This is a genomic window from Streptomyces sp. NPDC001070, assembly GCF_053598835.1.
On sequence record NZ_JBSFLB010000028.1, the window covers coordinates 55,170 to 111,735 of the forward strand.

The 56,566-nt window shown below is 72.3% G+C and carries 53 protein-coding genes and 1 pseudogene (2 of these 54 only partly in view); 32 read left to right on the forward strand and 22 right to left on the reverse strand.

Going from position 1 to position 56,566, the window contains the following annotated elements; all coding sequences use genetic code 11:
• From ACWDAS_RS30110 to ACWDAS_RS30120, 3 genes are all read right to left on the reverse strand, one after another.
• On the reverse strand, positions 1-323 hold the 5' portion of the coding sequence (locus ACWDAS_RS30110) for a TerD family protein (protein ID WP_450397328.1). The gene continues 253 nt to the left of window position 1, outside the view; 323 of the gene's 576 nt are visible here — the first part of the coding sequence; its start codon is at positions 321-323; the stop codon falls past the left edge of the window.
• Positions 324-406: 83 nt separating this feature from the next.
• Complete coding sequence (locus ACWDAS_RS30115; protein ID WP_450397331.1) at positions 407-865, reverse strand: peroxiredoxin; 459 nt, start codon at positions 863-865, stop codon at positions 407-409.
• Positions 866-1,004: 139 nt separating this feature from the next.
• Positions 1,005-1,445, reverse strand: a complete 441-nt coding sequence (locus ACWDAS_RS30120; protein WP_026250565.1) for a DUF3052 domain-containing protein — start codon at positions 1,443-1,445, stop codon at positions 1,005-1,007.
• A gap of 406 nt (positions 1,446-1,851) precedes the next feature.
• Between ACWDAS_RS30120 and aceE the strand changes: the two genes are divergently transcribed.
• Positions 1,852-4,596, forward strand: coding sequence for a pyruvate dehydrogenase (acetyl-transferring), homodimeric type (gene aceE / locus ACWDAS_RS30125; RefSeq protein ID WP_450397333.1), 2,745 nt, complete (start codon positions 1,852-1,854; stop codon positions 4,594-4,596).
• A gap of 65 nt (positions 4,597-4,661) precedes the next feature.
• Here aceE and ACWDAS_RS30130 read toward each other — a convergent pair whose 3' ends face one another.
• Positions 4,662-5,039 carry a peptidase inhibitor family I36 protein gene (locus ACWDAS_RS30130; protein ID WP_450397336.1) on the reverse strand — a complete coding sequence of 126 codons (378 nt, stop codon included), beginning with the start codon at positions 5,037-5,039 and terminating at the stop codon, positions 4,662-4,664.
• 104 nt (positions 5,040-5,143) lie between these two features.
• Positions 5,144-6,745 carry an MFS transporter gene (locus ACWDAS_RS30135; protein WP_450397338.1) on the reverse strand — a complete coding sequence of 534 codons (1,602 nt, stop codon included), beginning with the start codon at positions 6,743-6,745 and terminating at the stop codon, positions 5,144-5,146.
• 106 nt (positions 6,746-6,851) lie between these two features.
• Between ACWDAS_RS30135 and ACWDAS_RS30140 the strand changes: the two genes are divergently transcribed.
• Genes ACWDAS_RS30140 through ACWDAS_RS30150 form a run of 3 tightly spaced genes read left to right on the forward strand, consistent with a single transcriptional unit; the run spans position 6,852 to position 9,625 of the window.
• The gene (locus ACWDAS_RS30140) at positions 6,852-7,535 is read left to right on the forward strand and encodes a TetR/AcrR family transcriptional regulator (protein WP_450397341.1); all 684 of its coding nucleotides are present in this window, start codon (positions 6,852-6,854) and stop codon (positions 7,533-7,535) included.
• 53 nt (positions 7,536-7,588) lie between these two features.
• Positions 7,589-8,785 carry an alpha/beta hydrolase gene (locus ACWDAS_RS30145; RefSeq protein WP_450397344.1) on the forward strand — a complete coding sequence of 399 codons (1,197 nt, stop codon included), beginning with the start codon at positions 7,589-7,591 and terminating at the stop codon, positions 8,783-8,785.
• A gap of 54 nt (positions 8,786-8,839) precedes the next feature.
• Positions 8,840-9,625, forward strand: a complete 786-nt coding sequence (locus ACWDAS_RS30150) for a DUF4429 domain-containing protein (protein ID WP_450397347.1) — start codon at positions 8,840-8,842, stop codon at positions 9,623-9,625.
• Here ACWDAS_RS30150 and ACWDAS_RS30155 read toward each other — a convergent pair.
• Both ACWDAS_RS30155 and ACWDAS_RS30160 read right to left on the reverse strand, forming a co-directional pair.
• Positions 9,586-10,605: an aldo/keto reductase gene (locus ACWDAS_RS30155; RefSeq protein WP_450397350.1), complete on the reverse strand. Its 1,020-nt coding sequence runs from the start codon at positions 10,603-10,605 to the stop codon at positions 9,586-9,588. The genes ACWDAS_RS30150 and ACWDAS_RS30155 overlap by 40 nt on opposite strands.
• Positions 10,606-10,610: 5 nt before the next feature.
• Positions 10,611-11,072: a MerR family transcriptional regulator gene (locus tag ACWDAS_RS30160; protein WP_450397352.1), complete on the reverse strand. Its 462-nt coding sequence runs from the start codon at positions 11,070-11,072 to the stop codon at positions 10,611-10,613.
• Between the two features lie 69 nt (positions 11,073-11,141).
• Between ACWDAS_RS30160 and ACWDAS_RS30165 the strand changes: the two genes are divergently transcribed.
• Positions 11,142-11,951: a serine hydrolase domain-containing protein gene (locus ACWDAS_RS30165; protein ID WP_450397477.1), complete on the forward strand. Its 810-nt coding sequence runs from the start codon at positions 11,142-11,144 to the stop codon at positions 11,949-11,951.
• A 57-nt stretch (positions 11,952-12,008) separates the two neighbouring features.
• Here the strand turns inward: ACWDAS_RS30165 and ACWDAS_RS30170 are convergent, their stop codons facing one another.
• Both ACWDAS_RS30170 and ACWDAS_RS30175 read right to left on the reverse strand, forming a co-directional pair.
• Complete coding sequence (locus tag ACWDAS_RS30170; protein WP_450397354.1) at positions 12,009-12,737, reverse strand: cache domain-containing protein; 729 nt, start codon at positions 12,735-12,737, stop codon at positions 12,009-12,011.
• 46 nt (positions 12,738-12,783) lie between these two features.
• Positions 12,784-13,530, reverse strand: coding sequence for a FadR/GntR family transcriptional regulator (locus ACWDAS_RS30175; protein ID WP_450397357.1), 747 nt, complete (start codon positions 13,528-13,530; stop codon positions 12,784-12,786).
• A gap of 106 nt (positions 13,531-13,636) precedes the next feature.
• Here ACWDAS_RS30175 and ACWDAS_RS30180 point away from each other — a divergent pair, with 106 nt between their 5' ends.
• The 9 genes from ACWDAS_RS30180 to fabF all read left to right on the forward strand — a co-directional run bounded on the left by ACWDAS_RS30180 (position 13,637) and on the right by fabF (position 22,610).
• Positions 13,637-14,716, forward strand: coding sequence for an ABC transporter ATP-binding protein (locus ACWDAS_RS30180; protein WP_450397360.1), 1,080 nt, complete (start codon positions 13,637-13,639; stop codon positions 14,714-14,716).
• A complete protein-coding gene (locus ACWDAS_RS30185) occupies positions 14,707-15,897 on the forward strand; it encodes an ABC transporter substrate-binding protein (protein WP_450397362.1) in 1,191 nt (396 codons plus the stop codon). Before ACWDAS_RS30180 ends, ACWDAS_RS30185 begins: the two co-directional genes overlap by 10 nt.
• A 7-nt stretch (positions 15,898-15,904) precedes the next feature.
• Complete coding sequence (locus tag ACWDAS_RS30190; RefSeq protein ID WP_450397365.1) at positions 15,905-16,792, forward strand: ABC transporter permease; 888 nt, start codon at positions 15,905-15,907, stop codon at positions 16,790-16,792.
• 11 nt (positions 16,793-16,803) lie between these two features.
• Positions 16,804-17,619, forward strand: a complete 816-nt coding sequence (locus tag ACWDAS_RS30195; RefSeq protein ID WP_450397367.1) for an ABC transporter permease — start codon at positions 16,804-16,806, stop codon at positions 17,617-17,619.
• A gap of 65 nt (positions 17,620-17,684) precedes the next feature.
• Positions 17,685-18,884, forward strand: coding sequence for a PucR family transcriptional regulator (locus ACWDAS_RS30200; protein ID WP_450397370.1), 1,200 nt, complete (start codon positions 17,685-17,687; stop codon positions 18,882-18,884).
• Positions 18,885-18,985: 101 nt separating this feature from the next.
• Positions 18,986-19,921, forward strand: a complete 936-nt coding sequence (locus tag ACWDAS_RS30205; protein ID WP_450397373.1) for an ACP S-malonyltransferase — start codon at positions 18,986-18,988, stop codon at positions 19,919-19,921.
• A gap of 14 nt (positions 19,922-19,935) precedes the next feature.
• Entirely contained in the window at positions 19,936-20,967 is a 1,032-nt protein-coding gene (locus tag ACWDAS_RS30210) for a beta-ketoacyl-ACP synthase 3 (RefSeq protein WP_450397376.1), read from the forward strand.
• A gap of 73 nt (positions 20,968-21,040) precedes the next feature.
• Positions 21,041-21,286 carry an acyl carrier protein gene (locus ACWDAS_RS30215; protein WP_018556746.1) on the forward strand — a complete coding sequence of 82 codons (246 nt, stop codon included), beginning with the start codon at positions 21,041-21,043 and terminating at the stop codon, positions 21,284-21,286.
• A gap of 64 nt (positions 21,287-21,350) precedes the next feature.
• Positions 21,351-22,610 carry a beta-ketoacyl-ACP synthase II gene (gene fabF, locus ACWDAS_RS30220; protein ID WP_450397380.1) on the forward strand — a complete coding sequence of 420 codons (1,260 nt, stop codon included), beginning with the start codon at positions 21,351-21,353 and terminating at the stop codon, positions 22,608-22,610.
• A 67-nt stretch (positions 22,611-22,677) separates the two neighbouring features.
• On the opposite strand, the gene ACWDAS_RS30225 is transcribed toward fabF, so the two are convergent.
• Positions 22,678-23,634, reverse strand: coding sequence for a beta-ketoacyl-ACP synthase III (locus ACWDAS_RS30225; protein ID WP_450397383.1), 957 nt, complete (start codon positions 23,632-23,634; stop codon positions 22,678-22,680).
• A 63-nt stretch (positions 23,635-23,697) separates the two neighbouring features.
• Here ACWDAS_RS30225 and ACWDAS_RS30230 point away from each other — a divergent pair, with 63 nt between their 5' ends.
• The 3 genes from ACWDAS_RS30230 (at position 23,698) to ACWDAS_RS30240 (ending at position 25,773) form a co-directional block, all read left to right on the forward strand.
• A complete protein-coding gene (locus ACWDAS_RS30230) occupies positions 23,698-24,300 on the forward strand; it encodes a TetR/AcrR family transcriptional regulator (RefSeq protein WP_450397386.1) in 603 nt (200 codons plus the stop codon).
• 72 nt (positions 24,301-24,372) lie between these two features.
• Entirely contained in the window at positions 24,373-25,008 is a 636-nt protein-coding gene (locus tag ACWDAS_RS30235) for a hypothetical protein (protein ID WP_450397388.1), read from the forward strand.
• A 3-nt stretch (positions 25,009-25,011) separates the two neighbouring features.
• Positions 25,012-25,773 carry a bestrophin-like domain gene (locus tag ACWDAS_RS30240; RefSeq protein ID WP_450397390.1) on the forward strand — a complete coding sequence of 254 codons (762 nt, stop codon included), beginning with the start codon at positions 25,012-25,014 and terminating at the stop codon, positions 25,771-25,773.
• A gap of 1 nt (position 25,774) precedes the next feature.
• Here ACWDAS_RS30240 and ACWDAS_RS30245 read toward each other — a convergent pair whose 3' ends face one another.
• Positions 25,775-26,650: an NAD(P)-dependent oxidoreductase gene (locus tag ACWDAS_RS30245; RefSeq protein WP_450397392.1), complete on the reverse strand. Its 876-nt coding sequence runs from the start codon at positions 26,648-26,650 to the stop codon at positions 25,775-25,777.
• Between the two features lie 99 nt (positions 26,651-26,749).
• On the opposite strand from ACWDAS_RS30245, the gene ACWDAS_RS30250 reads away from it, so the two are divergent.
• The 3 genes from ACWDAS_RS30250 to ACWDAS_RS30260 all read left to right on the forward strand — a co-directional run bounded on the left by ACWDAS_RS30250 (position 26,750) and on the right by ACWDAS_RS30260 (position 29,645).
• Positions 26,750-27,334: a sigma-70 family RNA polymerase sigma factor gene (locus tag ACWDAS_RS30250; protein WP_450397395.1), complete on the forward strand. Its 585-nt coding sequence runs from the start codon at positions 26,750-26,752 to the stop codon at positions 27,332-27,334.
• On the forward strand, positions 27,331-28,113 hold the full coding sequence (locus ACWDAS_RS30255; protein WP_450397398.1) for an anti-sigma factor: 783 nt from the start codon (positions 27,331-27,333) through the stop codon (positions 28,111-28,113). The genes ACWDAS_RS30250 and ACWDAS_RS30255 overlap by 4 nt, the downstream gene beginning before the upstream one ends.
• Before the next feature lie 173 nt (positions 28,114-28,286).
• Positions 28,287-29,645, forward strand: coding sequence for a cryptochrome/photolyase family protein (locus ACWDAS_RS30260; RefSeq protein WP_450397401.1), 1,359 nt, complete (start codon positions 28,287-28,289; stop codon positions 29,643-29,645).
• 49 nt (positions 29,646-29,694) lie between these two features.
• Here ACWDAS_RS30260 and ACWDAS_RS30265 read toward each other — a convergent pair whose 3' ends face one another.
• From ACWDAS_RS30265 to ACWDAS_RS30285, 5 genes are read right to left on the reverse strand one after another with little or no spacing between them, the layout of a single operon-like run.
• The gene (locus tag ACWDAS_RS30265; protein ID WP_450397404.1) at positions 29,695-30,516 is read right to left on the reverse strand and encodes a DUF1295 domain-containing protein; all 822 of its coding nucleotides are present in this window, start codon (positions 30,514-30,516) and stop codon (positions 29,695-29,697) included.
• Positions 30,517-30,520: 4 nt separating this feature from the next.
• Positions 30,521-31,807 carry a class I SAM-dependent methyltransferase gene (locus tag ACWDAS_RS30270; RefSeq protein ID WP_450397406.1) on the reverse strand — a complete coding sequence of 429 codons (1,287 nt, stop codon included), beginning with the start codon at positions 31,805-31,807 and terminating at the stop codon, positions 30,521-30,523.
• Positions 31,804-33,084, reverse strand: a complete 1,281-nt coding sequence (locus tag ACWDAS_RS30275) for a class I SAM-dependent methyltransferase (RefSeq protein ID WP_450397479.1) — start codon at positions 33,082-33,084, stop codon at positions 31,804-31,806. The genes ACWDAS_RS30270 and ACWDAS_RS30275 overlap by 4 nt, the downstream gene beginning before the upstream one ends.
• Positions 33,085-33,086: 2 nt before the next feature.
• Positions 33,087-33,842, reverse strand: coding sequence for a DUF1365 domain-containing protein (locus ACWDAS_RS30280; protein WP_450397408.1), 756 nt, complete (start codon positions 33,840-33,842; stop codon positions 33,087-33,089).
• Positions 33,836-35,107 carry an NAD(P)/FAD-dependent oxidoreductase gene (locus tag ACWDAS_RS30285; protein ID WP_450397411.1) on the reverse strand — a complete coding sequence of 424 codons (1,272 nt, stop codon included), beginning with the start codon at positions 35,105-35,107 and terminating at the stop codon, positions 33,836-33,838. Before ACWDAS_RS30285 ends, ACWDAS_RS30280 begins: the two co-directional genes overlap by 7 nt.
• Positions 35,108-35,287: 180 nt before the next feature.
• Between ACWDAS_RS30285 and ACWDAS_RS30290 the strand changes: the two genes are divergently transcribed.
• On the forward strand, positions 35,288-35,998 hold the full coding sequence (locus ACWDAS_RS30290) for an alpha/beta hydrolase (protein ID WP_450397414.1): 711 nt from the start codon (positions 35,288-35,290) through the stop codon (positions 35,996-35,998).
• Between the two features lie 379 nt (positions 35,999-36,377).
• Entirely contained in the window at positions 36,378-37,862 is a 1,485-nt protein-coding gene (locus ACWDAS_RS30295; protein WP_450397417.1) for an SDR family oxidoreductase, read from the forward strand.
• Positions 37,863-37,904: 42 nt separating this feature from the next.
• Here the strand turns inward: ACWDAS_RS30295 and ACWDAS_RS30300 are convergent, their stop codons facing one another.
• Entirely contained in the window at positions 37,905-38,387 is a 483-nt protein-coding gene (locus ACWDAS_RS30300) for a MarR family winged helix-turn-helix transcriptional regulator (protein ID WP_450397420.1), read from the reverse strand.
• A 99-nt stretch (positions 38,388-38,486) separates the two neighbouring features.
• Here ACWDAS_RS30300 and ACWDAS_RS30305 point away from each other — a divergent pair, with 99 nt between their 5' ends.
• A complete protein-coding gene (locus ACWDAS_RS30305; protein WP_450397421.1) occupies positions 38,487-40,622 on the forward strand; it encodes an MMPL family transporter in 2,136 nt (711 codons plus the stop codon).
• Here ACWDAS_RS30305 and ACWDAS_RS30310 read toward each other — a convergent pair.
• Positions 40,610-41,104 carry a DUF3145 domain-containing protein gene (locus ACWDAS_RS30310; protein ID WP_450397424.1) on the reverse strand — a complete coding sequence of 165 codons (495 nt, stop codon included), beginning with the start codon at positions 41,102-41,104 and terminating at the stop codon, positions 40,610-40,612. The genes ACWDAS_RS30305 and ACWDAS_RS30310 overlap by 13 nt on opposite strands.
• A gap of 236 nt (positions 41,105-41,340) precedes the next feature.
• Here ACWDAS_RS30310 and ACWDAS_RS30315 point away from each other — a divergent pair, with 236 nt between their 5' ends.
• The 9 genes from ACWDAS_RS30315 to ACWDAS_RS30355 all read left to right on the forward strand — a co-directional run bounded on the left by ACWDAS_RS30315 (position 41,341) and on the right by ACWDAS_RS30355 (position 52,081).
• Positions 41,341-42,258, forward strand: a complete 918-nt coding sequence (locus ACWDAS_RS30315; protein WP_450397425.1) for an SGNH/GDSL hydrolase family protein — start codon at positions 41,341-41,343, stop codon at positions 42,256-42,258.
• A 197-nt stretch (positions 42,259-42,455) separates the two neighbouring features.
• On the forward strand, positions 42,456-43,616 hold the full coding sequence (locus tag ACWDAS_RS30320; RefSeq protein WP_450397427.1) for a mandelate racemase/muconate lactonizing enzyme family protein: 1,161 nt from the start codon (positions 42,456-42,458) through the stop codon (positions 43,614-43,616).
• Positions 43,613-44,635 (forward strand): zinc-dependent alcohol dehydrogenase, encoded by a 1,023-nt coding sequence (locus tag ACWDAS_RS30325; RefSeq protein ID WP_450397429.1) that lies wholly within the window; start codon positions 43,613-43,615, stop codon positions 44,633-44,635. The genes ACWDAS_RS30320 and ACWDAS_RS30325 overlap by 4 nt, the downstream gene beginning before the upstream one ends.
• 101 nt (positions 44,636-44,736) lie before the next feature.
• Positions 44,737-45,783, forward strand: a complete 1,047-nt coding sequence (locus ACWDAS_RS30330; RefSeq protein WP_450397431.1) for a hypothetical protein — start codon at positions 44,737-44,739, stop codon at positions 45,781-45,783.
• Positions 45,784-45,789: 6 nt separating this feature from the next.
• A complete protein-coding gene (chvE, locus tag ACWDAS_RS30335) occupies positions 45,790-46,911 on the forward strand; it encodes a multiple monosaccharide ABC transporter substrate-binding protein (RefSeq protein ID WP_450397433.1) in 1,122 nt (373 codons plus the stop codon).
• Positions 46,912-46,999: 88 nt separating this feature from the next.
• Positions 47,000-48,550 (forward strand): multiple monosaccharide ABC transporter ATP-binding protein, encoded by a 1,551-nt coding sequence (gene mmsA, locus ACWDAS_RS30340; protein WP_450397435.1) that lies wholly within the window; start codon positions 47,000-47,002, stop codon positions 48,548-48,550.
• A gap of 1 nt (position 48,551) precedes the next feature.
• Entirely contained in the window at positions 48,552-49,808 is a 1,257-nt protein-coding gene (gene mmsB / locus ACWDAS_RS30345; RefSeq protein WP_450397437.1) for a multiple monosaccharide ABC transporter permease, read from the forward strand.
• A gap of 27 nt (positions 49,809-49,835) precedes the next feature.
• Positions 49,836-51,035, forward strand: a complete 1,200-nt coding sequence (locus ACWDAS_RS30350) for an aldose epimerase family protein (RefSeq protein ID WP_450397438.1) — start codon at positions 49,836-49,838, stop codon at positions 51,033-51,035.
• Between the two features lie 191 nt (positions 51,036-51,226).
• Positions 51,227-52,081 (forward strand): hypothetical protein, encoded by an 855-nt coding sequence (locus ACWDAS_RS30355; RefSeq protein ID WP_450397439.1) that lies wholly within the window; start codon positions 51,227-51,229, stop codon positions 52,079-52,081.
• A gap of 51 nt (positions 52,082-52,132) precedes the next feature.
• Here ACWDAS_RS30355 and ACWDAS_RS30360 read toward each other — a convergent pair whose 3' ends face one another.
• From ACWDAS_RS30360 to ACWDAS_RS30375, 4 genes and pseudogenes are all read right to left on the reverse strand, one after another.
• Positions 52,133-53,632, reverse strand: coding sequence for a pyridoxal phosphate-dependent aminotransferase (locus ACWDAS_RS30360; RefSeq protein ID WP_450397441.1), 1,500 nt, complete (start codon positions 53,630-53,632; stop codon positions 52,133-52,135).
• Between the two features lie 392 nt (positions 53,633-54,024).
• Positions 54,025-55,239 (reverse strand): annotated as a pseudogene (locus ACWDAS_RS30365) (pyroglutamyl peptidase); the annotation flags it as partial.
• 81 nt (positions 55,240-55,320) lie between these two features.
• Positions 55,321-56,076, reverse strand: coding sequence for a class I SAM-dependent methyltransferase (locus ACWDAS_RS30370; RefSeq protein ID WP_450397443.1), 756 nt, complete (start codon positions 56,074-56,076; stop codon positions 55,321-55,323).
• An 88-nt stretch (positions 56,077-56,164) separates the two neighbouring features.
• Positions 56,165-56,566, reverse strand: partial view of an EI24 domain-containing protein gene (locus ACWDAS_RS30375; protein ID WP_450397445.1) — the end only. The gene runs 402 nt beyond the window's last position; 402 of the gene's 804 nt are visible here — the last part of the coding sequence; its start codon lies beyond the right edge, outside the window — the gene reads right to left on this strand; its stop codon occupies positions 56,165-56,167.

A 56,566-nucleotide genomic window follows, 5' to 3' on the forward strand; every position in this document is an offset into this window, starting at 1 on the left:
GGGAAGACGATCTTGGCGACATCGGCCGGCACGGCGGCCAGGTTCACCTTGATCTGCTCGTCGTCGCCCTCGCCCTCACCGGTGATGTTGTCACCGGTGTGCTCGACGGAGCCGTCGGGGCTCCTGAGGTTGTTGAAGAAGACGAAGTGCTGGTCGGAGAGGACCTTGCCCTCGGTGCCCGTGAGCAGGGCACTGGCGTCCAGGTCGAAGTCCGAGCCCGTGGTGGTGCGGGCGTCCCAGCCGAGGCCGACGATGACGGCCGTGAGGTTGGGGGCCTCCTTCGTCAGCGAAACGTTGCCACCCTTGCTGAGGCTGACTCCCACGGGTCCTCCCATGTCATCGCGTGCTGCTTGTCTCAGATCGCATCAGGATCAACGCCCTGAGGTTAGTACCCGGTTCCCCGGGACTACAGGGCTTCGAGCGCCTTGACGTACTCGTTCAGGTCACGGGCGTCCGGCAGGCCGTTGACGACGGTCCAGCGGACGACGCCCTCCTTGTCGATGACGAAGGTGCCGCGCACCGCGCAGCCCTTGTCCTCGGCGAAGACGCCGTAGGCGCGGGAGACCTCGCCGTGCGGCCAGAAGTCGGACAGCAGCGGGTAGTCCAGTCCCTCCTGCTCGGAGAAGACGCGCTGGGTGTGCATCGAGTCGTTGGAGACCGCGAGCAGCTGGACGTCGTCGTTCTGGAACGTCGGCAGCTCGTCGCGGAGCGCGCACAGCTCGCTCGTGCAGACCCCGGTGAAGGCGAAGGGGAAGAAGAGCAGGACGACGTTCTTGGAACCCTTGAAGTCGGACAGCCGCACGGTCCGGCCGTGCTGGTCCCTCAGCTCGAAGTCGGGGGCCTTTTCTCCCGCGGCGAGCGCCATGGCGAACACACCTCTCCGGTGACGGTGACGGGGCCCGAGGCGGGACCCCCGCGGCCAGTCTCGCACCGCGGTGCGGAGGCAATGCGAAGCGCCCCCGTGACACGTCGGTCACGGGGGCGCTGGGCCGGACGGCAACGCGTCAGCGCTTGCCGGCCTTCGCCGTCTTGGGGGTCACCAGGCGACTGGCGGTCCAGTCCTTGGAGACGTTGACGCTGCTGGTCTGAGCCAGGCCGGCGGTCTGCGCGGCCTCTCCGATGTCACTCGGCTCGACGTGCCCGTCACGGCCGGTCTTCGGGGTCATGAGCCAGATCTGGGCGCCCTCGTCGATGGCGGATGTGGCGTCGACCAGGGCGTCGGTCAGGTCGCCGTCATCATCACGGAACCAGAGGATGACGCCGTCCGCGACGTCGTCGTACTCCTCGTCCGCGAGCTCTTCGCCCGTGATCCCCTCGATACCCTCACGGAGCTCGTGATCGACGTCGTCGTCGTAACCGAGCTCCTGGACCACCTGTCCGGGCTCGAAACCAAGCCGGCTCGCCGGGTTGGTTTGCTCCTCCGCGTGGCCCGCGGTCGCGCTCACGCTCTGCCTCCTGTCATGGGGGTTGTCTTCCCGCTCCTGTGCGGGGTTATGGGCGGTAGTCCACACGGGCGCGGCGGTTCGCGCAAGTACCCGGCCGCCCATCCCGCCCAAACGTTGACGTGTCACCGCAACCCGAACCGTGAGGGGTGACGTGGCTCACTCCACTATGCCAGGGTTTCTCCCGAATCGGGGTTGCGGTCGGTCGTACGTCCGAGTGGGCGTAGAGTTGCGGTTTGGTCGAACGGCCACCGGACAGCCATGCGAGAGCCTCAAGAGGGTCTGGAAGAGGGGTCTGTCTCACTTAGTGGTGGTTACCACTCAGTAGAGATGACGTATCCCGAACGCGCGGTACACGATGGAGGCGGCGCGACCCAGCAGAGCAAGACCCTAGAAGCGAAGGAATAGCGTGGCTTCCGGATCAGATCGCAACCCGATCATCATTGGCGGCCTTCCCAGCCAGGTCCCGGATTTCGATCCCGAGGAGACGGCGGAATGGCTCGACTCGCTTGATGCCGCCATCGACGAGCGCGGACGTGAGCGCGCCCGCTACCTGATGCTCCGCCTGATCGAGCGAGCCCGCGAGCGGCGGGTGGCCGTGCCCGAGATGCGCAGCACGGACTACGTCAACACCATCGCGACCAAGGACGAGCCGTTCTTCCCCGGCAACGAGGAGATCGAGCGGCGCATCCTGAACGCGACCCGCTGGAACGCGGCGGTCATGGTGTCCCGCGCACAGCGGCCCGGCATCGGCGTCGGCGGCCACATCGCCACCTTCGCTTCCTCGGCCTCCCTCTACGACGTGGGCTTCAACCACTTCTTCCGGGGCAAGGACGACGGCAAGGGCGGAGACCAGATCTTCTTCCAGGGGCACGCCTCCCCGGGTGTCTACGCCCGGGCGTTCCTGCTGGACCGGCTCTCCGAGACCCAGCTCGACGCGTTCCGCCAGGAGAAGTCCAAGGCGCCGTACGGCCTGTCCAGCTACCCGCACCCGCGGCTCATGCCGGACTTCTGGGAGTTCCCGACCGTGTCCATGGGCCTCGGCCCGCTGGGCGCGATCTACCAGGCCCGGATGAACCGCTACCTGCAGGCGCGCGGCATCGCCGACACCGAGCAGTCGCATGTGTGGGCGTTCCTCGGCGACGGCGAGATGGACGAGCCGGAGTCGCTCGGCCAGCTCTCCCTCGCCGCCCGCGAGGGCCTGGACAACCTCACCTTCGTCGTCAACTGCAACCTGCAGCGGCTCGACGGACCGGTGCGCGGCAACGGCAAGATCATCCAGGAGCTGGAGTCGCAGTTCCGCGGCGCCGGCTGGAACGTCATCAAGCTGATCTGGGACCGCACCTGGGACCCGCTGCTCGCCCAGGACCGCGACGGCGTGCTGGTGAACAAGCTCAACACCACGCCCGACGGCCAGTTCCAGACCTACGCCACCGAGACCGGCTCGTACATCCGCGACCACTTCTTCGGTGACGACCACCGGCTGCGCAAGATGGTCGAGGGCCTCACCGACGACCAGATCCTGCACCTGGGCCGCGGCGGCCACGACCACCGCAAGATCTACGCGGCGTACAAGGCGGCCCGCGAGCACAAGGGCCAGCCGACGGTGATCCTGGCCCAGACGGTCAAGGGCTGGACGCTCGGCCCGAACTTCGAGGGCCGCAACGCGACCCACCAGATGAAGAAGCTGACGGTCGACGACCTCAAGCGCTTCCGCGACCGGCTGCACCTGCCGATCTCCGACAGGGAGCTGGAGTCCGGCGCCCCGCCGTACTACCACCCGGGCCGGAACTCGGAGGAGATCCAGTACATGCACGACCGGCGCAAGGGCCTGGGCGGCTACGTCCCGACCCGCGTCGTGCGCGCCAAGCCGCTGGCGCTCCCGGACGACAAGGCCTACGCGGGGACCCGCAAGGGCTCCGGCCACCAGACGATCGCCACCACGATGGCCTTCGTCCGGCTGCTGAAGGACCTCATGCGGGACAAGGAGATCGGCAAGCGCTTCGTGCCGATCGCCCCGGACGAGTACCGCACCTTCGGCATGGACTCGCTCTTCCCGTCGGCGAAGATCTACAACCCGCTGGGCCAGACGTACGAGTCGGTCGACCGCGAGCTGCTGCTGGCGTACAAGGAGTCCCCGACCGGCCAGATGCTGCACGACGGCATCTCCGAGGCGGGCTGCACCGCCTCGCTGATCGCCGCCGGGTCGTCCTACGCGACGCACGGCGAGCCGCTGATCCCGGTCTACGTCTTCTACTCGATGTTCGGTTTCCAGCGCACCGGCGACCAGTTCTGGCAGATGGCCGACCAGCTGGCGCGCGGCTTCGTGCTGGGCGCCACGGCGGGCCGCACCACCCTCACCGGTGAGGGCCTGCAGCACGCCGACGGCCACTCGCACCTGCTGGCCTCGACCAACCCCGCCGTCGTCGCGTACGACCCGGCGTTCGGCTTCGAGATCGCGCACATCGTCAAGGACGGTCTGCGCCGCATGTACGGCGAGCCCGCCGGCGGCGAGGACCCGAACGTCTTCTACTACCTCACCGTCTACAACGAGCCGATCGTCCAGCCGGCCGAGCCGGAGGGCGTGGACACCGAGGGCATCCTCAAGGGCCTGTACAAGTACCGGACCGCCGAGGCGGGCGCGATCCCGGCGCAGATCCTGGCGTCCGGCGTGGCCGTGCCGTGGGCCCTGGAGGCGCAGAAGATCCTCGCCGAGGAGTGGAACGTCCGGGCCGACGTGTGGTCCGCGACCTCCTGGAACGAGCTGCGCCGCGACGCCGTGGAGGCCGAGGAGCACAACCTGCTCCACCCGGAGGAGGAGCAGCGCGTCCCGTACGTGACGCAGAAGCTCAGCGGCTCCGAGGGCCCGTTCGTGGCCGTCTCGGACTGGATGCGGGCCGTCCCGGACCAGATCTCCCGCTGGGTGCCGGGCACCTGGCAGTCGCTCGGTGCCGACGGCTTCGGCTTCGCCGACACCCGTGGTGCGGCGCGCCGCTTCTTCCACATCGACGCGCAGTCGGTGGTGCTCGGCGTCCTCACCGAGCTGGTGAAGGAGGGGAAGATCGACCGCTCCGTGCTGAAGCAGGCGATCGACCGCTACCAGCTGCTCGACGTGGCCGCGGCCGACCCGGGCGCGGCGGGCGGCGACGCCTGACGGTCCCCGCTTCGACAGGGCCCCCACCGCGGACCGCGGTGGGGGCCCTGCCCTTGCCGGCCGGCTCACTGGTCGACGATCTGGAAGGCCCGCACCGTGTGCCGGGACTCGGGGACCCAGGTGCCCGACGGGAAGGTGACGAAGTCGCCCTCGGTGGAGCACTCCGCGCTCTGGTACGTCGTCACGAGCTTGCGCGTGCGGTTCACGAAGGACTTGGCGGTCGTCCCGGCCGGCAGCGGCACACAGGAGTCGACGTCCGTGTCCGCGAGTTCGTGGACCAGGCGTGCCCCGCGATAGCCCGGTCTGCTCCACAGGCACAGCTCGCCCGGATCGCAACCGCCCGCCGGAGCGGCCGAGGCCGGTGCCGGGGCGGCGAGGGCCCCGGCGGCCGCGGTCAGGGCAAGAGCCGAGGCCAGGGCAAGGGTCAGGACTGCGGGACGCATGTGGATCACTCCCCCGTTGTGGTCGGAGCACCACCGTGAACGGCGAGGCCCGGGGCCGCCAAGGGCCCCGGGCCTCGTTCACCCGGATAGGGAATCGTCCGGCGTCAGATGTGCACCCCGCCACCGGAGGCGTCCGCGTTGACGCCGCGCTTGGTCAGGAACGCGATGCCCGCCGCGAAGGCGGCCACGACGCCGGCGACGGTGAAGGCCAGACCCATCCCCGAGAGGAAGGTCTCGTTGGTGATCTTCGTGATCACCGCGACGACCTCGGCCGGGGTGTCCTTGGCGACCGGCGGCACACCGACCACGACCGCGTCGGCGGCCTGCGCCGCCTGCTCGCCCTTGAGCGGAGGCAGGCCGGCCGCGGCCCACTTCCCGGGCAGCACGCTGTCGACCCGCGAGGCCATGATCGTGCCCAGGACGGCGGTGCCGAGGCTGCCGCCGACCTGCATCGCGGAGCCCTGCAGGCCGCCGGCCACGCCGGACAGCTCCAGCGGGGCGTTGCCCACGATGACGTCGGTGGCGCCGACCATCACCGGCGCGAGGCCGAGGCCCAGCAGCGCGAACCAGACGGACATGACCAGGGTGCCGGAGTCGGCCTCCAGGTTGGTCATGCCGAACATGGCGACCGCCGTGCACACCATGCCGCCGACCAGCGGCACCCGGGGACCGAACTTGGTGATCAGTGCGCCGGCGGCCGGCGAGCTGACGATCATCATCGCGGTGAGCGGCAGCAGGTGGACACCGCATTCCACCGCCGACATCCCGTGGACGTTCTGCAGGTAGAAGGTGACGAAGAACAGGCCGCCCAGGAAGGCGAAGGCCATCAGCACCATCAGCGCGGTACCCGCGGACAGCGGCACCGAGCGGAACATCCGCAGCGGGATCAGCGGCTCGGAGGCCTTGGTCTCCCAGAGCGCGAACAGGACGAAGAGCAGCGCCGAGCCGACCAGGAAGCCCAGGGTCAGCGGGTCGCCCCAGCCCCACTCCGGAGCCTTGATCAGGCCCCACACCAGGCCGAACATCGCGCCGGAGAGCAGCAGGATGCCGGGGATGTCGAAGGACCGCGGCGCGTTCTCGGCGCGTACGTCCTTCAGGATGACCAGGCCCATGACCAGCGCGACCAGACCCACGGGCACGTTGATGAAGAAGACGGACTCCCAGTTGACGTGCTCGACCAGCAGACCGCCCGCGATCGGCCCGGCGGCGGTGGAGGCACCGATGACCATGCCCCAGATGCCGATGGCCATGTTGAGCTTCTCGGCCGGGAAGGTGGCACGCAGCAGGCCCAGCGCGGCGGGCTGGAGCAGCGCGCCGAACACGCCCTGCAGGACGCGGAGCGCGATCACCATGCCGACGCCGCTGGACACCCCGATCAGGCCGGAGGTGAGGGCGAAGCCCGCGAGGCCCACGAGGAAGGTCTGCCGGTGGCCGAACCGGTCGCCGAGCTTGCCCGCGGTGATCAGCGAGACGGCCAGGGCCAGCATGTAGCCGGTGGTGATCCACTGGATCTGCTCGCGGGAGGCGCCGAGGTCGGCCTGGATGGCCGGGTTGGCGACGGCGACGATCGTGCCGTCCAGCGCCACCACCATGACGCCGATGGCGACCGAGAAGAGGGTCAGCCAGGGGTGGCCGCGGAGGGGCTTCTTGGAAGGCGCCGGTATCGAGTCCGGGGCCTTGTCGGTGACGACGGAGGCTTGGGTCATGGGCAAAAGATTATGTCAGTCCCTGACATTTGACCAAAGCAGTCATCCGTCGGCAACTGTCAGGAAGCACGAAGGTATCGTGAGGCCCCTTGGAGGTGGACGGCAGATGAAGCACGCGATCCGCGCGACGCCCGTGTGCGGCCTGCGCGAACGCAAGAAGCAGCGCACGCGCGACGCACTCATAAGGGCCGCGATCGAGCTGTTCGTCGCCAAGGGGTACGAGCGCACGACCGTCGACGAGATCGCCGCTGAGGTCGAGGTCTCGCAGCGCACCTTCTTCCGCTACTTCGCGGGCAAGGAGGAGGTCGCGCTCGCGCTGGAGGGCAGCGTCGAGGAGGCCTTCGTCGCCGCGGTGGCCGACCGGCCGACCGGCGAGCCGCCCTTCGAGGCGCTGCGCGCGGCCCTCGACGAGTCCTGGCACAGCATCAGCGCCGTCATCGCCGCCGTCGTCCCGCTCCCCACGTACATGGCGATGTACCGGGTGATCGAGTCCACGCCGACGCTGCTGTCCGCGCAGATGCGCCACTCGGCGCTCATCGAGGAGCGGCTCGCCTCCGTCATCGCCGCCCGCGAGGGCCTGGAGCCGGCCGACCCGCGCCCTCGGGTGCTGGTGGCGGCCGTCGGCGGGGTGATACGGGTGGCGCAGCGGCTCTGGGGGGACGGCGACGAGACCAGCGTGGAGTCGATCCGCCGGATCACCGAGCAGCATCTGGACCTGCTGGTACCGGTCTTGGCGCACCCCTGGGACAAGCACAAGGGTGTGTCCGGAATCTCCTTGTTTCAAACGTGACTTGAGTCACGGCGGACCCAGGCGGTCTCCCCGGTCTCCTATGGTGTCCCCCAGTGAACCTCGTCGACGAGCGCTTCAGCTCCCCCTCCCTGCGCGCCCTTCTGGCCCTGGCCGTGGTCTTCGTCATGCTGGCGACCACCGGCTGGACGGCGCTGCGCCACCACAAGGGCGGCGGGGACGCGCGCTCGGTCGCCGTGACCGCCTGGCGGCACGGCTCGCTGGGCGGTCGCCCGCTCCCCGATCCCCAGGCGGGGGCGGACGTCATCGCGCGCTTCTTCGCCTCGGTCGGCCCGCGTCAGGCCAAACGGCTCGCGGACCGCTACCCGCTCGTCGTGGGCAATCTCAACGGCGCCCCGATCGCGCTGCGTTACCAGGCCAACCGGCGTTCGCTCGTCAAGGCACGCGCCCAGGAGACCGCCCGCTCGCACAGTGCCCTGCTGACCGCGGAGGGCCGCCGGGACGCCGACCTGCGCGCGGACCGCTACGCCTCGCTGCTCGACGGCGAACGGCAGATCCTCGCCTTCGACCCCACCGGCCGCGGCCGCGCCGCCGAGGTCTTCGGCGACCTCGACACCGCCGACCGGGTCTCCATCGTCGTGCCCGGGGTCGACACCGACGTCCTGTCCTTCGAGCGGTCCACCGACCCGACCCGCGCCCCGGTCGGCATGGCCCGCTCGCTGTACGCGGCCGAGCACGCCACCGCCCCGAAGGCGCACTCCGCCGTCATCGCCTGGGCCGACTACACCACCCCGCAGGGCGTCGGCCTCGACGCCTCCACGGGGGAACTGGCCGAAGAGGGCGCCGTGCGGCTGACCGGCCTGGTCAGAGCGCTGCCCGCGCGCGGTACGGTCTCGCTGTTCTGCCACTCCTACGGCTCGGTGCTGTGCGGGGTCGCCGCACCGGAACTGCCCTCGGGCAAGGTCTCCGACATCGCCGTCTTCGGCAGCCCCGGCATGCGCGTGGACAAGGCGGCCGATCTGCGTACGGCGGCCCGCGTCTGGGCCACCCGGGACAGCACCGACTGGATCGGCGACGTGCCGCACCTGGAGTTCGCCGGGCTCGGTCACGGCGCCGACCCCGTCTCCCGGGCCTTCGGCGCCCGGGTGGTGACCTCCGCGGACGCCGAGGGGCACGCCGGCTACTTCCGCTCCGGCACCGACAGCCTGGCCAACTTCACCAGCATCGCGCTGGGCCGCTACCCGGACGTCCGGTGCGTCACCGGCAGCGACTGCACCGCCGGCGTGGCCTAGACCGGCCTTTCCCGGCCGGTTCCCGAAACGGCCGGGCGGCCTACGATGACCCGTATGGGTGACGTATTGGCCGGATCCAACGCCGTATGGGAGTTCGATGCCGATGCGGTGCTCATCCGTTACGAGCGAGGCATGCGCAATTCGAAGCTGCTGCAGACCCTCGGCCAGCGGCGTGTCCCGTACGAGGCCCTCACGGGCGTCGAGCTGGCCCCCTGGCGGCGCGGGACGGTCGTGCTGCGCGCCATCCCGAGGCCGGGGGCCGATCCGCTGATGGAGGCGGCGAAGGGCCAGCTCAAGGACACCGCCGACCCCTACCGGCTGGTGCTGCCCGCCGAGCGCGAACCACTCGCCGAGCACTGCGCCGGGGAGCTGCTGTCCGCCATCGGGACGCACCACGGCGCCGACGGGGAGCCGGCCCAGCGCCACCTCGTGGACGTGCCGTCCGCGCCCCTGTCCTTCAAGGCGTACGACGGCAAGGCGTCCTTCGACGGCGAGACGGTGTCCTTCCGCTGGTTCTGGACGGGCGCCTCGACGGCCAAGTGGAAGGCCGGTGACCAGCACTTCCCGGTCACCGCGCTGTCCGGGGTCGACTGGCGCTCCCCCGAGATGATCGGCGGCCATCTGCGGCTGGTGCCGCGGGACGGCGAGGGCCGCCGCCCCGGCAACCCCGACGACGACCCGGCGACCGTGGTGTTCGGCCTGGGTTACGGCCTCGTCCACGAGTCGCTGCCGCTGGCCGCGGCGGTGCTGGCGGCGATCCAGCGGGCCGCGCGGAGGCGGCCCGCCCTGGACCGGGACGGCTACTCGCGCGCCGCCGACGTGGACGACATGTCCGGGTAGCGGTCACCGGCGACCTGCCCGGCGACCGGTTCCAGCCATCCCAGCTCGGTCTCGTCGAGGACGATCCGGGTGGCGGCGGTGTTCTCCCGTACGCGCTCCGCCTTGCGGGTGCCGGGGATCGGCACGACGGTCAGCCCGTGGACCTGCGCCCGCTGCTGGACCCAGGCGAGGGCGACCTGGCCGGGTGTGGCGCCGTGCGCCTTGGCGGCCTTGCGGACCGGCTCCAGCAGATCGGCGTTGCGCTTGGCGTTCTCTCCGGTGAAGCGGGGCTGGTACCGGCGGAAGTCGTCCGCCGACAGCTGGGAGGCGTCCTGGAAGGAGCCGGTCAGGAAGCCACGGCCGAGCGGGGAGTACGGCACGACGGCCACGCCCAGCTCGGCGGCGGCGCCGGTCAGCGAGATCTCCACGTCCCGGCTGAACAGCGACCACTCGGACTGCACGGCCGTGATCGGGTGCACGGAGTGCGCCTCGCGCAGCTCGGCGCCGGTCACCTCGGACAGACCCAGGTACTTGACCTTGCCCGCCCGCACCAGCTCGGCCATGGCGCCGATGGACTCGGCCAGCGGCACGGCGGGGTCCCGGCGGTGCATGTAGTACAGGTCGATGACGTCCACGCCGAGGCGGCGCAGGCTGGCGTCGACGGCCTGCCGTATGTAGGCGGGGTCGTTCCGCACGGCGCGGTACCGCGGGTCGTCGGCCTTGCGCTCGATGGCGAACTTGGTGGCGAGGGTGATCCCGTCCCGGTGGGCCCGTACGAAGGGAGCCAGGAACTCCTCGTTGGCCCCCATGCCGTACACGTCGGCGGTGTCGAAGAGCGTGACCCCGAGGTCCAGGGCGGTGTCGAGCGTGGCGCGGGCCGCGGCCTCGTCGGTGGGCCCGTAGAACTCGCTCATGCCCATGCAGCCCAGGCCCTGCACACCGACCAGCGGGCCGCCGGTGCCGAGCGTGACCTCGGCGATCTGCTCGTTGTTGTCGCTCATGCGGTTCATGCCCTCTCGGACGCCCGGCGGGCGTCAGCGTAGGTGTCGATCTTGTGGTCGAGGACCGCGAGGGTGTCCTGCAGCTCGGTGATCCGCCGCCGCACGTCGCGCCGGGTCGATTCCAGCAGCTCCTGGCGCTCGGCGAAGGTGTGCTCGCCCAGCCGCACCAGCTCGGCGTAGCGGACCATGTCCGCGACCGGCATCCCGGTCAGCCGCAGCTTGCCGACGAAGGCCAGCCAGTCGAGATCGCGGTTGGCGAAGCGGCGCTGCCCGGTGTGGGAGCGGTCGACGTGGGGCATCAGCCCGATCCGCTCGTACCAGCGCAGCGTGTGCGCGCTCAGGCCGGTGAAGGCCGCCACCTCGCTGATCGTGTAACGGTCCCGGCCGTCCGGGAGGGGGTGCCGTGCCTCGTCGGAGCAGCTGCGTACGCTGCCGGGCTTGCTCTTGGCCACCTGCGTCACGGTCATGGGTTCCACGCTAAAACCCTGGAGTGCACTCCAAGCAAGGCCATTCGTTAGGCTCACGGCATGCGGAGCCTGAGCAGCCTGAGCGCGATCGAGAACTGGCCTGTCCCGACGGCCGCGGCGGCGGTCGTCCGCCGTGACGGCACGGTCGCGGGAAGGTACGGCGAGACCGGGCGGCGCTTCCGGCTGGCGTCGGTGACCAAGCCGCTGTCCGCCTACGCGGCGCTGGTCGCGATCGAGGAGGGCGCGGTCGAGCTGGACGAGCCGGCCGGGCCCGAGGGCTCGACCGTACGGCATCTGCTCGCCCACACCTCCGGGCTCGCCTTCGACGAGCACCGGGTGATGGCCGCCCCCGGCACGCGGCGGATCTACTCCAACGCGGGCTTCGAGGTGCTGGCCGACCACATCACCAAGGCGACCGAGATCCCCTTCGCCGAGTACCTGCGGCAGGCGGTGCTGGAGCCGCTCGGGATGCACGCCACCGACTGCCCGGGCTCGGCGGGCGCGGGCGCGATCTCCACCGTCGACGACCTGGTGCGCTTCGCCGCCGAACTGCAGGCGCCGCGGCTGCTGACCCCGGAGACGGTCGCCGGGGCGACCTCGGTGACCTTCCCCGGGCTCAAGGGCGTACTTCCCGGCTACGGCGGCCAGAACCCCAACGACTGGGGCCTGGGCTTCGAGATCCGGGACCACAAGTCCCCGCACTGGACGGGGGTGTCGTCCTCCCCGCGCACCTTCGGGCACTTCGGCCAGTCCGGCACCTTCCTGTGGGTCGACCCGGACGCCCATGCCGCCTGCGTGGTGCTGACGGACCGTGACTTCGGCGAGTGGGCGCTGCCGTTGTGGCCGGCGCTCACGGACGCGGTGCTGGCGGAGCTCTGACCGCCGAGCCGCGCCCGGAACCGCGCCGCGGGCTTTCCCGGCGTGTGCGGCGCGGAACTACGCGCCGGGGGACTGTCCGGGGAGAGCCGTGACGAGCGTCAGCGGGATCGGTCCGCAGGGCCGGCCGCTGACGCTCCGCAGGAGCGAGCCGGCCAGGTGCCGGGGGTCGGTGGAGGCGGCGACCCGGCCGCGGGCGTTGACCAGGGCGGCCGGCGCGGGCAGCCGGCGCAGCAGCGGCAGCACGGCGGCCTCGAAGTGCCGCAGGTACACGTCGGCGGCGGCGACGCCGAGGAAGCGCCCGCCGTGCTGGACCGGCACCGACAGGGTGAGGCTGTACTCGTCGGAGCACAGGTAGTCCACGTACGGCCCTGCCACGGCGCGCTCGCCGGTGGCGCGGGGCAGGGCGAACCAGTCCCAGTGGGTGTAGTCGGAGTAGGCCGAGGTGCCGGGGTCGAGGTCGAGCAGCAGCGGCCGCACCCCGCCGTCCCCGTGGTTCTGCCACCACTCCAGCCAGGCCGGTACGTCGCCGAGCAGCCCGGGTTCGGCGATGAAGCCGATGCCGGAGATCAGGTCGCGCCGGCTCAGCAGCCGGTCGTGCAGCAGCGGCCGCAATGCGGCGAGGTCCGCGGTGGTCGGGGCCCGGCCGGCGGCGCGCACGGCGGCGATGGCGGTGGTGCGCTCGGCCACCTGGGCGACGGCGGCGAAGACGTCCTCCAGGGTGCCGCGGACCCGGTCCACGACGTCGGCGACGATGTCGTCGACGAGGGCGGTTGAGCTGACGGCCACGGCGGCTGCCTCCGGTGCGGGAGGGCGGGAGGTGCGGACGCCCGGGTCAGCCGGCGACGGACAGACGCAGTCCGATCAGGCGCTCCATCGCGTCCTGCACCCGCCGTTCGGCCAGGGACCTGGCCAGCTCCGCGTCGCCGTCGCGCACGGCGCGGATCAGCGCGCGGTGCAGCCCGACGACCGCCGCGCGGGCGTCGTCCTCCCCGAGTGCGAGACAGATTAGCGCTCCGATCTCCGCCTGGATACGGATCTCTTCCTTGGTGAGACGGGCCGACTGGGCGGCCGCGGCGAGCTCCACGTGCATCCGGCCGTAGACGCGGCCGCGGGCGGCGAGGTCGGCGGCGGCCTCGAACTCCTCCAGGGAGCGCTCCAGCGGAGCGAGGTCGTCCGGTTCGGTGCGCTCGGCGGCCAGCCGGGCGGCGCCGCCGGCGACGGCGGCCCAGTGGTCGGCCAGGTCGCGCAGTTCCTCGGTGCTCCAGTCGGCCAGCCGATGACCGAGGCGCGCGGTGCGCGGCCGGTCGGGGGCGGTGACGAAGCTGCCGCCGCCGCGGCCGCGACGGGTGGTGACCAGCCCCTGCTGGCGCAGGGCCATGAGCGCCTCGCGCAGGGTCACGGTGGAGACGCCGAGCCGGGTGGCGAGCTCGGTCTCGCCCGGGAGCTGCTCGCCGTCGGCCAGCAGGCCCAGTTCGATGGCGTCCGCGAGGCGTCGTACGACCGCGTCGACACGGGCGAGGCTGCCGACCGGCGCGAAGACGGCGTGCAGCGCACCATTCGAAAGTTTGCTCACCCGCACACCTTCTCACTTGGGGAAAGTTTTACCCCAGCCAGGCCTTGTCCTCTGAAATATAGCTTCATAGGTTTTAGGTCAACGCCCCAGCGAAGAGAAAGGTTCCCCACCGATGGAGGGAACGGCCAAGGAGACGGACACCGGGACCCCCGCCATACGCCTGCGGGGCCTGCGCAAGTCCTTCGGCCAGGTGCACGCGGTCGCCGGGGTCGACCTGGAGATCGCTGACGGCGAGTTCTTCTCGATGCTGGGCCCCTCCGGTTCCGGCAAGACCACGGTGCTGCGGATGATCGCGGGCTTCGAGGCCCCGTCCGCCGGCACGGTCGAACTGACCGGCCGGGACGTCACCCGGCTCGCCCCCTTCGAGCGGGACGTCAACACCGTCTTCCAGGACTACGCGCTCTTCCCGCACATGACGGTCGAGCAGAACGTCGCGTACGGGCTGAAGATCCGCAAGGTCCCCAGGGCCGAGCGAACCGAGCGCGCCCGCGCGGCACTGGCCTCGGTCCGGCTGGAGGAGCACGGCCGGCGCCGCCCGTCACAGCTGTCCGGCGGCCAGCGGCAGCGCGTCGCACTCGCCCGGGCCCTGGTCAACCGGCCGAAGGTGCTGCTGCTGGACGAGCCGCTGGGGGCCCTCGACCTCAAGCTGCGCGAGCAGATGCAGGTCGAGCTGAAGGCGATCCAGCGCGAGGTCGGCATCACCTTCGTCTTCGTCACCCACGACCAGGAGGAGGCGCTGACCCTCAGCGACCGGATCGCGGTCTTCAACGGCGGCCGGATCGAGCAGGTCGGCACCCCCGCCGAGGTGTACGAGCGGCCGGCCACGCCGTTCGTCGCCGGGTTCGTCGGCACGTCCAACCTGCTCACCGACGACACCGGGACCTACAGCGTCCGGCCGGAGAAGATCCGCCTGCTCGGCCCCGGGGAGCCGACGGACACCGCGGACAGCGCGGACGGCGAGTTGCGCACCGTCTCCGGCACCGTCGCGGAGGTCATCTACCTCGGCGACACCACCCGCTTCCTGGTCGACCTCGACGAGGGCGGCCGGCTCACCGCCCTCCAGCAGAACCAGGAGACCTCCTCGGCGGACGTCGCCGCCTACCGGGGAGCATCCGTGCGCCTCCAGTGGCACCGCCGACACAACGTCACCGTCCAGTCCGCCCACCCGGAAACGGAGTCCACGTGCGTCTGACCCGTACCCTCGCAGCCTGCACCGTCCTGGCCCTGGCCACCGCCTGCGGCGGGTCGTCCTCCGACAAGGGCGGCGGCGGAGGCACCTTCACCCCGCCGAAGCTGAGCGCGCAGAAGACCCTGGGCAAGACCGAGGGCGCGGTCAACCTGATCGCCTGGGCCGGCTACGCCGAGGACGGCTCGAACGACAAGTCCGTCGACTGGGTCACCCCGTTCGAGAAGGAGACCGGCTGCCAGGTCAACACCAAGGTGGCCGGCACCTCGGACGAGATGGTCAGCCTGATGAAGACCGGTCAGTACGACGCCGTCTCGGCCTCCGGCGACGCCTCGCTGCGGCTGATCGCCTCGGGCGACGCGGCCCCGGTCAACACCGACCTGGTCCCCAACTACAAGGACGTCTTCGCCAGCCTCAAGCTGCAGAAGTGGAACTCGGTGAACGGGGTCGCATACGGCATCCCGCACGGCCGCGGGGCCAACCTGCTGATGTACCGCACCGACAAGGTCTCCCCCGCCCCCACCTCCTGGTCGGCGGTCTTCGACAAGGCCTCCGCGTACAAGGGCCATGTCACCGCGTACGACTCCGCCATCTACATCGCGGACGCCGCGCTCTACCTGATGAAGACCAAGCCGGAGCTGGGCATCAAGGACCCCTACGCGCTGGACCAGAAGCAGTTCGACGCCTCCGTCGCGCTGCTGAAGGGGCAGAACGCCGATGTCGGCGAGTACTGGAGCGACTACCTGAAGGAGATCTCCGCGTTCAAGAGCGGCGACTCCGTCATCGGCACCAGCTGGCAGGTCATCGCCAACCTCGCAAAGGCCGAGAAGGCCCCGGTCGAGGCGGTCCTGCCGAGCGAGGGCGCCACCGGCTGGTCCGACACCTGGATGATCTCCGCCAAGGCCAAGCACCCCAACTGCGCCTACAAGTGGCTGGACTGGATCGTCTCCCCCAAGGTGAACGCCCAGGTCGCCGAGTGGTTCGGCGAGGCCCCGGCGAACGAGAAGTCCTGCGCCCTGACCGCCGACAAGAACCACTGCACCGTCTTCCACGCCGCAGACGAGCCGTACTGGAAGCAGGTCCACTTCTGGAACACCCCGATCCAGCAGTGCCTCGACGGCCGCACGGACGTGAAGTGCGTGCCCTACGCCAAGTGGGTCCAGGCCTGGACCGGGATCAAGGGCTGAACCGTCCGTGACGACCACGACCACCACGAAGAACACCCTCGGGCGGCGGCTGGCAGGCTCCCTGCACCGCCGCCCGCGGCTGCGGCTGTCGCTGCTGCTGTCCGCCCCGCTGCTGTGGCTGGTGCTGGCCTATCTGGGCTCACTCGCCGCGCTCTTCCTCTCCGCGTTCTGGACGACCGACACCTTCACCTCCGATGTGGTCAAGGTCTGGAACACGGACAACTTCCGCACCGTCCTCACCACGGGCGTCTACCGGGACGTCGCCCTGCGCAGCCTCGGCGTCGCGGTCGCGGTGACGGTCATCGACATCGTCATCGCGTTCCCGATCGCCTTCTACACCGCCCGGGTGGCCGCCCCGAGGTACCGGCACCTGCTGGTCGTCGCCGTGCTCACCCCGCTGTGGGCCAGCTACCTGGTCAAGGCGTACGCCTGGCGGATCATGCTCTCCGAGGGCGGGCCGCTGGACTGGGCGCTGAAGCCGCTCGGCCTCAGCGGCCCCGGCTACGGCCTGCCCGCGGCGGTCATGGTGCTGGCGTACCTGTGGCTGCCGTACATGATCCTGCCGATCCACGCGGGACTGGAGCAGCTGCCGGCGAGCCTGCTGGACGCCTCCGCCGACCTGGGGGCCCGGACCTGGCGCACCTTCAGGTCCGTGGTTCTGCCGATGGTGCTGCCCTCGGTCGCGGCCGGCTCGGTCTTCACCTTCTCGCTGAGCCTCGGCGACTACATCGCCGTCCAGATCGTCGGCGGCAAGACCCAGCTGATCGGCAACGTCGTCTACTCCAACATCACCCTCGACCTGCCGCTCGCCGCCGCGCTGGGCACCGTGCCGGTCGCGATCATCGTCGTCTACCTGCTGGCCATGCGGCGCACCGGCGCGCTCCAGAGTCTGTGAGGGCTGTACGCATGCAACTCTCCCGCCCCGCCCGCATCGCGCTGCGCGTCGCGGCCGCGCTCGGCTTCGCGGTGATCTACGTGCCGCTGCTGCTCGTCCTGCTCAACTCCTTCAACGCCGACCGCGGTTTCGGCTGGCCCCCCTCGGGCGTGACCCTGCACTGGTGGGCCGACGCCTGGCACAGCGACGGCGCCCGCTCCGCACTGTGGACCTCGGTGAAGGCGGGCCTCGGCGCGACGGCGGTCTCGCTGGTGCTGGGCACCCTGATCGCCTTCGCGGTCTCCCGCCACCGCTTCTTCGGGCGGGAGGCGCTGTCCTTCGTGGTGGTGCTGCCGATCGCGCTGCCCGGCATCGTCACGGGCATCGCGCTCAACACCGCCTTCCGCACGGTGCTGGAGCCGCTGGGTGTCGGGCTGGGCCTGTTCACGATCGTCGTGGGCCACGCCACGTTCTGCATCGTGGTGGTCTTCAACAACGTCCTGGCCCGGCTGCGGCGCACCTCCGGCTCCTACGAGGAGGCGGCGATGGACCTGGGGGCCGACACCTTCCAGGTCTTCCGCGACATCACCTTCCCGCTGATGCGCTCGGCTCTGCTGGCCGGCGGGCTGCTCGCCTTCGCCCTCTCCTTCGACGAGATCGTCGTCACCACCTTCACCGCCGGACCGGGCGTCCAGACCCTCCCCGTGTGGATCTTCAGCAACATGGCCCGGCCGCAGCAGGCACCCGTGGTCAACGTCGTGGCGGCCGTCCTCATCATCCTCTCGGTGATCCCGATCTACCTCGCCCAGCGGCTGTCCGCCGACTCCGCGTCGGGAGGGCGTATCTGACCCACGGGCGCGCGGAGCAGAGGGGTCCGTGCCATGCATCCGCCCGGATAAGGCAGGCTTGTACCGTGCCAGAACCCGCGCTGAACGCATTCGACCCCGCCCGCGACCACCCCCACTCCGCCACCCTGAGGAGGCTGGAGAAGTCCTCGGGGCGTCTGGCGGCGGCCGCGATCGCGCGGATGGACGGGCAGCTGCCCTGGTACCGCGCCATGCCGCCGGAGAACCGGTCCTGGATCGGGCTGGTGGCCCAGGCGGGCATCGCGGCCTTCACCGAGTGGTTCCGCCACCCGGAGACCCCGCAGGCGATCAGCACCGATGTCTTCGGCACCGCGCCGCGCGAGCTGACCCGGGCGATCTCGCTGCGCCAGACGGTGGAGATGGTGCGCACCACCATCGAGGTCATGGAGGCGGCGATCGACGAGGTCGCGGCCCCGGGCGACGAGTCGGTGCTGCGCGAGGCGCTGCTGGTGTACGCGCGGGAGATCGCCTTCGCGACGGCCCAGGTCTACGCCCAGGCCGCCGAGGCGCGCGGCGCCTGGGACGCGCGGCTGGAGTCGCTGGTCGTCAACGCGGTGCTGTCCGGGGAGGCGGACGAGGGCGTGCTGTCGCGGGCGGCGGCGCTCGGCTGGAACTCCCCCGACAAGATCGCGGTGGTGCTGGGCACGGCACCCAACGGGGACAGCGAACTGACCGTCGAGGCGATCAGGCGGGCATCGCGGCACGCCAAGCTGCAGGTGCTCACCGGCGTGCTGGGCGACCGGCTGATCGTGGTGGCGGGCGGCGACGACGATCCGCTGCGGGTGGCCAAGGCCCTGATCGGGCCGTTCGCCGCGGGACCGGTCGTGGCCGGGCCGGTGGTGGGCGATCTGCTGTCCGCGTCGAAGTCCGCGCAGGCGGCGGCCGCGGGGCTGCGGGCGTGCGCGGCCTGGCCGGACGCGCCGCGTCCGGTGCTCGCCGACGACCTGCTGCCGGAGCGGGCGATGGCGGGCGACCGACACGCCCGCGACCAGCTGGTGGAGGAGATCTACAGGCCGCTGGAGGAAGCTGGTTCGGCACTGCTTGAGACTCTGTCCGTCTACCTCGAACAGGCCTCGTCGCTGGAAGGGGCCGCCCGGATGTTGTTCGTTCACCCCAACACCGTTCGCTACCGGCTCCGACGTGTGACGGACGTCACCGGCTGGTCGCCATCGGACGTACGCTCCGCATTCACCCTCCGTATCGCGCTCATCCTGGGCCGGCTCTCCGCGTCCGGGCAGACACCGTAGATACACTCAGGGCCTTTGTGGGACACCAACAAATCGCCCGTCGGTTCTTGGTCCCTGTCCCCACGGGCGGGGATCACCCCGCTCAAGAGAGAGTTGAAAGCGTGCTCGTACTCGTCGCTCCCGGCCAGGGTGCCCAGGCCCCCGGCTTCCTGAACCCCTGGCTCGACATTCCCGGTGTCGCCGACCGCCTCGCCGGTCTGTCCTCGACCGCCGGGCTCGACCTCGCCCACTTCGGCACCAAGGCGGAGGCGGAGGAGATCCGCGACACCGCCGTCGCCCAGCCCCTGCTGGTCGCGGCCGGCCTGGTCGCGGCGGAGCAGCTGTTCGGCGACCCGGCCGCCGCGCGTTCCGCGCTGGGCGCCGTGGCCGGTCACAGCGTCGGCGAGATCACGGCGGCGGCCGTCGGCGGCGTGCTGAGCGCCGAGGCGGCGATGACCTTCGTCCGCACCCGCAGCACGGCGATGGCACAGGCCGCGGCCATCACCGAGACCGGGATGTCGGCGGTGCTCGGCGGCGACCCGGACGCGGTCGTCGCGCACCTGGAGACGCTCGGCCTCACCCCGGCGAACATCAACGGCGCCGGGCAGATCGTGGCGGCCGGCACGGCGAAGCAGCTCGCGGAACTGACCGCGGACAAGCCGGAGAAGGCCAGGGTCATCCCGCTGAAGGTGGCGGGCGCGTTCCACACCCACCACATGGCCCCGGCCGTGGCCGTGCTGGACGAGCTGGCGCAGACGCTGGCGGTCTCCGACCCGGCGCTGCCGTACGTGTCCAACACCGACGGCGCCGTCGTCGCCTCCGGCGCCGAGATCGTCACCCGTCTGGTCTCGCAGGTGTCCAACCCGGTGCGCTGGGACCTGTGCATGGAGACCTTCAAGGAGCTCGGCGTCACTGCGATCATCGAGCTGGTGCCGGGTGGCACTCTGGTGGGCCTGGCCAAGCGCGCGCTGCCCGGTGTCGCGACCCTGGCCCTGAAGACCCCGGACGACCTCGACGCCGCCCGCGCGATCGTGGCCGAGCACGGCCCCCAGGAATAGGAGTCCCCGCAGACATGGCGAAGATCAAGCCCAGCAAGGGCTCCCCGTACGCGCGCATCATGGGCGTCGGCGGCTACCGGCCGACCCGGGTGGTGCCCAACGAGGTGATCCTGGAGACCATCGACTCCAGCGACGAGTGGATCCGCTCCCGCTCCGGCATCGCCTCCCGGCACTGGGCCGGCCCGGACGAGACGGTCGCCGAGATGTCGGTCATCGCGGCGGGCAAGGCCATCGCCGACGCGGGGATCTCGGCCGAGGACATCGGCGGTGTCATCGTCGCCACCGTCTCCCACTTCAAGCAGACCCCGGCCGTCGCGACCGAGATCGCGCACCGGATCGGCGCGGGCAAGCCGGCCGCCTTCGACATCTCGGCGGGCTGCGCGGGCTTCACCTACGCCGTGACCCTCGCCAAGGGCATGGTCACCGAGGGCAGCGCCAAGCACGTCCTGGTGATCGGTGTCGAGCGGCTGAGCGACCTGACCGACAAGTCCGACCGTGCCACCGCCTTCCTCTTCGGCGACGGTGCCGGCGCGGTCATCATCGGCCCGGCCGACGAGCCGGAGATCGGCCCGACCGTCTGGGGCTCGGAGGGCGACAAGGCCGGCACCATCACCCAGACCGTGGCCTGGGACCGCTTCCGTGTGGGCGACGTCGCGCAGCTGCCGGTGGACGAGAACGGCGAGCTGAAGTTCCCGGCGATCACCCAGGAGGGCCAGACGGTCTTCCGCTGGGCGGTGTTCGAGATGGCCAAGGTGGCCCAGGAGGCGCTGGACGCCGCCGGGATCACCGCGGACGACCTGGACGTCTTCATCCCGCACCAGGCCAACATGCGGATCATCGACTCGATGATCAAGGCGCTCAAGCTACCGGAGCACGTCGCGGTCGCCCGCGACATCGAGACCACCGGCAACACCTCCGCCGCGTCGATCCCGCTCGCGATGGAGCGCCTGCTCGCCACCGGACAGGCGAAGAGCGGCGACACGGCCCTGATCATCGGTTTCGGGGCGGGGCTCGTCTACGCCGCCACGGTCGTTACCCTCCCCTAGGCAACACCCACGCGGCGCGCACTCCCGCCCGCCGCAGCCCGTAGTAACCAGCACGAAGAAGGAGAGCGCCGCCATGGCCACCCAGGAAGAGATCGTCGAGGGTCTCGCCGAGATCGTGAACGAGATCGCCGGCATCCCGACCGAGGACGTCCAGCTGGACAAGTCCTTCACCGACGACCTGGACGTCGACTCGCTGTCCATGGTCGAGGTCGTCGTCGCCGCCGAGGAGCGCTTCGAGGTCAAGATCCCGGACGACGACGTCAAGCAGCTCAAGACCGTCGGCGACGCCGTCGACTACATCCTCAAGGCCCAGGCCTGAGCCTGCGCCACCCCTGGACGACGTGTCTGTCGCCCGCCCTTCTAGACGTGGAGAGACAATCCCTGTGAGCCCGACCAATCACACCGTGGTCGTCACCGGTATCGGCGCAACCACTCCGCTGGGCGGGGACAGCGCGTCGACCTGGGAGGGGTTGACCGCCGGGCGTTCCGGCGTCACCCCCCTGGAGCAGGACTGGGCCGCCGAGCTGTCGGTGCGCATCGCCGCGCAGATCGCCGTGGACCCGCTGGAGATCCTGCCCCGCCCGGTCGCCCGCAAGCTGGACCGTTCGGCGCAGTTCGCGCTGATCGCCACCCGTGAGGCCTGGGCCGATGCCGGCTTCACCGCCAAGGCCGGCGAGGACAGCTCGGTCGACCCCGACCGCCTGGGCGCGGTCATCGCCTCCGGTATCGGCGGCGTCACCACGCTGCTCGACCAGTACGACAACCTCAAGACGTCCGGCCCGCGCAAGGTGTCCCCGCACACCGTGCCGATGCTGATGCCCAACAGCCCGTCGGCCAACGTCGGCCTGGAGGTCAACGCCCGCGCCGGTGTGCACACCCCGGTCAGCGCCTGCGCCTCCGGTGCCGAGGCCGTCGGCTACGCGTACGAGATGATCCGCTCCGGCCGTGCCGACGTGGTCATCGCCGGCGGCACCGAGGCGGCCATCCACCCGCTGCCGATCGCGGCCTTCGCCAACATGATGGCGATGTCGAAGAACAACGACGACCCGCAGGGCGCCTCCCGCCCGTACGACAAGGGCCGCGACGGCTTCGTCCTCGGCGAGGGCGCGGGTGTCGTCGTCCTGGAGTCGGCCGAGCACGCCGCCAAGCGCGGTGCCCGGGTCTACGCCGAGGTGCTGGGCCAGGGCCTGTCGGCCGACGCCCACCACATCGCGCAGCCGGAGCCCACCGGCCGCGGCATCGCCGCCGCGCTGGAGCAGCTGATCGCCGCGACCGGCCTGGACCTGGCGCAGATCGCGCACCTCAACGCGCACGCGACGTCCACCCCGCAGGGTGACGTCGCCGAGGTCAAGGCGCTCCGCAAGGTGCTCGGCGACCACCTCGACCACGTGGCCATCTCCGCCACCAAGTCGATGACCGGTCACCTGCTCGGCGGCGCGGGCGGCATCGAGACGGTCGCCACCGTCCTCGCCCTGCACCACCGGATCGCCCCGCCGACGATCAACATCACGGACCTGGACGACGAGATCGACCCCGGTCTGGTCTCCACCGAGGCGCGGAAGCTGCCGGACGGCCCGATCGTGGCCATCAACAACTCCTTCGGCTTCGGCGGCCACAACGTCGTCCTGGCCCTCAAGGCCTGAGCCGTACCGCACCCCTGAGGGCCGGTCAGCCGCGCGAGCGGCGACCGGCCCTCGGCCGTTCCCCGGGTCAGGGACAGCCGACGACCTGTCCGGCCCACGACAGCCCGCCGCCGAAGCCCAGCAGCAGCACGGGGGCGCCGGGGGTGAGCTCGCCGCGCTCGACGAGCTTGGAGAAGGCGAGCGGCACGGAGGCGGCGGAGGTGTTGCCGGAGTCGACGACGTCACGGGCCACCACCGCCTGCGGGGCACCCAGTTGCCGCACAACGGCCTCGATGATCCGCAGATTGGCCTGGTGCGTCACGATGCCGCCGAGATCGGAGACGGCGACTCCGGCGCGTGCGCAGGCCTCCTCGGCGATCGGGGCGAGGGTCGTGGTGGCCCAGCGGAAGACCGCCTGGCCGTCCTGGGCGAAGCGGGGCTGCCAGGCGCCGGCCAGCCGTACGGCGTCGGCGCGGGTGGGGTCCGAGCCCCACACGACCGGGCCGATGCCGGGGTGGGCCCCGGGGTCGTCGGCGACGGCGCTGACGACGGCCGCTCCGGCACCGTCGCCGAGCAGGACGCAGGTGCTGCGGTCGGTCCAGTCGGTGAGGTCGGACATCTTCTCCGCGCCGATGACCAGGGCGTGCCGGGCGGCTCCGGCACGTACGGAGTGGTCGGCGGCGGCGAGCGCGGTGGTGAAGCCCGCACAGGCGTTGTTGAGGTCGTAGGAGGCGGGGGCCGTCATGCCGAGCCGGGCCGCGACCTGGGCCGCGGTGCTCGGGCAGCGGTCGACGGCGCTGGAGGTGGCCACGACGACCAGGTCGATGTCGGCGGGGTCCAGGCCCGCCGCGGCGAGGGCCTTGCCGGCGGCGGCGCTCGCCATGTCGGCGACCGTCTCGTCCTCGTCGGCGATGTGCCGGGTCGCGATACCGGTGCGCTGCCGGATCCAGGCGTCGCTGGTGTCGACCATGGCGGCCAAGTCGTCGTTGGTGAGGACGCGTTGCGGCTGGTGGTGACCCAGGGCGGCGATGCGGGATGCAGTCATGGTCCGAACTATAGCGACCGATCGGTCGGACTCTAAATGGGGAGGGATGGTTACGATGGCCGCATGAGCCCACGCAAGTCCGCCGCCGAGGCACGTCACACCCGCGAGCGGATCATCGAGCGCAGCGTCGCGGTCGCCTCCGTGGAGGGCCTGGAGGGCCTCACGATCGGCCGGCTCGCGACCGACCTCGGGATCAGCAAGTCCGGGCTGCTGGGCCACTTCGGTACCAAGGAGGCCCTGCAGATCGCCGCCCTGCGGCGGGCCTCGGAGATCTTCACCCGGGCCGTGTGGGTGCCCGCCGCGGGCGCCCCGCCCGGGCTGACCCGGCTGACCGCGATCTGCGAGGCGTGGGTGACCTATCTGGACCGCGAGCGGGAGGCCTTCCCCGGCGGCTGCCTGTTCACCGCCTCCGCCGTGGAGTTCGACGGCCGCGAGGGGCCGGTCAGGGACGCGGTCGCGCGGCTCTACACCGTGTGGCGGCGCCGGCTGACCCGCGACATCCGGGCCGCCGTGGAGCTCGGGGAACTGCCCGCCGACACCGACCCCGACCAGCTGGTCTTCGAGCTGAACGGGATCTACTTCGCCCTCAACCACTCCGTCCAGCTCTTCGGCGACCGGACCGCCCCCGACCGCGCCCGGCGTGCGCTGCGGCGCGTCCTGAGCTGAGGAATCAGCCCTTCGAGGGGATTGGCCGGGTCCCCCGGATGGGCGCCCGTGGCGCCGCGCAGCATCTTGTCCATGAGCATCTGGCTGAGGGGGGCCGGCCTCACGGCGGCCGCGGCGCTGGTGGTGCTGGGGCCGGGGGCGGCCGGGGCGACGGCGTACGCGCACGATCCACCGGCGCCGCCGGGCCCGCCCGTGATCCGGTTCCTGCCGGACGGCACCGTACGGGTCGAGGTGGGGGGCGGCGCCGTCCGGGCGGAGACCGGCAACGGGGGGTCCAGGGCCCGGGTCACGCACGGCGGCGGCAGCGTGGAGGCGCGCACCGGCGCCGGCGGCTCGTCCGCGACCGTGCGGCGGCGGCACTGCCCGGCGTACGGGGCGACGGTGAACGCCGCGACGGGCAGCGGCGGTTCGGGGGCCTCGGTGTCCTGGCGGCACCCGTGCGGGGCGCCCGCGCCGACCCCCGCCCGCCCCGTACGACGCGCGCCGGCCCCCGCGCCCACCCCGACCCCGACCCCGACCCCGACACCCACGCCGACCCCCACCCCGACACATCGCGCGGAACTCCCGCCGGTCGCCTATCGCAAGGCGAGCCCGCCGCCCCCGCCCGAGGGGCCGGGCATCGTCCAGCTCATGCTGCTGCTCACCGCGCCCGCGGTCCTGTCCGCCGCCGCGCTCAAGCCCCGCTCCCACGCTCGTTCACGGAGGTGATTCATGTCGGACTGGCTCGTCCTGGCGATCGCGATGGCCGCGGCCTGCTCGGTAGTGCTGACCATCGTGCTCATCAACCACCGCCGTATCGGCGAGGACGACGACCCCTCGGAAACCCCCGATGTCATCGAGTACATGACGATGATGATCGGCGTGGTGTACGCCATCGTCCTCGGGCTCGCCATCGCCGGCGTGTGGGAGGCGCGCGGCGGCGCCGAGGACGCGCTGCACCGCGAGACCCAGGCCCTGCACGAGGTTCGGCAGCGGGTCCAGGTCTACCCGGCCGCCGTCCGCGACCAGGTGCGCGGCGACGTCGACTCCTACGTCTCCTACGTCGCCCACACCGAGTTGCCGTACATGCTGGAGCACGGCGAGAACACCCAGCGCGGCTCCGATCTGCTGGACAAGCTGCGCCGCGACGCCGCCGGCTTCGAACCTCGCACCCCGCTCGCCAACCAGGCCTACCAGCCGGTCGTCGACCAGGTCGCGGCCGCCGACGACGCGCGGAGCGCGCGCGGCGAGAACGCCGGGCCGACCATGCCGGGCGTGGTCTGGTTCGGCCTGGTCGCCGGCGCCCTCGTCGCGGTGGGGCTGATCTTCGGCCTGCAGATCAGGCGCTCCCGGCGGGAGCTGGTCCTCGCCGGCCTCTACAGCGCCCTGATCGCCTTCCTGCTCTTCCTCATCTGGGACCTGGACGCGCCCTTCGGCCGGGACGCCGCCCAGACGGCGGCGTCCTTCACCAGCCTCTTCCCGCACATCGGGTGAACTACTTCTCGAAGCTCGCGAAGTACGAGGCCGCCATGTCCTCCGCGCCGTGCCCGAGCTCGGCCGCACGGCGGAAGCGCTCGGCGCCCGCCGCGGCCACGTCGAGCCTGACCCCCACGGACTCCCCCGCCTCCACGATCAGCCGGGCGTCCTTCTCCGCGGTGTTCACGGCGAAGCTGGGGGTGAAGTCGCCGCCGAGGATCGCCTTCGCCTTGGCCTGCAGGTAGCCCATGTCGAGGCCGCCGCCGGACACCGCCTTGAGGAACTCGTCGGCGTCCACGCCAAGCCCCTTCGCGAGCGCGAGGGCCTCGGCCGCGCCGTGGGTGACGGTCAGCACCCAGCTGTTGATCACCAGCTTCAGCCGGCTGGCCGCGCCCTCGGCGGCATCCTCGCCGACCCACACGGTGCGGCTGCCGATGGCGTCGAAGACCGGCGCCACGGCCTGCCGGGCCTCCTTCGGCCCGGCGGCCAGCACCAGGAGCTGCCCGCTCTCCGCAGGCTGCCTGGTGCCCAGCACGGGCGCGTCGAGGAAGACGATCCCGTGCTCGCGCGCGAAGTCCGCGAACGCGCCGAGGGCGCCCACACCGGCGGTGGTGGACTGCGCCCAGACCACGCCGGGCCGCAACGCCGGCGCCGCCTGCCGCATGGCTTCCAGGGCGGCGTCGCCGTCGTGCAGGATTGTCAGCACCACGTCGGCGCCGTCCACCGCCTCCGCGGGGGTTTCGGCGACGCGTGCGCCGTCCTTGCTGAGCGGCTGGGCCTTCTCCTTCGTACGGTTCCACACGCGGACGTCGAGGCCGGCCTTGACGAGGTTGCGGGCCATCGCGGCACCCATGATCCCGGTGCCCAGGACTGCTGCTGAGGTGGTGTCGGACATGACTGCCACGGTACGACGTACCAATCCGAACCGCTCGCGGCGCCGAATACCGGACGCGAGACTTGTCCGCGACACACGGAATCGAAAGCTGGAGGTGTGGTGAGGGAACCGCTGCGGTTCGGCAGGCCCGCACGGCAGGGGCCGGACCTCTCGGAGCTGCTGCTCGCCGTCGCGCGCGGCGACCAGGAGGCCTTCGCCCGGCTGTACGACGCCGTGAGCGGACCGGTGCTCGGGCTGGTGCGCGGCGTGCTCAGGGATCCCGCCCAGTCGGAGGAGGTGACGCAGGAGGTGCTGGTGGAGGTGTGGCGCACCGCCGCCCGCTTCCGGCCGGAGAAGGGCAGCGCGATGACCTGGGTGATGACCCTGGCCCACCGGAGGGCCGTGGACCGCGTGCGGTCCGCCAACGCGGCCGCGGACCGCGAGCACAAGGCGGCGCTGCTGGAGCGCACCCCCGCCTACGACGACGTCACCGAGCAGGTCGAGGCCCGGCTGGAGGCCGAACAGGTGCGGCGCTGCATGCGCACCCTCACCGAGGTGCAGCACCAGTCGGTGACGCTCGCCTACTACCGGGGGCTGACGTACCGGGAGGTCGCCGAACTGCTGTCGCTGCCGCTGGGCACCGTCAAGACCAGGCTCAGGGACGGCCTGATCCGGCTGCGCGACTGCCTGGGGGTGACCGCGTGAGCACCGAGGCCGAACTGCACACCCTCACCGGGGCCTACGCCGTCGACGCGCTGACGCGCCACGAGCGCGCGGAGTTCGAACGCCACCTCGCGGAGTGCGAGGCCTGCGCGCTGGAAGTGCGCGAACTGGCCGCGACCGCCGCCCGCCTCGGCCTCGCCGCGGCCGAGCCCGCCCCGCCCCGCATGAAGGACGACGTCATGCGGCTCATCGCCAACGTACGTCAGGAGCCGCCGTCGCTGGCCGAGCAGCCGCGCGCCACCGCCCGCGCGATGCGCCGCCGCGTCCGGCAGCCCGCACGGCGCCGCGGGCGCTTCGTCCTCGCGGCCTGCCTCGCCGCGGCGGCGGCGCTGGGCGGAGTCGCGGTCTGGCAGCAGCAGCAACTCGGCGACCTGCGCCAGGAGAACCGGCAGACCCAGGCCCAGGCGGAGCAGATCTCGCGGGTCCTGGCGGCGCCCGACGCCGTCACGACCTCCGCGAAGCTCTCGGGCGGCGCCAGCGGCACCGTCGTCGTCTCCCGCAGCCAGGACCGCGCGGTCTTCTTCGCCCATGGCATGCCCGCGCTGAGCGGGAGCCAGATCTACCAGCTCTGGTACGCCGACGGTGGCACGATGCGCTCGGCGGGGCTGATGCCGAAGGCCTCCGGCGGTGACACGACGCAGGCCGTCCTGCTGCGGGGCGCGGTGGACGGCGCCTCCGGCATGGGCATCACCGTCGAACCGGCGGGCGGCTCCCCGCAGCCGACCTCCGAACCGCTGGCCCTGATGGAGTTCCCGGCGTAGCAGCGCGGGGCCTGCTCTCGTCACGTCCGGGGGCGGCCCCGCGGACCCGGCCGTCGCGGGGCCCGGCCGGGTCCCGCGACGGGGCGCCTCCCTCCGGGGCGGTGAGCGGCGCCATAGGCTCGCGGGGGAGTCCGCCCGCGGGTGCCGGCAAGACGAGGAGGAGTGCACCGGACGTGACGACGACGTCGATCTGCCTGTTCACCGCGGATCTGCGGCTGCACGACAACCCCGTGCTGCGCGCCGCCCTCGCCTCCGCCGACCGGGTCGTCCCCCTCTTCGTGCTGGACGAGGCCATCGAGGCCGCCGGCTTCGCCGCCCCGAACCGGGCTGCGTTCCTCGCCGGCTGCCTGGCCGATCTTGACACGCGGCTGCGGGAGCGCGGCGGGAGGCTGGTGCTGCGCCGCGGGGACGTGGTCCGTGAGACGTGCCGGGTCGCGGAGGAGACCGGCGCCGGGGAGGTGCACCTCGCCGCTGGGGTGAGCCGGTACGCCGCGCGGCGCGAGGAGCGGCTGCGCGAGGCGCTGGCCGCGGCGGGCCGCGGGGTCCGGGTGCACGACGCCGTGCTGACCGCGGTGCCGGCGGGCGCGGTGGCCCCGGCGGGCAAGGACCGCTTCGAGGTGTTCACGCCGTACTTCCGCCGCTGGGAGACCGCGGAGCTGCGCGACCCGCTGGGCGCCCCGCGGGTGATCCGCGTCCCGGACGAGGTGGCGTCCCGGCCCCTGCCGAAGACGCCGAAGGGCACCTCCCCCGGACTGCCCGAGGGCGGGGAGACCGAGGCCCGCGAGCGCTGGCGGGCCTGGCGGGCGTCCGGGCTCGCCGCTTACCAGGACCGCCACGACGACCTGGCGGGCGACGCCACCTCGCGCCTGTCGCCGTACCTGCACTTCGGCTGCCTGTCGGCCACCGAACTCGTCCGGCACGCCCGCGGCGCCGGCGGCCCCGGCGCGGAGGCCTTCGTGCGCCAGGTCGCCTGGCGCGAGTTCCACCACCAGGTGCTCGCCGCCCGTCCCGACGCCGCCGTCCGCGACCTGCGGCCGCGCGGCGACCACTGGCGGGGCGACGGCCCGGAGGCCGCCGCGTGGCGGGAGGGCCGCACCGGCTATCCGGTGATCGACGCGGCGATGCGCCAGTTGCGGCACGAGGGCTGGATGCACAACCGGGCGCGGCTGCTGGCCGCGAGCTTCCTGACCAAGACGCTGTACGTGGACTGGCGGATCGGCGCCGCGCACTTCCTGGAACTGCTGGTGGACGGCGACATCGCCAACAACCAGCTGAACTGGCAGTGGGTGGCCGGCACCGGGACCGACACCCGCCCGAACCGGGTGCTCAACCCCCTGGTGCAGGCCCGCCGTTTCGACCCGGACGGTGCCTACGTGCGCCGCTGGGTACCGGAACTGGCGGAGGTCGGAGGCGCCGCGGTGCACCGCCCCTGGCTGCTCCCCGAGGACGAACGGGCGGCCCTGGACTACCCCGCCCCGCTCCTCGACCTCGACGAAGGACTCGCCCGCTTCCGCGGCGCCCGCGGCAAGTAGCCGCGCCGCACGGACGCCCCACGCACAACAGCCACACCACGTGCCCCGCTCACCCCGACGCGCCACTCGCCCGCTTCCGTGGGGGCCGGGGGAAGAAGCCGCTGGTCCGCTCCACGTACTCCGCCCAGCCCGGGCGACCGGCCATATGCCGCTCCAGCAGCGCCTTCCCGCTCCCGCGGGTCAGCAGGAACGACATCAGCAACGGGGACACCACCGACACCGCGGCCGCCTGCCAGGCGTCGCAGGACACCGCGAACAGCCCCCACCAGACGCAGAAGTCGCCGAAGTAGTTGGGATGGCGGGTCCAGCTCCACAGGCCGCGGTCCATGATCCGGCCCCGGTGTGCCGGGTCGGCCTTGAAGCGGGCCAGCTGGTGGTCGCCGACGGCCTCGAAGAGCACGCCGGTGAGCCAGAGCAGGACGCCCACCGCGGCCGCCGGGCCGAGCGGGCCGGGGACGTACGAGGCGGCCTGGACGGGCAGCGAGACGACCAGGACGAGGGCTCCCTGCAGCAGGTACACGGCGCGGAGGGCGTAGGCGGCCCGGCTGCCCCGGGCCTTGGCCAGATAGGCCTCGTAGCGCGGATCCTCTCCGTGCCCCCGTCCGCGGCGGGCGATGTGGACGGCGAGCCGCAGGCCCCACACGGCGGTCAGCCCGAGCACCAGCGCACGGCGGGCCGGGTCGCCGTACCCGGCCGACATTCCGTACGCGGACATCGCGACCGCGGTGAAGGCCACGCCCCAGGCGATGTCGACGTAGCGGTGCCTGCCGCGGGCCAGGGCGAACGCGAAGGTGGCGAGCATGACGGCGAGCACGGCGCCGGCCGCCACCGCCGCGCCCGCCCCGAACGCACCCCAGGGGAAGCCGCTCATCGCGTCACCATCCCGCGTACCAGGCGGCCTGCGTGCCGTCCGTGCCGCTGCCGCCGCCGGACGTGGGGCGTACGGCGAGGATCTGGTCGACGCCCATGCGCCGCTCGGCGAAGGCCAGGGCACCGCCCGCCAGGTACAGCCGCCACACGCGGGCGGTCTCCTCGCCGGTCAGGAGCACGACATCGGACCAGCGCTCCTCCAGGGTGGCCAGCCACGCCCGCACCGTGCGGACGTAGTGCTCGCGCAGCGACTCCACGGCGCGCACCTCCAGTCCGGCGTTCTCCAGCAGAACGACGGTCCGGCCGAGCGGGCGCATGTGCATGTCGGGGGCGATGTAGGTCTCGATGAAGGCGCCGCCGCCGGGCGCCACGCGCCCGCGGGACATCTGCTGCACCAGTGCCCTGCCCCGGGGGCGGAGCAGGCGGTGGATCGTGGCGGCGAACTCCGGGTAGCGCTCGTCGCCGACGTGCTCGCCCATCTCTATGGCGGTCACCGCCTCGTAGCCTCCGGTGCCCTCCAGGTCGCGGTAGTCGCGCAGTTCGACAGTGACGTACTCCTCCAGGCCGCGTTCGCGGATCCGTTCCTGTACGAAGTCCCGCTGGGCGGAGGAGAGCGTGACCGCGTGGACCTGCGCGCGGTGGGTCTGCGCGGCGTACAGGGCGAGCGCGCCCCAGCCGCAGCCGATGTCGAGCAGCCGCGTGCCGGGGCGCAGGTCCAGCTTGCGGCAGACGAGTTCGAGCTTGTCGCGCTGGGCGTCGGCGAGTCCGTAGGACGCGTCGTCGTGGCGGGTCCAGTAGGCGCAGGAGTACGCCATGGAGGGGTCGAGGAGGAGTTCGTAGAAGTCGTTGGACAGGTCGTAGTGGTGGCTGACGGCGGCCCGGTCGCGGCTCCTGCTGTGCGGGGTTCCGCTGAGCCTGGCCCGTCCGCGCGGGGCGGGCGGACGAGGGCCCACCGCGCCGAGCCGCACCGCGGCGCCGGCCGCGCGGAGGCGGTCGCCCGCGGTGAGCCGGGGCGGCCGCACCCGGCCCTCGCGCACCGCGTGCCAGACGGCGCGCAGGCCTTCGGTGAGGTCGCCGCGTACGTCGATGTCGCCGGTGATGTACGCCTCGGCGAGGCCGAGTTCACCAGGCTGCCACAGGAGTCTTCGCAGCGCCCGCCGGGAGCGCAGGACGACCACGGGGGCGTCGCGCGGCCCGGCGGTGCTGCCGTCCCAGGCGCGCAGCCGCACCGGCAGCGGACCGCCGGTGAACTGCTCCAGCAGCGGGGCGAGGGTGTCCGCGGCGCCCTTCACCGGGCGGTCTCCTGCCGGGTCAGCAGCAGTTGGCACACGTCGAGGTAGCCGGAGCGGAAGCCGGCCTCGGAGTAGGCGAGGTAGAGGGTCCACATGCGGCGGAAGGTCTCGTCGAAGCCGAGGGCCTCCACCTCGGCGGCGCGTTCGGTGAAGCGCTCGCGCCACAGCCGCAGCGTCTCGGCGTAGTGGGGGCCGAAGCCGTCGCAGGATGTGACGCGCAGCGCGGTGTGCTCTTCGAGGGTCCGGTCGATCGCGTCGAGGGAGGGGATGAGGCCGCCGGGGAAGATGTACTTCTGGATCCAGGTGTGGGTGTCGCGGGTCGCGAGCATGCGCTCGTCGGGCATGGTGATCGCCTGGAGCGCGACCCTGCCGCCGGGGGCGAGCAACCGGTCGATGGCGGTGAAGTACACCGGCCAGTACTCCGCGCCGACGGCCTCGATCATCTCGACGCTGACGACGGCGTCGTAGCTCCCGGTGACCTGCCGGTAGTCGCGCAGCAGCACGGTCGCCCGGTCCCGCTGCCCGGCGGCGGCGATGCGGGCCGTGGCGAGCCTGCGCTGTTCCTCGGAGAGGGTGACGGAGACGACCTCGGCGCCGCGTCGCGCGGCGCGGACGGCCAGTTCGCCCCAGCCGGTGCCGATCTCCAGCAGCCGGGTGCCGTCGCCGACTCCCGCCAGGTCGAGCAGCCGGTCGATCTTGCGGTGCTGCGCGGCGGGCAGTTGGGCGGGGAGTGCGGGGAAGCCGCGGAAGACGGCCGAGGAGTAGGTCAGGGTCTCGTCGAGGAAGAGGGCGAAGAGCTCGTTGGACAGGTCGTAATGGGCGTGGATGTTGTCGCGGGCGCCGTCCGGCGTGTTGCGCCGCGCGGTGGGCTGCCGGTGCGCCCACAGGGGGCGCAGCCGCTGCAGCGGCCGGGGGACGAGTTCGGTGACGTGCGAGGCGAGCACGGTGAGGACGGCCGGGAGGTCGGGCGCGTCCCACTCGCCCGCCATGTAGGACTCGCCGAAGCCGATGAGGCCGCCGGTGCCCACGCGCCGGCAGAAGGCCCCGGGGTCGGTGATCTCCACCGTGGGCCCCCCGGTGCCGAGCACCCGCCCGCCGTCGCCGAGACGGCAGCTCAGCGGGAGCCCGCTCAGGGCACGTCGTACGACGGCCCCGGCGACCGCGGCTCGCAGGCGTGAGCAGCGCGGTGGGGCTGCGACGTCCGGCCAGCGGCGCGGGTCCACGCCGGCGGCGGAGGCGGGTGCGGAAGCGGAGAGGGGGACGGACGTGGTGAACATGGTCACTCGAAACCCTCCTGAGGCGCGTGGACGGGACGGGGCCGCACGGGCAGCCCGCGCAGCAGCAGCCGGATGCCGTGCCGGCGGATGCCGGCCGACACCGCGGCCGTGGACCAGGGGTGACGTGCGGCGGCGCGCAGCAGGCCCGGCGTGGTGGCCGGGCGCCGGTCGCCGCGCACGGTGGCGGTGAACGGGGTGCCGTCGCCGGGGCGTTCCAGATGGACCGTCAGGCGCAGGCGGTCGTCCGGCTCGGGGAGCCGCATGCGGTAGGCGCCGTCGACGGGGAAGAACGGGGAGACGTAGAACTCCTTGGCGACGCGCGCGGCGTCGCCTTCGTCGGTGCGCAGCAGGTAGGCGTGCCGCTCCCCGTATGTGTTGTGGACCTCGGCGACGACGCAGACGAGGGTGCCGTCCGGGTCGTGGCACCAGTACAGGGTCAGCGGGTTGAAGACGTGGCCGAGGACCCGGGCGTGGCTGAGCATCCGGACCGGGCCGCCCCGCAGGTCCACGCCCTGCGCGGCGAGCCACGCGTCGAGGGCGGCCCGCACGGTCGGGTGGCGGCCGCCGAAGTGGTCCCGGGCGTCGAAGCGGGCCAGCGGGCGCAGCGCCGCGGGGAACCGGGGCGGCCGGCCGGGGTCGGTCAGCCACATGTAGGTGCGGTGGGTGAAGGCGTGCCGCAGCGGGCGGGTGCGGACGTGGGTGATCGTGCACTCGTACAGGGCGGGCACCTGCGGCGTGAGGCCGGCCGGGGTCACCATCGGGCCCCCAGGTGCCGGGCGGCCTCGGCGCCGGAGCGGCAGCCGTCCTCGTGGAAGCCCCAGCCGTGGTAGGCCCCGGCGTAGGCAGTGACCGGCGTGGCGAGGGTGGGCAGCAGCCGCTGGGCGGCGAGCGACGCGGGTGTGTAGACGGGGTGTTCGTACACCATGCGGGCGAGCACCCGGCCGGGGTCGACGCGTTGCTCGTCGCCGAGGGTGACGACGTACCGCTCGGGGGTGTCCAGGCGCTGGAGGCGGTTCATGTCGTAGCTGACGCGGACCCCGCCGGGGTCGGGCGCGCAGGTGGGCATGAGGTAGTTCCAGGAGGCGCGGGCGCCGGGGCTGCGGGGCAGCACGGAGGTGTCGGTGTGCAGCAGGGTCGGATTGCGGGAGTACGGGATGGCGCCGAGCACCTCGCGCTCACGTTCGGTGGGGTCGGCGAGCAGCCGCAGCGCCTGGTCGGGGTGGGTGGCGACGACCACCGCGTCGTAGCCTTCGGTCTCCCCGTCGCCGGTGACGATCTCCGCGCCGTCGGCGTGCCGCCGCAGGGCGCGTACAGGGGTGGCGGTGCGGATCGCGGTGAGCCGCTTGACGATCCGCTCGACGTAGACGCGCGAACCGCCGGTGACCGTCCTCCAGGTGGGTGAGCCGCTCACCGAGAGCATCCCGTGGTGGTCGAGGAACCGGAGGAGGTAGACCGCCGGGTAGTGCGCCGCGGTCCGCGGCGAGCAGGACCAGACGCAGGCCACCAGCGGGGTCATGAAGTGGGCGGTGAAGTACGCGGAGAAGCCGCCCGCGCGGAGGAACTCCCCCAGCGTGGTGGCGTCGTCGGAACCGCCCTCGGCGAGCAGCCGCCGGGCCAGGCGGTGGAAACGGGGCACTTCGGCCAGCATACGCAGATAGGCGGGGCGCAGCGCGTTGCGCGGCTGCGCGAAGATCCCGGCGGGGCCGCGCGCGCCCGCGTACTCCAGGCCGCAGCCCTCGCACCGGACCGACATGCTCATCTCCGACTCCTGCGTGGGGACGCCGAGTTCGGTGAAGATCCGCAGCAGGGTGGGGTAGGTGCGCTCGTTGTGGACGATGAAGCCGCTGTCGACGGCGGTCACCCGGCCGTCGCAGGAGGGTATGTCGTGCGTGTGGGCGTGTCCGCCGAGCCGGTCGTCGGCCTCGAAGAGCGACACGTCGCAGTGCCGCTGCAGCAGGTAGGCGGCGGTGAGCCCGGCCACGCCGCTGCCCACGACGGCCACCCTTCGCCTTCTGTCGGTCACTTCCCGTCCCTTCGTCGCGTTCCTCTCCCTGCCGGTGATTCGGAGCCCTCCGCGGGGCGGATTGGTCCGTTCGGCAATCCGCCGGGCGAGCGGCCGCGAATCCTTGGGTGGAGGCATGTGACGGGCGTCGGCGCGGGGGGCGGCCGATAATGACGGAGAGCGCACGAGAGAGGCGGTCCGATGACGTACGGTGACGAAAGGGGCGACGGCGCGCCGCGTCCGGCGCTCGTCCCGTACGCGCTGCCCGAGCGGCCCAGGGCCGCCGTCCTGGTGCTGCACGGCGGCCGGGCCGAGGGCCTGGAACCGCCCCCGCCGTGGAATCTGCCGGGGGTCAGGATGCGTCCTTTCGTCCGCGCGATCGGCCGGGCCACCGCGGGGCACGACGTGGCCCTGGCCGGGGTCCGCTACCGGCACCGCGGCTGGAACGGCGACCGGGAGGACGCCGCGCGGGACGCCCTGCGGGCGCTGGAGGCACTGCGGCAGCGGGCCGGGGACGTGCCCGTGGTGCTGGTCGGGCACTCGATGGGCGGCCGGGCCGCGCTGCGCGTGGCCGGGCATCCGCTGGTGGGCGCGGTCGTGGGGCTGGCACCGTGGTGCCCGGCGGGCGAGCCCGTGGGCCATCTGACCGGGCGCCGCCTGGTGCTGCTGCACGGCGACCGGGACCGGGTCACCGACCCGGCGGGCTCGCTGACCCTGGCCGACCGGGCCCGGGCGGCCGGCGCCCTGGCCTGCCATCTGATGGTGCCGGGCGGTGACCACGCGATGCTGCGCGGCGCCGGGACCTGGCACACCCTGACCGCCCGCCTGGTCGCCGGGCTGCTGCGGCTGCGCCCCCTGCCCCCGGAGGTGGCGGACGCCCTCACCGCCCCGGCAGCGGAGGAACCCCGATGACCCCCGCCGACCCGGCGACGCACCCGCTGCCGGCGGAGAAGGCACACGCCCTGACCAGCCCGGTCACACCCGCCGACGGCCGAACCCCCCGGCCACCGGCAACCCGGCCGACCACGACGGAACACCCGACCCCCACTCCCGCGCACGCGATCATGCCGGCCCTGCCCGTGCGCCCACTTCCGCCGGAGGCGGACGGGCGCCCTCACCGCCCTGGCAGCGGAGGAACCTTGATGAGCCCCGCCGGCCCGGTGCCGGGCGCAGGCCGCGGCACCCGGCAGACCGCTGAAGACCTCAGAACCCCGGTCGCGCCCGCGAGCGCCCCGGCCGTCCCGCCACCGGCGGCGGGCAACGCGACCGCCCAGGGAGCGGAGGAACCGCTATGAGGCTCACCTGCCTGGTGACGGGCGCCAGTGGCTACATCGGCGGCCGCCTGGTGCCCGAACTGCTGGAGGCCGGGCACCGGGTGCGCTGCCTGGCCCGGACGCCCGGCAAGCTGCGCGACCACCCGTGGGCCGGCGAGGTGGAGATCGTCAAGGGCGACGTCACCGACGAGGAGTCGGTGCGGGCGGCGATGGCGGGCGTGGACGTCGCGTACTACCTCGTCCACGCGCTCGGCACCGGGCGGGACTTCGAGCGGACCGACCGCCGCGCGGCCGAGGTGTTCGGTGCGCAGGCGAAGGCGGCCGGAGTGCGCAGGATCGTCTACCTGGGGGGTCTGACCCCGGCCGGGGTGCCCGAACACGAGCTGTCGCCGCACCTGCGCTCGCGCGCCGAGGTGGGCCGGGTGCTGCTCGCCTCCGGCGTGCCGACGGCCGCGCTGCGTGCGGCGGTCATCATCGGCTCCGGCTCGGCCTCCTTCGAGATGCTGCGCTACCTCACCGAGCGCCTGCCGGTGATGGTCACCCCGCGTTGGGTGGGCACCCGCATCCAGCCGATCGCCGTACGCGACGTGCTGCGCTACCTCGTCGGGTGCGCCACGCTGCCGCCGGAGGTGAACCGCGCCTTCGACATCGGCGGCCCGGACGTTCTCACGTACCGGGACATGATGCTCAAGTACGCCGAGGTGGCCGGGCTGCCGCACCGGCTGATCGTGCCGGTGCCGGTGCTCACGCCGGGGCTGTCCAGCCACTGGGTGGGGCTGGTGACCCCGGTGCCGGCCGGCATCGCGCGGCCCCTGACCGAGTCGCTGCGGCACGAGGTGGTCTGCCACGACCACGACATCGCGGCGTGGGTGCCGGACCCGCCCGAGGGCATGATCGGCGTCGAGGCGGCGCTGCGGCTGGCGCTGCAGCGCATCCGGGAGGCGAACGTGGTCACCCGCTGGTCCTCGGCCTCCGTGCCCGGCGCGCCGAGCGACCCGCTGCCGACGGACCCGGACTGGGCGGGCGGCTCCCTCTACACCGACCGCCGGACACGGATCGTGGACGCCTCGCCGGAGGCGCTGTGGCGGGTCATCGAGGGCATCGGCGGCGACAACGGCTGGTACTCCTTCCCCCTGGCCTGGGCCGTGCGCGGCTGGCTCGACCGCTTCGTCGGCGGGGTGGGGCTGCGCCGGGGGCGGCGGGACGCGGTGCACCTGCGGGTGGGCGACTCGCTGGACTTCTGGCGGGTGGAGGAGATCGAGCCGGGCCGGCTGCTGCGACTGCGCGCGGAGATGCGGCTGCCGGGCCTGGCCTGGCTGGAGCTGACGGCCGGACGGGACCGCAGCGGGCGCACGGTCTACCGGCAGCGGGCGCTGTTCCACCCGCACGGCCTGGCGGGGCACGCGTACTGGTGGAGCGTCTCGCCGTTCCACTCGGTGGTGTTCGGCGGCATGGCGCGCAACATAGCCGCCGCGGCCCGGCAGGGCGCGGCGGGCCCGTAGCGGCCCGGTCCGGGGCCTGAGCCGGGGCCCGGGCCCCGGCGGTCAGCCCGGGGTGGCGGGGTCCAGGGTGGCCAGTTCGTCGTTCATCGCCACCAGGAAGCGCATCACCACGGCCAGTTCGTCCTCGGTGAAGCGGGAGCGCGCCGCGTCGGTGCTGTGGGCGAGCGGCCGGAAGAACTCCCGGGCCACCTGCATCGCCCGCGGGGCGTAGTGCAGATGGACGACCCGGCGGTCGGAGGCGTCCCGGGTGCGCCGGATGTGGCCCGCGCGTTCCAGCCGGTCCAGGCAGGCGGTGACAGCACCGGAGGTCAGGTTGAGCCGCTCGCGCAGCAGCCCCGGGGTCATGGCGCCGCCGTGCCCGTCGCCGTCCAGGATCGCGACCAGCGCCTGCACGTCGGTGTGGTGCAGCTTCTGGCTCTGCGCGAAGTCCTGCGCGATGCGGTTGAACTCGCTGTTCATCCTGCGCAGCTGCACGGCGAAGGCCTGCAGCCCCGTCGGGGACTCGTCCTGGTGGTTGTCGGGCACTCCCCCATGGTAAATAATCTCGATGATTAAGATAGTTAATGGATGAGATATATGCTTCATGAAGACGAACCCCGACACCGCGTCCCCCGGGAGAGAGCGATGACATCAGTTCCGCGCGCCGTCCGCTGGCTGCTGCCGGCAGTGATGCTGGTCGCCTGGCTGGGGATCGGGGGCACCCTCGGCCCGTACGCGGGCAAGCTCGGCGAGGTCGCCACCAACGACCAGGTGGCCTTCCTGCCGCGCAGCGCCGAGTCGACGAAGGCCGTCACCGAACGGCGGGCGTTCAGCCGGAACGAGACCGTGCCGGCGATCGTCGTCTGGACGGCCGGCCGGGGCCGCGTGACCGACGCCCAGCAGAAGGCCGCCACGGCCGCCCTGGCCTCCCTCGCCGGCACCGAAGGGGTGACCGGACGCCCCTCCCCCGCGCTGCGCTCCGACGACGGCCGGGCTCTGGAGGGCGTGGTGCAGCTGCGGCCCGACCTCGGGCGGGACGTCGGGGACACCGTCGCCCGGATCACGGACACCGCCGGCCGGGTCGGGGGGACCACCGCCCGGGTGGCCGGGCCCGCCGCCTCGCAGGCCGACCTGGGCGACGCCTTCGCGGGCATCGACGGACTGCTGCTGTTCACCGCGCTCGGCGTGGTCCTGGCGATCCTGCTGCTGGTCTACCGCGCCCTGCTGCTGCCCCTGGTCATCATCGTGGGCGCGGTCTTCTCGCTCGGCCTGGCCTGCGGGGTGGTGTACGTGCTGGCGGACCACGGCGTGGTGCGGGTCGACGGCCAGGTGCAGGGCATCCTGTCGATCCTCGTCATCGGCGCGGCCACCGACTACGCCCTGCTCCTGGCGGCCCGCTTCCGGGAGGAACTGGCCGTACGCGGCGACCGGTTCGCCGCGATGCGCGCGGCGCTGCGCCGTTCGGCCGGGGCGATCGTGGCGAGCGCGGCCACCGTGGCCCTCGGCCTGCTCGCCCTGCTGACCAGCGACCTGACCAACAACCGCGCCCTCGGCCCGGTAGGCGCCGTCGGGATCGTCTGCGCCGTCGCGAGCAGCCTGTCCTTCCTGCCCGCCGCCCTGCTGCTGCTCGGCAGGACCGCCTACTGGCCCGCCCGGCCGCGGCCGCAGCGACCGGAGGGGCAGGGCGTGTGGCAGCGGGTCGCGGGCCTCGTGGACCGCGCGCCGCGCCGGGTCTGGGCGGCGAGCCTGGCACTGCTGGCGGCCTGCGCGGCCTTCTCTCCCACGCTGACCTCACGCGGGGTGCCGCTGGACGAGATCTTCGTCCACGAGGCCCCCTCGGTGGCCGCCCAGCGCGTGCTCGGTGAGCACTTCCCCGGCGGCTCCGGCAACCCCGCCGTGGTCGTCGCGGACGCGGACCGGCTCGGCCCGGTGACCCGGGCGGCCGCCGGCACCGACGGCGTCGCCTCCGTCGCCGCGCTCACCGCGTCCGGCCGGCCCGGCGGGGGCGAGCCCCTCGTCGCCGGCGGGCGGGTCCTGCTGGAGGTCACGCTGAAGGACGCCGCCGACAGCGACGCCGCGAAGGGGACGGTGCAGCGACTGCGGACGGCCGTGCACGCGGTGCCCGGCGCGGGCGCGGTGGTCGGCGGCTACACGGCCCAGCAACTGGACACCCAGCGGACCGCGGAGCGCGACCGGACCCTCGTGGTCCCCGTCGTCCTGGCGATCATCCTGGTGATCCTGGCGGCCCTGCTGCGCAGCCTGCTGATGCCGCTGCTCATGGTCGCCACCGTGGCGCTCAACTTCGCCGCCACCCTGGGCGTGTCCGCGCTGGTCTTCCGTCATGTGTTCGGGTTCTCGGCGACGGACGCCTCGGTGCCGCTGTACGGCTTCGTGTTCCTGGTCGCCCTCGGCGTGGACTACAACATCTTCCTGATGACCCGGGTCCGTGAGGAGACGCTGCGCCACGGCACGCGGCGGGGCGTCCTGCGCGGGCTGACCGCCACCGGAGGGGTGATCACATCGGCGGGCGTGGTGCTCGCCGCGACCTTCGCGGCGCTCGGCGTGATCCCGCTCGCCTTCCTGGTCCAGATCGCCTTCATCGTGGCCTTCGGAGTGCTGCTGGACACCCTGCTGGTGCGCTCACTCCTGGTGCCGGCACTGGTACGGGACATCGGCCCGCGGGTGTGGTGGCCGGGGGCCGCGGCGCGCCGGGGCGACGACGGGGCACCGCAGGACGGCGGCGCCGCGCCACGGCGGGTGGCGGAGCGTCAGACGACCTGATGCAGCCAGCGCACGGGGGCGCCCTCACCCGCGTAGCGGAAGGGCTCCAGCTCGTCGTCCCAGGGCTTCCCGAGCAGCTTGGCGACTTCCGTCTCCAGGTCGGCCTCGCCCTTGCGGGCGCGGGCGAGCGCGGCGCGCAGGCGGTCCTCGGGGATGAGGATGTCCCCGTGGATGCCGGTGACGGCGTGGAAGATGCCGAGCTCGGGGGTGCTGCTGTAGCGCTCCCCCTCGGCGGTGGCGCAGGGCTCCGCCGTGACCTCGAAGCGCAGCAGATGCCAGCCGCGCAACGCGGACGCCAGCTTCGACGCGGTGCCGGGCTCTCCCTGCCAGGAGAACTCGGCCCGCCACGTGCCCGGAGAGGCGGGCTGGCGGATCCAGTCGAGGTTCACGCGCACGCCGAGCACGCCCGCGACGGCCCACTCAACGTGCGGGCACAGCGCGCGCGGCGCGGAGTGCACATACAGAACTCCACGTGTCGTCACCGGGACCTCCAGTGTGGGACGAGGTACGCCTTCCCCAGCGGCCTCATGCCCATAACCGAGCCATCCGGGACAGCAGTGGACATTCTGCACTAATCATAACGAATGAGACAAGATCTGACTTCTGATCACCTCTTTCGCACCACCTGTCAGGGAAAAAGCTACCGCGCGGCGTCAGTCGAGGAGTGACGTACTGTCGGGATCAGCGAGAAGTCACCCACTCGTCCGAGGGAGAACGCATGCGCCAGTCGCTCCCGCGCGGGGTCAGCGGCGCCCTGATCGCGCTGATCACGCTGCTCACGACGGCACTCGCGGCCGGCTGCTCGGCCGCGGGGGACGGCCCGGGCAGGACCGAGGCCGGTGCCGCGGGGCGGCCCGGCAGCGGGACCGTCAAGCGCCAGGCCCCGGTGTGGGACACCACGCCCTCCTCGCTGGCCGCCCTCGGGGACTCCATCACCCGGGCCTTCGACGCCTGCGGGATCCTGACGGACTGTCCGGACCTGTCCTGGGCGACCGGCAGCCGCCGCTCGGTGGACAGCGTCGCCTCCCGGGTGCTGGACCGGCGGGGCGCCAAGAGCTGGAACCTCGCGGCCAGCGGCGCCCGGATGGCCGACCTCCCGGCGCAGGCACAGAAGGCGGTCGCGCTGCGGCCGCAGCAGGTGACGATCCTGATGGGCGCCAACGACGCGTGCGCGCGCAGCACCGACCGCATGACCCCGGTGGCCGAATACCGCCGGAATTTCTCGACCGCACTGCGCACGATCGACCGCGCGCTGCCCAAGACGCAGATCTTCGTCGCGAGCGTGCCCGACCTGATGCGGCTGTGGGACGTCGGCCGGCAGAACGTGCTGGGCCGGCAGGTCTGGAAGCTGGGCCTGTGCCCCTCGATGCTGGGCGACGCCGAGTCGATGAGCACGGCCGCCCGCGAACGGCGGCTGACCGTACGCGAAAGGGTGATGGCCTACAACGACGCGCTGCGCCAGGAGTGCGCGCGCCATGTGCGCTGCCGCTACGACGGCGGTGCGGTCTTCGACTACCGATTCACTCAAAAGGAGCTGAGCCCCTGGGACTGGTTCCACCCCAGCGCCGAGGGACAGGCCAAGCTCGCACGGCTGGTCTACGCGGCGGCGTTCGGCCCGGGGTCCGCCACCGGGTAGCCGCCAACTCGACCCCTCGTTCGGGGTTTCGGACACCGCCGGGCACCACGCCATGGGCGGACGGACTCACTTCGGCAACATCGCCGACACCTCGGCGCCACACCCATTGACACCGCCGGGAGCCCGTAACTACGTTCCCTTCAACATTTCGAACGTGTGACGAAATCTCGAACGAAACCCTGTAAGGGGCGGCTCCCGTGCGCATCACCGGCATCAGCACCCATGTGGTCGGCACACCCTGGCGGAATCTCACCTATGTGCTCGTCCACACCGACGAGGGAATCACGGGCGTCGGCGAGACCCGCATGCTGGGCCACACCGACGCGCTGCTCGGCTACCTCCGCGAAGCCGAAGCCAACCACATATCCGGATCCGACCCGTTCGCGGTGGAGGACCTGGTCCGCCGGATGAAGTACGGCGACTACGGCCGGGCCGGCGAGATCGTCATGTCCGGCATCGCCGTCGTCGAGATGGCCTGCTGGGACATCAAGGGCAAGGCCCTCGGCGTGCCCGTCTGGCAGCTGCTCGGCGGCAAGGTGAACGAGAAGGTCAAGGCGTACGCGAACGGCTGGTACACCACCGAGCGCACCCCGGAGGCGTACCACAAGGCCGCCCGCGCCGTGATGGAACGCGGCTACCGCGCGCTGAAGATCGACCCCTTCGGCACCGGCCACTTCGAGCTGGACCACGCCGCCACCACCTATTCCATCTCCCTCATCGAGGCGGTTCGCGACGCGATCGGGCCCGAGGCCGAACTGCTGGTGGAGATGCACGGGCGGTTCAGCCCGGCGACCGCGATCCGCGTCGCCAAGGAGCTGGAGCCGTTCAAGCCGAGCTGGATCGAGGAGCCGGTGCCGCCGGAGAACCTCAAGGCCCTGTCGAAGGTGGCCGCCCACACCGATCTGCCGATCGCGACCGGCGAGCGCATCCACGACCGCTACGAGTTCCGCGAGCTGTTCGAGCTCCAGGCCGCCGACGTCATCCAGCCCGACCTCGGGCACATCGGCGGGATCAACGAGGTCCGCAAGCTGGCCGCCACCGCCGAGACCCACTACGTGCTGGTCGCCCCGCACAACGTCGGCGGCTCGGTGCTCACCGCCGCGAGCCTCCAGCTCGCCGGCTGCACCCCCAACTTCAAGATCCTCGAGCACTTCAACGACTTCGCTGACTCCGAGATCAAGAAGGTCGTCAAGGGCGCCCCCGTGGTCGGCGAGGACGGGTACTTCACCCTTTCCGACGCCCCCGGCCTCGGTGTCGAGCTCGACGTCGACGCCGCCGCGGAGTTCCCCCAGCAGCAGGCCCGCTTCGACCTGTGGGCCGAGGGCTGGGAGCGCCGGAAGCCGAAGGACACGAAGTGACCGCACGCGCCCCCCGAGCCGTCGTGCTCGACGGACCCGGCCGGCACCGGATCGTGCCGGCCGGACCGGTCCCGCCCGGCCCGGGCGAGGCACTGGTCCGCGTGCACGCCGCCGGCATCTGCGGCAGCGACCGCGAGGTCCACGCCGGCACCCGCCCCGAGGGCTACGTCCGCTACCCCGTCACCCCCGGCCACGAGTGGTCCGGCACGGTGGAGGCGGTCGGCCCCGGCGTGACCACCGCCCTGGTGGGCCGCAAGGTCGTCGGCGAGGGCTTCCGCAACTGCCAGGTGTGCGAGCGCTGTCACGCCGGGGAGACCACGCTGTGCAGCGCGCCGTACGAGGAGACCGGCTTCACGCAGCCCGGCGCCATGGCCGACACCCTGACGCTGCCCGCCCGGCTGCTGCACGCCCTGGACGACGGCGCAGACCTGCGCGCGGCCGCGCTCCTGGAGCCGGCCGCGTGCGTGGCCGCGGCCCTGCTCAAGGCCCCGGCCGCGCCGGGTGAGCGGGTGGCGGTGGTGGGCACCGGCACGCTCGGCATGCTGGCGGTGCAGCTCCTGGCAGCGGTGTCGCCCGCGGAGCTGCTGGTGGTGGGCACCGGCCGGGACCGGGAGGAACTGGCCGCATCCTTCGGCGCCACGCGGTTCCGCACGGCGGACGAAGCGGCCGACGAGGACGGGAGGTACGACCTGGTGGTCGAGGCCGCCGGGTCCGCCTCCGCGGCCCGCCTCTCGGCGGGGCTGCTGCGCCGCGGCGGCCGGCTGGCGCTGACCGGCATCCCCGCGCCGGGCGCGGACGGGCTGGACCCCACCGACCTGGTGGTGCGCCAGCTGACCGTGCACACGGTGTTCGGGGCGCCGCCCGCCGCCTGGGCGTACGCCGTAAGGGCCTTCGACGCCGGGATCCTCACCCCGGCACCCCTGATCACGCACGACCTCCCCCTGGAGGGGTACGCCGATGCGCTCGGACTGCTGGCGAGCCGGGATCCGAAGGTGGGGAAGGTGCTGCTGCGTCCGTGACCGATCCGCGCGCGGCGGCACCCGTGCCCCATCCGTGCCCAGCCATACCCAATGAACCGAACGTCGTCCGAGATATCGGACGGCGAGAACGAAGGAGCACCGTGACCGACGCACCCACTCCGAGCCCCGACGCGGCCGGGAGCACCCCCGGCCCCCGTCACCCGGGCCAGTACGCGCTCACCCTCCTCGGTCACGGCGCGCCGGCGGACGACCCTGCCGACGCCTCCCCGCACTCCTTCCCCGACGGCGGCACCTGGCGCACCGAGATCCCCTCCGTGGAGGGCCCGGAGGCGCTGGCCACCGTCCTGGAGGAGAGCGAGCGGCTGGAGGTGCCGGTGCACCGGATCAGCCAGGGCAGCGGCATCTGGATGCTGACGGACGCCGAGATCACCGAGATGGTGACCGCCTGCGCCGAACGGGACGTCGAGCTCTGCCTGTTCACCGGCCCGCGCGGCAGCTGGGACATCGGCGCCGCCACCCGCACCGACTCCGGCGGCGCCGGGCTGCGCGCCCGCGGCCACGACCAGGTGGCCGGCTGTGTGGAGGACGCGCTGCGGGCGGCCGCCCTCGGTGTGCGCTGCCTGCTCGTCGCCGACGAGGGCGTGCTGTGGCTGCTGCACCAGCTCCGCGCGCAGGGCCTGCTGCCGGCCGACACCACCTTCAAGGTCTCCGCGCTGGTCGGCCCGGTCAACCCGGCGGCCTACGCGGTGTGGGAGCGCCTCGGCGCCGACTCCATCAACATCCCCTCCGATCTGACCCTCCAGCAGATCACCGAGATCCGCCGGGTCAGCCGGGCGCCCATGGACTTCTACATCGAGGCACCTGACGACCTCGGCGGCTTCGTCCGGCTCTACGACGCGGCGGAACTGATCCGCCGCGGCGCGCCGATCTACCTCAAGTTCGGGCTGAGCAAGGCCCCCGGCATCTACCCGTACGGACGCCAGCTGCGGGACGTCGCCCTGGCGACCGCCCGCGAGCGGGTCCGGCGCGGCCGCCTTGTGCTCGACCTGCTCTCCCGGCTGGGCGCGGACGGCGGGCGCTCCCCGCTGGGCGCGCGGCTGCCGGGCCCGCTCCACCGCTTCCCCCTGGACATCGCGACCGACCCGGACCAGGCGACCGACCCCCGCCTGGCCCCCGAAAGGATCTGATCAGCCATGCGCATCGCCAGAGCCGCACACCTGCGCACCACCGCCGCGCTGATAGCCACCCTCGCCCTCGGCGCCACCGCCACCGCCTGCGGACAGAGCGAGAACACCGGCGGCGGCGGCAAGGACGGTGGGAAGGGCGGCACCATCGGCATCGCCATGCCCACCAAGTCGTCGGAGCGCTGGATCGCCGACGGCAACAACATGGTCAAGCAGTTCGAGGCCAAGGGCTACAAGACCGACCTGCAGTACGGCGACGACAAGGTCGAGAACCAGGTCGCCCAGATCCAGAACATGATCACCAAGGGCGACAAGCTCCTGGTCATCGCCGCGATCGACGGCTCCGCCCTCAGCGACGTGCTCAAGCAGGCCCACGACGCCGGTATCAAGGTGATCTCCTACGACCGCCTCATCCTGGGTTCGGAGAACGTCGACTACTACGCGACCTTCGACAACTTCAAGGTCGGCCAGCTCCAGGCCGGTTACATCGTCGACAAGCTCGGCCTGAAGGACGGCAGCAAGAAGGGCCCCTTCAACATCGAGCTCTTCGCCGGCTCGCCCGACGACAACAACACCAAGTACTTCTTCAACGGCGCGATGGACGTCCTCCAGCCGTACATCGACAAGAAGCAACTGGTGGTCAAGAGCGGTCAGACCAACCTCACCCAGGTCACCACCCTGCGCTGGGACGGCGCCACCGCCCAGGCCCGCATGGACGACCTGCTCAGCAAGGCGTACACCTCCGCCAACGTGGACGCGGTGCTCTCCCCGTACGACGGCATCTCCCGCGGCATCATCTCGGCGCTGAAGAGCGTCAGCTACGGCACCGCCAAGAAGCCGCTGCCGATCGTGACCGGCCAGGACGCCGAGGTCGCCTCGATCAAGTCGATCATCGCGGGCGAGCAGGCGCAGACCGTCTACAAGGACACCCGCGAACTGGCGAAGGTCGCCGTCCAGATGGGCAACGCGGTCCTGACCGGCGGCAAGCCCGAGATCAACGACACCAAGACCTACGACAACGGCACCAAGGTCGTCCCGACCTTCCTGCTGCCGCCGGTGAGCGTCGACAAGTCGAACTACAAGGAGATCGTCGTCGACTCCGGCTACATCAAGGAGTCCGAGCTCCAGTAGCACCGGCGACCGGAAGCCGGAAGCCGGAAGCCGGAAGCCGTCGATGATTCATCGCTTTTCCACAGCCTGAGGAGAACGGAAAGCAGGAATGGCCGGACCCGTCCTCGAAATGCGCTCCATCACCAAGACCTTCCCAGGGGTCAAGGCGCTCTCCGATGTCACACTGACAGTCGCCGAGGGCGAGGTCCACGCCATCTGCGGTGAGAACGGTGCGGGCAAGTCGACCCTGATGAAGGTGCTCAGCGGGGTCTATCCGCACGGAAGTTACGAAGGGGAGATCCTCTTCCGGGGCGAGCCCTGCGCGTTCCGCGACATCCGCGCGAGCGAGCACCGCGGCATCGTGATCATCCACCAGGAGCTCGCCCTGGTGCCGTACCTGTCGATCGCCGAGAACATCTTCCTCGGCAACGAGCACTCCACCCGCGGCGTCATCAGCTGGAACGAGACACTGCGCCACGCGGGCCGGCTGCTCAAGCGGGTCGGGCTGGCCGACCCGCCCACCACCCGCGTGGCGGACATCGGCGTCGGCAAGCAGCAGCTCGTCGAGATCGCCAAGGCGCTGTCCAAGGAGGTCAAGCTCCTCATCCTGGACGAGCCGACCGCGGCCCTCAACGACGAGGACAGCCGCAAACTCCTCGACCTCATCCTGGAGTTCAAGGAACACGGCATCTCCTGCATCATCATCTCGCACAAGCTCAACGAGATCGCGAGGGTCGCCGACTCCATCACGATCCTGCGGGACGGGCGGACCATCGAGACGCTCGACATGAAGGCCACCGACGAGGACGGCCGCAGCGTGGTGACCGAGGAGCGGATCATCCGCGGCATGGTCGGCCGCGACCTCGACCACCGCTTCCCCGAGCGGGAGCCGGAGATCGGCGAGGTGGCCTTCGCCGTCGAGGACTGGACCGTGCACCACCCGATCGACCAGCAGCGCAAGGTCGTCGACGGGGTCTCCCTCAACGTCCGGCGCGGCGAGATCGTCGGCATCGCCGGGCTGATGGGAGCCGGCCGCACCGAGCTGGCCATGAGCGTCTTCGGCCGCTCCTACGGGCGCGGCATCAGCGGCCGGGTCTACCTGCACGGCGAGGAGATCCGCACCCGTACGGTCCCCGAGGCGGTGGGCCACGGCATCGCCTACGTCACCGAGGACCGCAAGCACTACGGGCTGAACCTCATCGACGACATCAGCCGCAACATCTCGCTCAGCGCCCTGTCCAAGGTCGCCCGGCGCGGCGTCGTCAACCAGCACGAGGAGGCCCGGGTCGCCGAGTCCTTCCGCTCGACGATGAACATCAAGACCCCGACGGTCTTCGAGACCACGGGCAAGCTGAGCGGCGGCAACCAGCAGAAGGTCGTCCTCAGCAAGTGGATCTTCGCCGGGCCGGAGATCCTCATCCTCGACGAGCCCACCCGGGGCATCGACGTCGGGGCCAAGTACGAGATCTACACGGTCATCAACGACCTGGCGGCCCAGGGCAAGGCCGTCGTCTTCATCTCCTCCGAACTGCCGGAGCTGCTCGGCATGTGCGACCGCATCTACACGATGTCGGCGGGCCGGCTGACCGGGGAGATCCCGCGCGAGAGCGCGACCCAGGAAGTGCTGATGCGCCACATGACCATGGACCGAGGTAACTGAGATGGGCAGCCCGGTGAAGACCGACAAGACTCCGCCGCCCGCCGGGGGCGCGGCCGCGGCCGTCAAGGACGGCGGCGCGGGAGCCGGAGCCGCCGGCCTCCTGCTGCAGGCGGCACGGCGCAACATGCGCCAGTACGGCATGATCATCGCGCTGGTGCTGATCGCCGCGCTGTTCCAGATCTGGTCCGGTGGCATCCTGCTCAAACCGCAGAACGTCACCAACCTCATCGGCCAGAACAGCTACATCCTGATCATGGCGATCGGCATGATGGTCGTGATCATCGCCGGTCACATCGACCTGTCCGTCGGCTCGCTCGCGGCCTTCGTCAGCGCCGCCGCCGCGGTGATGATCGTCCAGCACCACTGGTCGTGGCCGCTGGCCCTGGTGGCCTGCCTGGTGCTGGGCGCGGCCGCAGGCGCCTGGCAGGGCTTCTTCATCGCCTACGCCGGCATGCCCTCGTTCATCGTCACCCTCGCCGGCATGCTCATCTTCCGCGGGCTGACCCAGATCCTGCTGAAGGGCCAGTCCATCTCGCCCTTCCCGAGCGGCTTCCAGAAGATCGGCAACGGCTTCCTGCCGGAGGTCGGTCCGCACACCAACTACCACAACCTCACGCTGCTCATCGGCCTGGTGGTGATCGCCATCGCGGTCACGCAGGAGCTCCGCGACCGGCGCGCCCAGCTCTCGTACGACCTGGACGTGCTGCCCCGCAACCTGTTCCTGCTCAAGCTGGCGGCTCTCGTCGCCTGCGTGATCGCCTTCACCATGACCCTGGCCAGCTACCACGGCGTGCCCATCGTGCTGCTCATCCTCGCCGGGCTGCTGATCGTCTTCGGCTTCGTGATGCGCAACGCGGTGATCGGCCGGCACGTGTACGCGCTCGGCGGCAACCAGGCGGCGGCGAAGCTCTCCGGCGTCAAGGACAAGCGGGTCGTCTTCCTGGTCTTCGTGAACATGGGCGTGCTCGCCGCGCTCGCCGGACTGGTCTACGCGGCCCGGCTCAACGCCGGCGTCCCGCAGGCCGGCATCAACTTCGAGCTCGAGGCCATCGCGGCCGCCTTCATCGGCGGTGCCTCCGCCACCGGCGGCGTCGGCACCGTGCTGGGCGCCATCATCGGCGGCCTGGTGCTCGGGGTGCTCAACAACGGGATGTCACTCGTCGGCATCGGCACGGACTACCAGCAGGTCATCAAGGGTCTGGTGCTCCTGGCCGCGGTCGGCTTCGACGTCTGGAACAAGCGCAAGGTCGGTTCGTAAAGCAGCTACCTATCGAAGGAGCCGCAAGTGAACAGACGTACATTGATCGCGGGCGCGGCGCTCGGGGCGGTCGCGCCCGCGATCGGCGGGACGAGTGCCTGGGCGGCCGGAACGGCCGGTACGGCGCGGCAGGCCGCCGACGCAAGGCACAGGCCCGCTGGCAGGAGCAAGGTGAGCAAGGAACACTTCGGGACCCTCGAGGACGGCACCAAGGTCGACATCTGGACCGTCAGCAACGGCGGGATCACCCTCAAGGTGCTCTCGTACGGCGGCATCGTCCAGACCCTGGAGCTGCCCGACCGGCGCGGCCGCCGCGGCAACGTGTCCCTCGGATTCGGCAACCTCGACGACTACGTGGCGAACAGCCCGTACTTCGGCGCGCTGATCGGGCGCTACGGCAACCGCATCGCGGGCGGGAGGTTCACCCTGGACGGGCACACCTACCAGCTGCCCGTCAACGACGGCCCGAACAGCCTGCACGGCGGCGACCGGGGCTTCGACAAGCGGGTGTGGGCGGTCGAGGGCTTCAAGGCCGGCTCCGAGGCGGGTCTCGTACTGCGGTACACCAGCGCGGACGGCGAGATGGGCTACCCGGGCACGCTCAAGGTCAAGGTCGTCTACACCCTGACCGCCGACGCCCGGTGGCGGATCGACTACACCGCCACCACCGACAAGGCGACGGTCGTCAACCTGACCAACCACACGTACTACAACCTGCGCGGCGAGGGCGACGGCGGCATCTACGACCACGAGGTCCAGATCGCCGCCCGCCGCTACACCCCGGTCGACTCCACCCTCATCCCCACCGGTGAGCTGGCGTCCGTCGCGGGCACCCCGTTCGACTTCCGCACGCCGAAGGCGATCGGCCGCGACATCCGCACCGCGCACCAGCAGGTCCTGTACGGGCAGGGCATCGACCACAACTTCGTGCTGGACAAGGGCCGCACCGACGCTCCCGAGCACATCGTGACGGTCACCGAGCCCGTCTCCGGGCGGGTCATGCGGATCGCCACCACCGAGCCCGGTGTGCAGTTCTACACGGGCAACTTCCTGACCGGGGCGTTCGCCGGCAGCTCGGGCCGGGTCTACCGGCAGGGCGACGGCTTCTGCCTGGAGACCCAGCACTTCCCGGACTCCCCCAACCACCCGTCGTTCCCGTCGACGGTGCTGCGGCCGGGGCAGACCTACCGCTCCACCACCGAGCACTCCTTCGGCACCACGCACTGACCGTCGCACCCTCCCCGCGGGCGGGGGCGGCCGGGATTCTCCCCCGGCCGCCCCCGCCTGTCGCGTCCGGTCAGCTACACCGGGAATGTTCTGGGCCACCGGAATGACAGCCGCGGAGAGTCCGCGAGGACGGGGGTACGCATCCCGTCGATCAAGCCCTGCGGCTTTCGCATTCCACGAGGGAGTCCCGAATGAGTCCTGACGGCAGGTCCCCTTCGCCGCGCAGGTCCCGGCGGTACGGACGGCTGACCGGTGTGGTGGTGCCGCTCGCCGTCGCCGCTGCGGCGGTGTCGGTGCCCGTGCTCGCCACGACCCCCGGTGCCGTGACCACGGCGGCCGGCGCCACCGTGCCCGTGAACGACCCCCGTCCACCCGGCACGCGCAGCGTGGCCGACCGCGACGACGAGGGTGACGACGGCGGAGGCGACGAGGACGCCCGTGACGAGGGCGGCCGCGACGACGAGCGCGGGGACCAGCGGGGCGGCCGCGACACCGACCGGGGCGACAACAACCGGGAGGACGACCGCGGGGACGACCAGGGCGGGAACCGCCGCGACGACGACCGCGGGGACGACCAGGGCGGGAACCGCCGCGACGACGACCGCGGGGACGACCAGGGCGAGAACCGCCGCGACGACGACCGCCGGGACGACAACGGCCGGGACGACCGCGGGGACGCACGGGACGAGGGGCGGCACGACCGGGACGACGGGCAGGCCCGGGCCTGCGTCAGCATCGACTCCACCGTCCGGAGGAACGACCAGGAGATCTCCGTCGCGGTGTTCGAGGGCCGCACCTTCATCGGCGGCCGCGCCCTCCCCCGCGGCCGGTTCGTCTGGCATTCCCTCAGCGGGAACCGGGGCTACCTGCGCGGCGTCTGCGGCGCCACGGTGAGCACCGCGGGATCCGGCGTGTGGGTCAAGGCCATCACCCGGGACGGGCGGGTGATCGAGACGCATTGCACCCTCCACGAGACCCACGACAAGCGGGGCACGTGCGGGGACTGGAAGACCCTGGACAACCGGGGGTTCCGGACGGCCAGGTGACCGTGCGCCCGCGTGGGCCGGTGAGGGACCGGCCCACGCGGGCGCGGTGTGTCAGGAGGCGTCCTGCCAGTACAGGGCGGGCCGCGGGGTGCCGGGCGGCACCGCCGCGAAGGCGGGCGGGACCTCGGCGGTCAGGGCGGCGTAGGGTTCCGGGGCCGGTGCCTGCGGCTGAGGCTGCGGTTCGGGCCGGACCTCGTAGACCGGCTGCGGCGGGGCGGGGGGCGGCGCGAGGGGCTGCTCGTACAGCGGCTGGGGCGGCGGGGCCTGCTGGATCTGCGGGAGTTGCTGCTGCACCGGCGGCGGCTGGATCTGCGGCAATTGCTGCGGCACCGGCTGGGGCGGCTGCTCCTGGACGGGTGCGCTCGCGGCCGGCGGCGCGGGGGCGGGGGCGGCGTACCAGGTGCTGCCGTACAGCACCGTGCTCAGGCCGGTGAGCAGCCGTTGGACGTCGGCCTGGGGGCGGACCACCAGCCGCATGAAGCGGCTGCTGCTGCCGAGCTTGTTGCCGCACTCGCGGACCAGGACCCCGTGCTCGGCCAGCAGCCGGTCGCGCAGGACGGTGCCGTCGACGCCGTCGGGGAGTTTGACGAAGACGAAGTTGCCCTGGGAGGGGTAGACCGTCAGCCCGGGCAGCGCCGCGAGCTGCCAGGTCATCTCCTGCCGGTCGCGGGAGACCAGTCGCAGGCTCTGCGCGTACTCCTCGCGGTGGTCCTTGAGCATGAAGACCACCGCCTCCGCGAAGGAGTTGAGGTTCCACTTCGGGAGCATCCGGCGGACCTTCCCGGCGAGCGCGGGGTTGGCGACCAGGTAGCCGAACCGGATGCCGTGGAGGCCGAAGTTCTTGCCGAGGCTGCGCAGGACGATGACGTTGGGCCGCAGGATCGCCTCGTTGGCGACGCTCGGCCAGGCCTCGGCGTCGGTGAAGTCGAGGAAGGACTCGTCGATGACGACGAGGTCCAGGTCGGCCAGGGCGTCCATGAGCCCGACGACGGCGTGTTTGGGGAGGAAGCCGCCGTCGGGGTTGTTGGGGTTGCAGATCACGGCCGCGCGGGAGCCCCGCGCGCGGACGAACGAGACGAAGGCCGCCGGATCGAGGGCGAATCCGGCGGCCTCGGGGAGGAGGAACATGTCGACGCGCTTCCCGGTCTCCATCGGCTGATCGGTCCAGCGCCCGAAGGTCGGTATGGGGACCGCGAGGCTCTCGCGGACGAGGAGGTGGTCGATCCAGGTGATCAGCTCGGTGGAGCCGTTGCCCATGGCCACGGTCTGGGGGTTGAGCCCGAGCAGCGAGCACAGCTCGTTGGTGATGACGTCCGTGCTGCTCGGGTAGTACGTCAGGATGTCCCGCATCGATTCCTGGAGCTTTTCGTACATGGCCGGGCTCGGGAAGTACGGATTGCACGGGATGCAGAAGTCGACGATGTCGCGTCCCCCTTCGGAGGACGACAGGCCGCCGGCGGCGCGGCGCAGCGCGAAGTACGAGGGACTGTGCGCGGTGTTCGCGCGGAACAACTCGGTGGCATTACCGGTGACGCCGACAGCGACGGTCACGGCAGAACCTCCCTCGGTCACGGGGGCCACGCCGCGGCGGCCCGCTTCCCCTTGCCCGCACAACCCTGTCGCACATCACTCACATGTGGGGCGTGTGGTGTGTTTGTGGGACAAGAGGTGCACAGGTCGTCTATCTTGCGGCCTTCAGCGGTCTCATACGGCTCCGCGCCGGAGTCCGTTCAATCACCGGGCGGCGGATCGGTGAGCGTCGGCCGCCGGCGCCCCCCCGTCGCGGCTGCGGACGTCGACGGCGACGGTGGTGATCCGGCCCGCGTCGGCCGGCGCGACGGGCTGCACCTCGCCGGCGGGAACGTTGTCGACCACCCGGGTCCGTGACCGGTCCTCGTCCAGCCTTGTGTCGCGCCCGTACGGCAGGGCGCGGAGGGGGCCCGGCCGAGCGTGCCGGCGGCCGCGACGAGGACGGCGCGGACCTGGGCGGTGATGGCGAGCCGCTCGGCGACGAACGCGGGGTCGGTGACCGTGCCGGTGTCCGGGTCGGTGTTGCCGGGGCCGAAGCGGAGCACCGGGGTGTGGACATGGCCGCCCGGGGCGGGCAGGGCGAGCGTGTCGCGCAGCAGGGTGGCCCGGTAGGCGATCTCGTTGGAGAGGTAGTCGCCGCCGCCCCCGGCGCGGGCGGCGGAGCCGGGGGTGGGGCCGCTCTCGCGGGTGACGGGGCCGGTGGCCCCGGCGGGGATCTCGGTGACGGTGGTGCGGTCGTACACCGGGAAGGGGCCCGTGCCGGCGGCGATGACCGCCGCGTACGGCAGCGTGGACGTCGTCCACTGCGGCTGCCCGGTGGCGGGCTCCCCGAGGACCGGGCCGGTGACGGAGAGCCCGGCGTTGTCCGGGTGGCCGCCGCGCCAGGCGCCGTTGAAGCGTTCGAGGTCGAAGCGCCCCTCCCGGCCCTGGCTGACGGTGGCGAAGAGGTCGACGCGGTACGGGCCTGGACGGAACCAGGGGCGCAGGGCGCGTTCCACCGCGCCGTCGGTGAAGTCGCCCCAGCGGACCGGGAAGACGACGGTCTCGACGCGGGCGGGGCCGGAGGCCGTTTCGAGGGTGACGCCGTCCAGGGCGAGCGCGGCGGCGCCGGAGGGGTTGCTGCGGCGTACGTCGAGGTCGAGCCGGAAGGGGTCGAAGCCGGTCAGCAGGATCCGCGCGGCACCCTCGCCCGCGGGCGGCCGGACAGCGTCCTGGCCCCGTGAGGCACGTTCCAGGCGGCCCAGCAGCGCGGCGCGGCCGGCGCCGGGCAGGGCGAACGCCGGTTCCCACCGCCGCAGTTCCCTGCCGAGGGCGAGACGGGCCCAGTACAGCGGCCGGTCGTCGTCCGGGCTCAGGTCACCGCCGGCGGGCCCGCGGCCCTGCGCCCGGTCGACCGCGGCCTGCCACAGTGCGTGTCCGTGCCGCCGGACGGTCCGCGCGGCCGCCGCCTGGGTACGGGCCCCCGCCAGCGCCCGGGCGAACCGCGGTGCCACGGCGTCGAAGCCGCTGCGGCGCAGGATCTCCCGCGGCGCCGCCCGGTCCAGGCGCCGCTCCTCGGCGGTGGGCGGCAGGACGCCGGGGGCGGGCAGGGCGTCGGTGGGCACACCGGGGCGGAGCGGCAGTGGCATCGTCTCGGACCTCCGGGCAGACGGGTACGGATCGGCAGCCCGGAGCATGCCGCACCGGGCTGCCCGCCCGCCAGGGCGCGGCTACCCGGGCCTGCGGACGAGGAAGAAGATGCTGGGCCCGAACCCCACCCGGGCCAGCGGGGACTGCAGCGCCCCCTCGGCCCGCACCAGCGCGGAGTGCGGGACCACCCGCTTCAGCCGCGCGCTGCGCAGATTGGAGACCGACAGCCGGCGTTCCACCCGCAGTCCCGCCGCCTCCAGTTGTGCGGCGACGGTGCGCGGGTGGTGGTTGACGAACGGAATGCTGTCGCGCTCGCGGTTCTCCGTGGAGCGGATGTCCACCGGTGACCGCGGCACCCGGCGGCGATGGGCCGCGTAGCGCAGCCGGTTGGCGGCGTGCGCGAGGTTGGCGGTCTCGACGACGGCGGTGCCTCCCGGGCGCAGCACCCGGGCGATCTCCGCCAGCGCGGGCCGCGGGTCGGGCAGGTGGTGCATGACCCGGATCATCGTGACCAGGTCGACGCTCGTGGAGTGCAGGCCGAGACCGCCCGCGCTCATCAGCCGCATGCTGACCCCGGTGAGCCCCCTGAGGTACTCCTCCGCGTCGTCCAGCTGTTTGCGGCTGGCGTCCACCAGCGTGACCCGGTCGGCGAACTCCCGCAGCACCGGCACGAGCCGGCCGTAGCCGCCGCCCACGTCCGCCGCGTGGCCGAAGTGCCGTCCGGCGAGCAGCCGGCGCAACGCGGCGACCTCGGCGTCGTGTTCGTATCCGCGGTTCTCCCAGTAGGTGCGGTAGCTGTGCTGGTTGTCGTCGTACTGGCTGGTGCGCTGCGCCATGGCGCGCCTCCCCCTCGCGTCCTCGTCCTCCCGGAGATAGGTCACGCGGCAGGTGCGGAACGGTTCCTTCCGGATCGTCCGCGGGCGCTTACGGCTTGCGGAAGTCCAGCGGCCGGACGGGCGCGCCGGGTTCCGGACGCGGTTCCGGCTCCTCCTGCGGCGGCAGGAGGGTGCGGACGAGGAGAGTGGCGCCGGCCACCGCGCCCGGCATCAGCACGACCGCGACGAGCGGGACCAGGAAGCACAGGATCAGCGGAACGCCGAAGCCGAGGGTGAGCGCCGTACGCCCGCGGAGCATGCGCATCCGCTCGCGCAGCGGGACCTCGCGGCGCTGGAAGGCGACGCCGCTGAGTTCGAGGGCGAGGAAGTACCCGGAGACGCAGAAGCCGATCGCGGGGACGACGGTCTGGCCCACGAAGGGGATGAAGCCCGCGGCGAACAGCAGGATGCCCCAGGCCGCGACCCGGACCAGCACCCGCAGGCTGTCCCG

What these genes read in the sequence shown, in the direction of transcription:
- ACWDAS_RS30215 (WP_018556746.1), top strand. Translation starts at nt 21,041, where the DNA reads ATGGCCACCCAGGAAGAGATCGTCGAGGGTCTCGCCGAGATCGTGAAC.
- ACWDAS_RS30370 (WP_450397443.1), bottom strand. Translation starts at nt 56,076, where the DNA reads ATGGCGCAGCGCACCAGCCAGTACGACGACAACCAGCACAGCTACCGC.
- ACWDAS_RS30355 (WP_450397439.1), top strand. Translation starts at nt 51,227, where the DNA reads ATGAGTCCTGACGGCAGGTCCCCTTCGCCGCGCAGGTCCCGGCGGTAC.
- mmsB (WP_450397437.1), top strand. Translation starts at nt 48,552, where the DNA reads ATGGGCAGCCCGGTGAAGACCGACAAGACTCCGCCGCCCGCCGGGGGC.
- ACWDAS_RS30150 (WP_450397347.1), top strand. Translation starts at nt 8,840, where the DNA reads ATGGGTGACGTATTGGCCGGATCCAACGCCGTATGGGAGTTCGATGCC.
- ACWDAS_RS30225 (WP_450397383.1), bottom strand. Translation starts at nt 23,634, where the DNA reads ATGACTGCATCCCGCATCGCCGCCCTGGGTCACCACCAGCCGCAACGC.
- ACWDAS_RS30230 (WP_450397386.1), top strand. Translation starts at nt 23,698, where the DNA reads ATGAGCCCACGCAAGTCCGCCGCCGAGGCACGTCACACCCGCGAGCGG.
- ACWDAS_RS30305 (WP_450397421.1), top strand. Translation starts at nt 38,487, where the DNA reads ATGACATCAGTTCCGCGCGCCGTCCGCTGGCTGCTGCCGGCAGTGATG.
- ACWDAS_RS30265 (WP_450397404.1), bottom strand. Translation starts at nt 30,516, where the DNA reads ATGAGCGGCTTCCCCTGGGGTGCGTTCGGGGCGGGCGCGGCGGTGGCG.
- mmsA (WP_450397435.1), top strand. Translation starts at nt 47,000, where the DNA reads ATGGCCGGACCCGTCCTCGAAATGCGCTCCATCACCAAGACCTTCCCA.
- ACWDAS_RS30130 (WP_450397336.1), bottom strand. Translation starts at nt 5,039, where the DNA reads ATGCGTCCCGCAGTCCTGACCCTTGCCCTGGCCTCGGCTCTTGCCCTG.
- ACWDAS_RS30290 (WP_450397414.1), top strand. Translation starts at nt 35,288, where the DNA reads ATGACGTACGGTGACGAAAGGGGCGACGGCGCGCCGCGTCCGGCGCTC.
- ACWDAS_RS30160 (WP_450397352.1), bottom strand. Translation starts at nt 11,072, where the DNA reads ATGACCGTGACGCAGGTGGCCAAGAGCAAGCCCGGCAGCGTACGCAGC.
- ACWDAS_RS30155 (WP_450397350.1), bottom strand. Translation starts at nt 10,605, where the DNA reads ATGAGCGACAACAACGAGCAGATCGCCGAGGTCACGCTCGGCACCGGC.
- ACWDAS_RS30115 (WP_450397331.1), bottom strand. Translation starts at nt 865, where the DNA reads ATGGCGCTCGCCGCGGGAGAAAAGGCCCCCGACTTCGAGCTGAGGGAC.
- ACWDAS_RS30135 (WP_450397338.1), bottom strand. Translation starts at nt 6,745, where the DNA reads ATGACCCAAGCCTCCGTCGTCACCGACAAGGCCCCGGACTCGATACCG.
- ACWDAS_RS30210 (WP_450397376.1), top strand. Translation starts at nt 19,936, where the DNA reads ATGGCGAAGATCAAGCCCAGCAAGGGCTCCCCGTACGCGCGCATCATG.
- ACWDAS_RS30280 (WP_450397408.1), bottom strand. Translation starts at nt 33,842, where the DNA reads ATGGTGACCCCGGCCGGCCTCACGCCGCAGGTGCCCGCCCTGTACGAG.
- ACWDAS_RS30180 (WP_450397360.1), top strand. Translation starts at nt 13,637, where the DNA reads ATGGAGGGAACGGCCAAGGAGACGGACACCGGGACCCCCGCCATACGC.
- chvE (WP_450397433.1), top strand. Translation starts at nt 45,790, where the DNA reads ATGCGCATCGCCAGAGCCGCACACCTGCGCACCACCGCCGCGCTGATA.
- ACWDAS_RS30140 (WP_450397341.1), top strand. Translation starts at nt 6,852, where the DNA reads ATGAAGCACGCGATCCGCGCGACGCCCGTGTGCGGCCTGCGCGAACGC.
- ACWDAS_RS30275 (WP_450397479.1), bottom strand. Translation starts at nt 33,084, where the DNA reads ATGTTCACCACGTCCGTCCCCCTCTCCGCTTCCGCACCCGCCTCCGCC.
- ACWDAS_RS30195 (WP_450397367.1), top strand. Translation starts at nt 16,804, where the DNA reads ATGCAACTCTCCCGCCCCGCCCGCATCGCGCTGCGCGTCGCGGCCGCG.
- ACWDAS_RS30245 (WP_450397392.1), bottom strand. Translation starts at nt 26,650, where the DNA reads ATGTCCGACACCACCTCAGCAGCAGTCCTGGGCACCGGGATCATGGGT.
- ACWDAS_RS30295 (WP_450397417.1), top strand. Translation starts at nt 36,378, where the DNA reads ATGAGGCTCACCTGCCTGGTGACGGGCGCCAGTGGCTACATCGGCGGC.
- ACWDAS_RS30235 (WP_450397388.1), top strand. Translation starts at nt 24,373, where the DNA reads ATGAGCATCTGGCTGAGGGGGGCCGGCCTCACGGCGGCCGCGGCGCTG.
- ACWDAS_RS30315 (WP_450397425.1), top strand. Translation starts at nt 41,341, where the DNA reads ATGCGCCAGTCGCTCCCGCGCGGGGTCAGCGGCGCCCTGATCGCGCTG.
- ACWDAS_RS30240 (WP_450397390.1), top strand. Translation starts at nt 25,012, where the DNA reads ATGTCGGACTGGCTCGTCCTGGCGATCGCGATGGCCGCGGCCTGCTCG.